The sequence below is a fragment of the Rubidibacter lacunae KORDI 51-2 genome, assembly GCF_000473895.1.
In the GTDB taxonomy this organism is placed as follows: Bacteria; Cyanobacteriota; Cyanobacteriia; order Cyanobacteriales; family Rubidibacteraceae; genus Rubidibacter; species Rubidibacter lacunae.
The window spans coordinates 1-55869 of record NZ_ASSJ01000049.1 but is presented as its reverse complement, the minus strand read 5'-3'; the positions used below and the strand labels follow the sequence as shown (position 1 = coordinate 55869).

Sequence of the window (55869 nt, the reverse complement as noted above, 5' to 3'; positions counted from 1 at the left end):
AGGGAGAGCCCTGATGGAGTTAGCGCTCGGCCGCCCGGGCTACTAAGCGCTCGCTAAGCTGCTCGTAGATTGTCTCGGGAACCGCAGTTTTGAGCGCGCGCCCGAGACGGTTTTTTCGACGTGAGATTCGCAGACAAGCTGCCTGCGGGCAAATGTACGCTGAGCGCCCAATCCCTTCGTCTAATTGTACCGTTTGCGACGGAAAGACCCGCACTACTCGCCAGAAAGACGCTTTGGGTCCGCTCCGACGGCAGCTAACGCAGCGGCGATAATTGGGCGGCATGTTGTACGGATCTGTGGTGAAAATGAACGTAGTGGGGAGGGTGCTCAGCTGGTTAGTCCCCGTGTGCTTCCCCCGGCTTAAAGATGCCAAGCTACTCTTCCTCCAGAGCTGGGGCGATCGGTTGAGGATCGGCTGAGAACGCGACCGGTACCTCTTCGTCGTCGGATGTGAGGTCGACAGGGATTTCCTCGATATCCGACTCGTCGTCCAGCTCGGCGATGGCGTCGGGCAGGGGATCAGAATCATTGTCGTTGCTGTGGGAGAACTCCGAGAATTCGCTGTCGGTTGCAATGGGGGCAACCGGTTCGGGCTCGGGCTCGTATATTGCTTCATCTTTGATGTCGATGCGCCAACCCGTTAGGTGTGCAGCCAGACGGACATTTTGCCCTTCCTTTCCGATCGCCAAACTAAGCTGATTTTCGGGAACTAGTACGATTGCCTGACGCTCCTCCGAATCGGCGAGCAGAACCTCGGACACTCGAGCGGGGCTGAGCGCATTGGCAATGTAAGTGGCGGGGTCGGGCGACCAGCGAATGACGTCGATTTTCTCGCCGCGCAGTTCGTTAACGACTGCTTGAATGCGCGAGCCGCGCGCTCCAATACAAGCGCCAACCGGATCGACATCGCGTTCGAGCGTATCGACTGCAATTTTGGTGCGCGCGCCGACGTGCCGGGAGGGAGGGTTGGCCTCGCGGGCAACCGCGACAATCCGCACGACCTCGTCTTCGATTTCGGGAACTTCTGTTTCGAATAAGTAAACGACGAGGCCGGCAGCTGCTCGGGACACCAGAAGTTGAGGTCCGCGATGCGGACCTTCTCGAACCTTTTTCAAAAACACGCGGAAGGTTGCATTGGGGCGATAGCTGTCGTTCGGCAACTGTTCGCGCCGCGGTAACTCGGCCTCGACTTCTTCTAAGCGACTTTGACCGCTATAACCGCTACTCACGGCCATGATCGCGGACTGACGCTCGAAGCGCAATACACGAGCGTTGAGAACAGTTTCTTCTAAGTCTTGGAATTCTTCTTGGATGAGTTTTCGCTGTTGATCGCGGAGTTTTTGGAGCAAAACTTGCTTGGTCTGAATAGCGGCCATACGCCCGAAGTCGCTCTTTTCAGGAGTAACATCGAGGACAACATGATCGCCGAGTTGGGCTTCGCTAGCAACTTCTCGAACTTCACGCAAACTGATTTGATGATCCGCGTTTTCGACGTCTTCTACAATTTCTTTGGTGGAGAGGACGCGGAACCCCTCCTCATCCGTATCGAGTTCGACATCAAAATTCTCGAAGTAATCTTCGGTGTACTGCGCGTCGAGATCTTGAGAACGGCGATAGCGTTCGTAACCTTTTAAAAGCGCTTCGCTGAGAGCTTCCTGGACGGACGATTGGGGCAGCTTATGGCGTTCGCTAATCTCTTCGATCATCCCGCCCAATCCGGGCAGCGGTAAGAGCGTCATCAGTTTCTTCTCCTCGAAACGAATTCGGAATGGGGCAGCTGTCTGGGGCGGGTCGATCGCGATTAGGATTCTTCGTCGAGTTCGACACTAGCGATCGCGTCGCGGGGGATAGCCGTAACGCGACCTTTTTGGTTGATGTAAACAGCAGTTTCGTCGCGTTTTTGTAGGCGGCCGCGCCACTGGGTTTTGCCCTTATAGGGCTCGTGGGTGCTGATGCGGACGGGGAAGCCTTTAAAGCTGATGAAGTCACGATCGCACGCGAGTTCCGACGACAAGCCGGGGCTAGAGACTTCCAAGACGTAGGCGTCAGGGATCAGCCCGCTGGTGTCGAGACGGTCTTCAAGAGCGCGGCTCATGCGCTCGCAGTCGTCGAGCCCGGTGTCGGTGCCGAGGTTGCGAACATCGACGCGCAGAACCGGTGGGCTGTAATTGGTCTGGAAGACGAGGTTGACGATCTCGAGTCCGAGTTCGGCTGCCAGGGGGGCTGCCAGCTCCTGAATGGGTGCGATTGAAGGATGAGTCATTGCAAGCGGGCCATAAAAAAAGCGGGTTACCCCCCACTTTCTCGGCGACAGAGCCTCTGCCACTTCCGGCAGCTAGTGTAGCAGCAATTGTGAAGAACTGCCGGCCGCTCCTTCCGTCAGGGTTGCCAGGGCAAACGCAAACCCGCTGAGCCCGGATACTCAGCAGTTCGTCGTTTCCCCAACCAACCCTTAGTCGCTTTTTTGCTCCCTTCTGGCAATCTTGTCCTTAAACAGCGGATCCCATCGCGATGTGCCCGCAACATCGCCAGATTCTCCGGCATGTTCCCCTGGGCAGCCGAGGCAGATGGCTAGTTCCTCTATCCCCTTCTACTGCTATGCGTTTGCCCAATTTGGGATCATTGCCGATCGCCATCGCCCGAGCCATTGCGAGCAGTTCTGCCACGATCGCATCGCGGCTCAGGCGTCGGGAAGAACACGCAGGCGGACGAGGCGATCGCCGCTGTCGTCCAGTGGGACTTCAATCGTGTCGTTGGTTAGGACGTCCAGGCAACCAAGAAGCGCGCGTAGGTGTGGGTTGCTCGCACCCGTGTCTACATAGAGCCGATCGCTGAGGTTGCCAAGGCGCTTCCACAGCGCGAAGAGACGAGCGGTTGCCTGCTCGAGCTGTGCGGCTTGCTTGACGAGATCGGAGGTCAGGTTCAAGCAGCCCAATTGCAAGGCCTCATCGAGCGCCAGTTCCATGTCGACCTTGCAATTGCGGATTGCCTGCACGCGGGCTGCAGCATCTAGATAGCGCGACAGCGTGCGGGCCTCGCTCGCCAGGTGTTTGGCCGTATCGGTGTTGGGATGCTCTTGGATTTCGCGCTGGATTTCCCGTACGTGAGCGGGGGGCAACTTCTCCATTTCTTTCACGAGCGGTGCCAGGTGGCGAGCCGGCAGCGTTCCTTCGCCAGCCTTCTGCTTGACCTGCGGTGGCAGCAGATCCGAGCTCATGGCCGTCCACTCGTCGGAGAGTTGCTTGACTTCGCGGCGGGTGATGCGCGCGCCCCGATCCCGAGCCGCTTTGCTGATGAGGCGCTGGACTTCTGGGGCAGCCTTAGCCGTTTCGACAAACGCGCGCTTGCTGAAATTTCCGATCGCCTCGGCCGGTAAGTCGCCCGCGCTCAACAGCGTATCGGCACTATTCGCCAGTTGAATCAGCGAATAGGCACGACTTTTGGTAATCTCGCGGCGCTTGAGCCACTCGGAAAATCCCGCGCCGCGCGCGTCGCCGCCCAACTTCTCGCGATCGCGGACGGTGCGCAGGATGCGCCCGCGCCAAATATCGGTGCGGAGATCGATACGATCGCACTGCTGCCAGGCATTATCCAAGCGACGCTGAAACTCGCTGTGGTCGAGGGTCGGGTCTGCCGGGTCGGGCAGGTCGAAGTCAAAGGAAACGGGCGTCGCCAGGACATCAGCAAGTTCGGCGGTCGTCTCGGGAAGGTGCGCCATCGGTCTTCAAATGCGGGGGTTGCCAGCCGCGATTTTCACAGCTTCCAAATTATAAGGATGCTCCCCTGGTGGGGCAACGCGATTATCCGATCTCGCAGCGATTCGAGACATATTCTGGCTGGCGCTCGGGTGGTTGCTTCCCCAGCCTTTCCCCAAGCCCATCCCCGTAAATTCCCCAAGCACGAGCGCGGTGCCCTTTTAGGATCGAGCCAGTTCTATCGCGTCGTTCCTCAGATCGGCTCCCACGATCGCAGCGTCTCCTCAACCCAACTGCAAACTGCCTATGAATTCGTCAGTTCCCGCATCACCCCCCCCGCGCTCGGGATATACGCTGCCGGTGTTTGTCTGCGCGGCAGCTGTCGCTGCCCTGCGCCACTTACAGGGCGAACCGAGCGATCGCCTGGCGACGGTCGCACTGGATTTGCTCGAACCGCCGCAAACGGCAGCGATCCCCATCGAACAAATCGCGCGGCTCGACGACGGGCGGGTGCTGGCGATCGCCCGCAGCGACCCAGGCGACAACCTCGACCTTACTCGCCACACGCCGGTTTGGGCGCTGGTTGCCTGGGGCGATCCGGGACAACCCGAGGCAATCGCCATTCGCGCCGGCGAAGGTATCGGCCGTCAGGGCGACCGACCGGCGATCTACCGCTATGCGCGGCGGTTATTGCAGGCAAACCTCGAGCGCTTTCTACGGGCCGATGAGGCGATCGTCGCGACCCTTATCCTGCCCGAGGGCCGACGCCTCGCCGCGCGCACGTCCAATGCAGCGTTTGGCGTGGTCGAAGGACTGTCATTATTGGGAACGAGTGCGATCGCCCACCCCCTGAGCGCGCCTGCCCAACTCGATGATTTTCGCGAGGATCTAACGGTCAAAGCCCGCCAATTCAACTGTTTGGTGTTCTGTATCGGCGAAAACGGACTCGATCTTGCCCGACAGCAAGGCATCGCCCGCGAACGCCTGGTCAAAACAGCGAATTGGCTGGGTCCGCTCCTGGCGGCGGCCGGCGCGGCCGGCGTGCAGTCGATCTTGCTGTTCGGCTATCACGGCAAGTTACTTAAACTCGCCGGTGGCATCTTTCACACCCATCACCACCTTGCCGACGGTCGTTTGGAAATCCTCACCGCCCACGCTGCGTGTTGCGGGTTGCCCGCAGAGACAATCCGGGGGCTCTTTGCTTGTCCGACGGCCGAAGCTGCCTTGCAGCTATTGCGATCGCGCGATGCCGCTATCCCGGTTTATCGCGCAATTGCCGAGGCAATCGATCGCCGCAGCCGCGACTACATTCGCTGCCACGCCGAATGCGAGGTCGAGATCGGATCGGTCTTGTTCGATCGCGCGCGGCAGATTGTCGTCCGCAGTGCGATTGGCGATCGCCTGCTCGATCGCTCGTGCTAGGATCCGCGAACACCTCTCTTGATGGATGTTAGGGATGCTATCGACGATCTAGGGTTATTAAAATTTTTCGTCACGAACGCGCGGCACAACTTCGCCAAGGGTCGTGTTGGCATCTTAATTCCAACGGAACGCTCGAATCGCTCCTGACAACCTCGGATCGGACCCCTCATTTTCCGCGCCGTGATGACTCCAACCTCGCCTGCTCCTGTTGCGTCCGCCGCTGCCACCTCGGTAGTCACCCCGATGCTCGATCGCCAGACGATCGTTATTCTCGATTTCGGCTCGCAATACTCCGAGCTGATTGCACGCCGCATTCGCGAAACGCAAGTCTACTCCGAGGTGCTGTCCTATCGCACCACGGCCGAGCAGTTGCGCCAGCTGGCCCCGCGCGGCATCATCCTGTCCGGCGGACCCAACTCCGTTTATGACGAAGGCGCTCCCCACACCGATCCAGAAATCTGGCAGCTCGGCATTCCGATTATCGGTATTTGCTACGGAATGCAGGTGATGGTGCAACAGCTCGGCGGGACGGTCGAGCGAGCGACGCGCGCTGAATACGGCAAGGCGTCGTTATTCCTCAATTGCGCGGGCGATCTCTTCGACGGCGTCGTGGATGGGGCGACGATGTGGATGAGCCACGGTGACTCCTGCGTGCAACTTCCCGAAGGCTTTGAGGTATTGGCGCACACGGAAAACACGCCCTGCGCCGCGATCGCCAATACCCGGCGACGATTCTACGGCGTGCAGTTCCATCCCGAGGTCGTGCATTCTATCGGCGGCGCGGCGCTGATTCGCAACTTCGTTTATAAAATCTGCCAGTGCGAGCCGACTTGGACTGCCGAAGCATTTATCAACGACGCTATCCGCGAAGTCCGCGCTCAGGTCGGCGACAAGCGCGTGCTGTTGGCGCTCTCCGGCGGCGTCGATTCCTCGACGCTGGCGTTTCTATTGCACGAGGCCATTGGCGATCGCCTGACCTGCATGTTCATCGACCAAGGCTTCATGCGCAAACTCGAGCCAGAGCGCTTGCTCGAGATCTTCCGCGATCGGTTCCATATCAACGTCGAGTACGTGGATGCGGTGGATCGCTTCTTCGCGCAAATTGATGGCGTGACCGATCCCGAAGAAAAACGCCGTCGCATTGGCCACGAATTTATCAATGTCTTTGAAACCGAGTCCCAGCGCCTCGGACCGTTCGACTACCTGGCTCAGGGCACGCTCTATCCCGACGTGATCGAATCGGCGAACACGAACGTCGACCCCAAAACCGGCGAACGCGTTGCAGTCAAAATCAAGAGCCACCACAATGTCGGCGGACTCCCTGAAAACTTGCGCTTTAAGCTCGTCGAGCCGCTCCGCAAGCTGTTCAAGGACGAGGTTCGCAACGTTGCGCGCCTGCTCGGCTTGCCCGAAGACATCGTCCGCCGGCATCCATTCCCCGGTCCGGGCTTAGCCATTCGCATTATCGGCGAAGTTACCCAAGAGCGCCTGGCAATCTTGCGCGAAGCCGACCATATCGTCCGGGAAGAAATCCGCCGCCGGGGTAGCTACGACGATTTCTGGCAGGCATTTGCTGTCTTATTGCCGGTGCGAACGGTCGGTGTGATGGGCGATCGTCGCACCTATGCCTATCCGATCGTGTTGCGCTTAATTTCTAGTGAGGACGGCATGACGGCCGATTGGTCGCGGGTGCCCTACGACCTACTCGAGGCAATTTCCAATCGCATTGTCAACGAAGTCCGCGGCGTCAATCGCGTGGTGTACGACATTACCTCGAAGCCGCCGGGCACGATCGAGTGGGAATAGAGCGTAAACGCTATCTGTAGTGCGATTGCGTCTTCATGTTTGCTCGGTAGCGCTATCTATCCGTGTTGGGCATGCGATAATGTCGGTATAGTGCGAGAAATTACCGTGACGCGATCGCCCGAGCCATTACCTCCAAGCGCTCCACACCAACTCGGTCTGTTTGCTGCTGAGCCCTCGACGCCCTACCGGTTAGAGTCCTTACCGCAAATGAGCGCGGCGTTCCTGCTCCAGTGGAAGCAGCGGATCGTCAACCACCAGCGTCGGGCCCGCTGCGAGGTGCCCGTCCGACAAATAACCTGCGCGAGCGTCGCTGCAGTCAGTGTCGATCCCGAGGCGATCGACCCATTTGCGCTGTACTTGTACCCGTCGCTGTTTTATCGGCTACCGGGCGATCGCGGCGGCCATCCTTGCCTCTACTTCGCAATCGATCGCGCTGAGCCGTCGTTGCTCTTGTATGTGGGCGAAACCCAGCATTCCAATCAGCGCTGGAAACACGTACACGACTGCAAAAATTATATTGCGTGCTACATCGAGTTGCACCGCCAGTACGAGTTAGAGGTGGCGATCGCGATCGCGTTCTACTGGAACGTGCCGAGCGATGTAAGAGCCCGACGGCGACTGGAGAGTGCTCTGATTCGCAAGTGGCGATCGCCTTTCAACAAAGAAAACTGGCAGCGTTGGGGTCAGCCATTTAAGAAGTAGTGATGAAGAATGCAGTTGATGGAGTATCTCAAGACTTCGAATGGCAGAATTTGATTCTGGAAGAATCTTCATTACAACCTAAGTGGCTAGGAATCGAGCGCGGAGACAACGCTGACGTTTTGACTCATTTGTGTTGCCAAGTCGCACCATACCTACGACAGAGAAGATAAACAAAGCCTAGCAGCAAAGGATCCAGAGCTACCATTATTCGCTGCACTTCCAAGAGTTAGTATCAAACTCTTTAGTTCCCACGGGTAGAGAGTAGCTGAAAGGACGGATCTCCGTTCGAATCGGTTAGGACTACTTGATGAGAATAGAAGGAGATCGGAGCGAGGTTTGATGCTCCTCCTCAAGTACTGAAGATGGATTGCGTGGAGATAGAACCGATCCAGTTCGAGGATAAAGTAAATCCCTCCAACCTCCACCAAGTACTGCATTGAGAGTGCATTGAGCGTGGGTAAACCTCGGATATCTGAGCTTCAAATAAGACTAGCTGGGCTGCTCTAGAAGTTGTTCCGCTATTGCCTGACTAATGGCACCCTGTTTAGCAAATGCCTCAATCGCTCCCCGTTCCGCTAAAGAAGCCACTCGTGATGCGAGTTGCAACTGATAGTTAGCGACGAGCTCGGGATGTTCCCTGGCGATTGACTCGGCTGCTTTCAGGGCTGTCTTACGAGTGTCTGCATAGGTTTCCAGGCAATTTGCCATATTCGAACCTTCAATGCCGATGGACACCACGAATTCCGAGAACCGACTGCTAACTTCCTTGGCGGCATAGCCTCGCATCACCCAGTATTCGTATTCATCCAAAATGAGCCGCGAGTTTAGTTTCGCAACCCAACTGCTATCGGCGGCTAACCTCTTGCCAATTGCGAACCATAGCTGTTGCCAACGCCGCTCGAGGGGCGTTATTAGTGGAGCGATAGGAGGGGTTGTCCCCACCAAAACCGAGTCTCGTTTGAGGTTGATTCTCAAGAGGAAGTAGTCAAATACTGCAGGGGAGATGATACCGAGATCGCGCAAATTTCGATAAACAGTTTGTTCGAGATTTAAAGCTTCTAGCCAAGTGATTTCAGGGCCGGATTCAGAGGGAAGTTGGGAACGTAATGCTAGCAAAGATTGCTCGGATTGTTCGATCTCCTGCCGGTAACTCTGCTCGAATTGGGTTGCGATGTCGGCCTTGACAAACGCGGATTCGGCGATCGCCTTGCGAGTCTCTTCAAAGGCTGTTTGCCGAGCAGATACGCTAGCGATCGCTTGCCGGATGAGATCGACTTCTGAGGGGCGATCGAGCTTGAAAGAGCGGATCAAAGGTCCCACAGTCGTTCCCGGAATCATGATTGTAAAAAATGCAACCCCAAGCGTAAGCAGAACGATTAAATCCCGATTGGGGAACTCTGCTTCAAGACTCAGAGCTAAAGCCAAACAAACAGCACCTCGCAATCCTCCCCAGAAACTAATCATTTGATAGGGCAGCGAGATTGGTGCCGGCTGGAAGAGATTGACTAAATTCGTCAGTCCAAATACAACGATCGCCCGAGCAACTAGGATTGCAACCAGTGTTAGCCCCAGAGAGGAAAAAAGGAAGTTTGCTTGGCTGAGTTGGAAGAAAAGCTCAAACTTGGAGACTGTCAAACCTACGAGCAGGAAGATCAAGCTATTGGCGAGGAACGCTCCATACTCCCAAAACTCTCCTAGGAATTCTCGAACTTCGGACTGAATTGAAGTTGTCTTATACCACCCCAATACGATGCCAGCACTCACGACAGAAATAACCCCAGACACGTGGAACACTTCTTCTGCCAAGAGAAAGGATCCGTATGCTAATACGGCAGAGAGGGTGGCTAGCACGAGCGGGTTCTCCTCAACCCACGAGAAGGAAATGCGCGCCAAGTAAGAAAACGTTGCGCCAACGACGATCCCGCCAACGAATGAAATCGCAAAATCGATCGCCCCATCCTGGAGCGTTGTCGCGCTCAGTTCCCCAACGGCGATAATTCCTAAAATGATATTGAAAGTGACGATCGCAGTTGCGTCGTTAAACAGGCTTTCACCTTCTACCAAAACGGCTAGCCGCTTGGGAGCGCCTAACTCCTTGAAAAGAGCAATCACTGCAACTGGATCTGTTGCCGAGATCAAACTGCCGAATAACATGGCTTGCAGCAACGTCAGCGGCGTCCCCCAACTGAGGATAGTACCCGTAATTGCAGTTGCGATTAGGAGTCCTGGTGCTGCCAACGTCAAAATAGGCACGAGATTCCTAATCAACAGGCGACTATCCAAATTCAATGCCGACTCAAAGATGAGTGGAGGGACGAAGACAAACAAAATTAGATCGTGGGACAAAGACAACGTGCCAAACACTTCAAACAGCGCGACGTTGCGTGCTAGCCAGCCTAGGGCAATGCCGATAACGACCAGACCCGCAGTGTAAGGAAAGCGGAAGCGATTCAAGGCGACTGCTGCCAAGCACGCGATGGCTAGTAGAACTAAAATATCGATCTGGATTGTTAGTAGAGGATTGTGTTCCATTGGTTTTCGCTTCAGGTGGAATGCCAAATGTAGCTATTTCGAATCTGGATCGCCGTCAACAGGCTTGCACTTACATTTACAGAAAGGATGGATTGCGCAGTCATGCCATCCTGGCGGTTGTATTAACCTCGTACTGTGGAGCCAGAGGATTTATTGCCTGAAATTGGTGCAGTCACCTATATAGAGTTAATGGATATAAACACCGTTCGTAAATAAAGCCGGCGGTAATAAAGGCTGGCACTAACCTCAAACGCTGGAAAAATAAGTCGTACAAAATAAACAAGTTTATTGAAAATATGAGTGAGACTTGAGTCGATCGCTGGCATCCAGCTAACAGAAAACTGTCCCAGCACTAAAGGGCAATCGTTAGTTCAATCGCATCTGGTCGATCGACACGGTTATATTAGCATGGAGTCCCAGCCACCTTAGATTATTTCGGTATTCTCCAATACTGTTGGGCTATCAGCAAGGTGGCTTGTCGATCGGTTTCTTCCAAATATCGGTCGCTTCCAAATATAGGTGCCGGGCAATAATGAACGTAGAACTTGCCTTGAGCGAGTATGAAGGCAGTAGGAAACCCTTAAATTTAGCGCCGTCACGGCGAGCTATTCCAGATCGGTTGCAGTACGCGTACTTCAACTTCAATGCCCAGCAAAATCAGGCTAACTCCGAGAGCAAGTTGGAAAACACTGAGCGTGTAGCTCAATACAGAAAATAGAACTAGCGGCACGATCGCGAGTATGTAGCGCGCGGCGAGCATAGCGCAAAAGTCGAGAGTCAGAACAATCGCTAGCAATCCTAGAATTGCCATAGGATCGTGCTGGGTGTAGTGGGAAAATAATATAACCACCAAGACGATCGCGATCCCGGATGGCGTCAGGATTAACGAAAAAGTTAGCGGGCGAACGACAAGCTCCAACGAAGGTCGCTCGGGAAATTGAGGGGGTTGAGGCGGGTTGTTGATGATTTTGAGTACCCCGGTTGTGAGGATAAGTCCGGATGCAATTGCCGTTGCTCCAAGCCGGAGTTTCCAAATACTTGCAATTTTCTGCCCGATGACTGCAACAAAGAAAATAATGCTTGCAGACAGTATTGAGCTTCGTAGCGCGAGCTGAAAGCGAAGTTGCCGACTTGCTTTAGCAGTAAGTTGTGCAAAGGGGGCGAGAATCTTGACCGGACCGAGAGTAACCAGGAAGATGACAAAGATATTGAACAGCCCAAACCCGTTCCGCTTGCTCGCGATCGCTTCAATGTCGAGCCTTGCAAATGTTTCGGGTTGGACGACGGTGTCGGGAGCGACCTGAGCGATCGCCGTCGCGCCCAAAGTGGCGATCGCTATGTCAATCGCAATCGCAGCAGCGATCGGGATCCACCGCCAGTGGCGCAGTGCAAGCGATTCCGGACGGAGATGGTCTCGCATCAAAGTAGGTTCTCTCAGTTGGGCGATCGCGGTGAAGGCTCGCCAGGGGTGACGCACGTCGAGGGTACAGCGAGACTTTACTAGGCAGGCAGGTAGCTATGATTTTCTTGGCTTCGACACAGTCGGATTAATGTGGGAAATAAAATTTTTACCAAACCTTCTCCCCCACCACAGCCTTCGTCGTTATGATGCACCTTTCCTACCCGACCAGACCGCTTCCCTCATCGTGTCAAAAAATCTCTAAACTCAGGTCTATCCTCCATGCCCCGTGCAGTTAGAAAGTACGGTACAAATTCCTGCAGGAGTCCTTTTGAGATGCGATCGCCTCCTGGCCCTGGGAAGGACTTAGCTAAGCTGCGCGCGCATCCACTGCCGAAACTCGCGGAGCCAAGCATTTTCACCCGACCGCTGTCTTGCCTGCAGGAACCGCAGGACATCTTCAGCACTGAGTATCGGCAGGGCAACGGAAGCTTCTTGAGGATTGTATGCACCCTTAAAAAGGTGATAGATCGTCAATTTTTCTCCGTCGTACCGCCACACTTCCGGGATGCCCAGAGCTGCATAAATAACAAGACGGTCGAGGGAGCTGCTTGTGTGATCGATTTCGATCGCGAGATCGGGGGGTAGGTCTCGATTCGGATCGATGTCCGATCGATCCCGTACGCTCGGTTCGTTCTGAATGTAATAGCATCGGTCTGGCTCTAGACCTTTTTCTAAATCTTGTCGTTTCCAAGTCACCTGACCCAAGCTGGCAAGCTCGATTCCTAATTCTTCCGTCGCCGCTTCAACTAAACGCCCAATGCGCTTCTTGTACTGCTCGTGGGGCGGCAGGGGGACCATTATTTCTAGAATTCCTTGGTTGTAAGTGAGGCGCTTCGCTGGCTCGGATTCTAGGTCGCGGACCAAAGCTTCATAGGTGCTCCAACACACACCATGAAGAATGACGTGCTCGTGCTGTTTGGGAGCGATCGCGCCTGTCATAAATTGCTTCGATTACCGAGGTGTGTGCGGTCTGCCCTCAGTTTAAGCGCGAGTGCTTGCAAGGGCTACTTCCGCGTTGGCACAGCGCGATCGCGTTTTGGATCGACGCGATCGCAAGCAGAAAGAGCGAGCTACCTGCTAAGCATCGGATTTTGAGTACAGTCCAACCAACCGCGAGATGAAGATTGACGGATACATGATTCCGACGATCGCCTGGAGGCTTGCCAGCACCTGCACTGTCGGATCGACTGGAGAGATGTCACCATAGCCCAGGGTCGTGAGGGTAGTGAAGCTGAAGTACATCACGTTAAGTTTACAGTCCGTACACGACATTAAGAAGGCGTCTGGATTCCAGAGCGCAAATGTCTGATAAATCAGAGCCCACGTGAGTCCGAGCAGGATATATCCGCAAAGCCCGCCTTTGATCGTGTCTGCCGAAACACGTGTCTCGGTAAAGATGTAACGGGTGAAAGAGATGACTGAGACTGCAAGAAAAGTTGCATTGACTAGCAAGCCTACTGTCAGTGCGACTGTCCCACCATCGATATCGGGAGTTGTTGGATCGCCCAGCATTATTTGACCGATAAACGCACCGATCGCCAGGAGCGCATAGAAAACTGCTCCACGCCGTTTGAGACGCCCGCTGTTGATGGACAATGCGACGATTAGTATCGTGATGGCATTGAAAAACAGCAAACTGGTGCTGTCGCTGGTCATCGGGTGCGTCACGATAAACACGATCAGTGCCAAGAGCAGGCGATTGTAAGGATTAGTCGCCAGGAGACTCACTCCCCACTTCACAACCGAGAGCGGGTTAGTCGGAACCACTTTTTTTGTCGGCGGCGCGATCGCCTTCCTATTCATCTTTCCGTTCCTCTAGCTATCGGGTAGCGTCCTAAAAAAACCTACCAAACCTGCCCAACCGGCGAGGTTTCCCTGCAGATAAGTCTCTTGCACGACGATGATACAGCAGCTAATCGGTTTGAACCGCCCTACTTCTGCTGGCATCCCAGGCTTCAGGATCCGAAGCGGAAAACCATCTAAGCGTTGGGCTTAAAATACAGAACTCACTAAGCGCGCGCTAAAAATAGCCAGTTACATCGTCCCGACGATCGGCTGGAGGTTTATGTCTGAATGACTCGCACATTTCCTGAAACCCATGCAATCTTGCCACACGCTTGCGTGGTTAGATGCACTTGTGTCAGTCAGGGTTTGTATTGTTGGATCGTCCCTGACAAGCTGGCTTGCCAGAGCATTGGATGGCAATGAGAATCCCCAAGCCTGGTTGACTGACAAAACTTACACTGTAGCGGAGGTATAGCGAGTAGTCTAAATTTCAAACTCCAGCCGATAGCGGTTTTGCTGGTGCTGCCATCGTGACGCTTGCTCAAGGCTAGGGATCGATGTTGCCACAGATTCGCCCCCCCCGAACCAGCTCCCAACCTATCTAGAGTGTCGCCTGAGGGAGGCTAGCTCGGAGAGTCGTAGTTGGGTACAACCTAGACGATGTTTGCTCCCAGGCAAGGTTTTTAAGAGACTCATGCCATGTGAGGCAAAAACTCGCGCTGCTAGGAGCATCTTTTTTCAGTCGATTCGCCCCAGTAGTAGCAGGGTAGTACCACCTAATATGGATTCAGTAGCTTGGGTTTCCCAGGAAACAGTCCGTAAATTGCAACTCGATCCCCGGATGAGCGCGCACTGACACAGGAGTTGACAATCCTGTGCCCTTGCAGTAGTTCTTTGGAAAGTAATACTGTTTCAATAGAGTTGACACCCATGCCATCCCTGGAGTTATTCTGCTTTGCTGCTGGCTTGCTACTGATTTTGAGTGTTGCTGCCAGCAAGCTATCAACTAGGTTTGGGGTTCCTGGACTGCTTATATTCCTGCTAATTGGGATGCTGGCAGGCTCTGAAGGAATTGGGGGAATTTACTTCGACAACTACCAGTTAGCCAAAACAATCGGCGATATTGCGCTGATGTTCATCTTGTTTAATGGCGGGATGGAAACACAATGGCGTACCATTCAGCCAGTTTTGGGCGTAGGGTTGGTTCTCTCAACACTTGGCGTTGCACTCACCACACTCATACTGGGGACATTTGCTTGGGCCGTTTTGGGATCGTTCTCTTCGTTTGATTTTGGGCTAGATGGAATTAGTTGGTTAGAAGGGTTACTATTGGGCGCGATCGTTTCTTCAACTGATGCTGCCGCCGTCTTTTCAATTCTCAAGTCAGACAGATCGGGTCTTAAGGGTCACCTTAAACCATTACTAGAACTTGAATCTGGCAGTAACGATCCAATGGCAGTTTTACTTACGGATACGTTAGTAAAAGTCTTGGCCGCCTCAGACCCTTCCTCTACCGGACTGATGACGATAATGGTGACATTACTCTTACGACTGGGTGTGGCAACACTTGTGGGTTATGGCATCGGACTTCTGATGAGTTGGACGACCAATCGCTTTTCCTTCGACACAAAAGAACTGTACCCCGTTCTAACTGTAGGGCGCGTTTTATTAATTTATGGAATTGCTACTTTGCTACAAGGCAATGGCTTTCTAGCAATTTACGTGGCAGGTGTAGTCCTTGGCAACCAACGATATCCCTTCAAGGAGGAGATTGCTAGTTTTATGGAAGGGAATGCCTGGATAATGCAAATCAGCATGTTTTTAGTTCTAGGGCTTTTAGTGTTCCCCTCACAACTACTAGGGGTCGCACCAGTTGCCATAGCGATCGCCTTGTTTCTGATGTTTATAGCACGTCCATTGAGTGTATTTATTGGCTTGGCGTTGGCAAGGTATAGCTGGCAAGAAAAAACCTTCGTGTCTTGGGTAGGGCTGCGGGGAGCCGTACCGATTATCTTGGCGATCGCTCCCATCTCTGCGGGCTTGGACGATTCTAGAGTCATTTTTAATTTGGTCTTCTTTATCGTTTTGATTTCAGTATCCGTTCAGGGTTTGACCTTGACTTCCTCAGCCAGGTGGCTGAAACTGACAAATGATGTCTAATTGAATGAAAAAACTTCTGAGATGACTGCACCGTAGGGAATTGTCAACTTAAGAGGTTATTTGAAAAGTAGAGTTTCGCGAAAATAGGCACATGACTCACGACGAGGGAACAGAACTTTCAAGGCCTTTCTAGGGGTAGCTCAAGGTAGTCTGATACTCAGCTGGACCCTTTTCAAACAGCCTCTAAAGTTAATGGTACATATGAACTAGTTTACTGTGCTGGGTCGAGTTAGCAAGCTCTGCCTGTTGTGCGTCAGTCTCTGGTGCCGATCGTACGTAAAGGGCACATGCGTACAAGTGAGGTTGGTGCATAGTTTGTCCATTGGACTAAATTTTGACTGGGTTTCCCTACCCCATCCGGCCTCAATGGCACCTGCAGCTCAAACGAGTTCCAAACGCCAAAACGCCGGAACCCATTTGTGTCGGGAGATTCCGGCGTAGTTTTGAGGATGGCTCAGGGGTGATTTGAACACCCGACACGAGGCTTATGAGTCCCTGCTTCATAGTCTATGATTGCGATATATCAGTAGCTTTTCCGTTCATGTGCGTTTTAGTGACTAGAATGGTGACTAGTAGAGGGTGAGGCGGTTGTCACCATGAGGGACCGAGTTGCGCAGGCCAATGGGCGCCTTAAGGCATCGAGCATCGGCGTTCGGATCGAGATGCGCAAGAATCGCTTGCTTCTGCGATCGACTCTGCCGCCTAAACCAGGCTCGGACAGGAAAGAGCCCCACCAGCAGAGGATTTTCCTTGGCGTACATGCGAACCCGGCAGGGGTAAAGGTCGCTGAGGCCAAAGCGCGGGAGATTTCTGCCCAGCTCGATCTGGGCTCGTTCTCCTGGGAGTCGTACGGGAAATCCAAACCGGTAGAGACGATTCCCGAAACAGAGAAGCTGGTGCAGTGCTTTCGAGAGCACTATTTCTCTACTCGCCAACTCACAGAAACGACCCATCAAACCTGGTGTAAGGATTATTTGAGAGTATTCCGCGAGCTTCCGCCGCATGAAGAGCTGACCGTTGCCCGTTTGGAAAGAGCTGTACTTGCGACAGAACCAGGGACGAGGCTTAGAGACCGCTTCTGTGTTGCACTCGGCGCCCTAGCGAAGTTTGCCGATCTGCCGTTTGATACGAGCAAGTATCGCGGTAAGAAGTCGACTCGCCGGATCAACCCCCGTGACCTACCCGATGATCGGACTATTGCGGAGTGGTTTCTCAAACTCAGTACGCGAAATCCACAGTGGGGTTGGGTATATGGAATCATTGCAGCCTATGGGTTGAGACCGTCCGAAGTCTGGCTCTTCGATACGGAAGCCATCAAAAACGAGCCGGGGATTATCTCCGTGCTGGCTGGAAAGACCGGATATAGAGAAGGTGTGATGCCCCTGTATCCAGAATGGTGGCAGGAGTGGGGGCTTTTCGAGGTCAAGCTCCCCACCAATAACTCGAAGGATATCGGCAGAGCAGTCGGTCAATATTTTCGAAGGGCTGGCGTCCCGTTCAAGCCCTATGACCTCCGCCATGCTTGGGCTGGACGTGCTGCAAAGTTTGGAATTGATACCGGCTCGGCGGCTTACCAAATGGGACATTCAGTACAAATTCACCACACGCACTACGGGCACTGGTACAACGACCGGCATCAACGACTGGTCTTCTCGTTAATACTGCAACGAGCAGATCGTCCCATGGCTCCAGAGTTGCCCGCCGAAACTGAAGCTATCGGTACTCCAGCGGCTTGTTGAGAACCCGAGTAATTGCTATGACGTTCCACTGATAAGACGGTCGAGCTGCCCCCGAGCGGCTCTTGATCCGATAGTGAGTGCCAATCTGGAGTGTCCCATCCGACCGCATCCTTGCGAGAGTCCAACGGGAGATATCGAGGTCCTCAGTAGCCTCTCTCGTCGATTTCCAGAGCTTTTCAGTCATCTCGAATTACCTTTTCTTAGAATTGCTTCGGTTGCGAACGTCAATTACTCAAAGCAACGGCAGGACTGCGGCGATGGGCTGACCGCGCGCGATCGCCTGACGCACCTGGGATAACTTGCCGCGCGGGACGGAGCGCTTGCGGGTCTTCCAGGGATCGCCGACCTTCTCGTCCCAGCAGTATGCCTAGAACCAGTGGTCTGGTTCCTTGGGGTTCCGGTCCCGTTCGCTGGCGATTCTGGGATCCCTCTGCACCCGTCCGGCTATATCCGTCTTGTGCTGCAGGAACTTATAGAGGCTGCCGCTGGCGGGTTTCTTCTGCGAGATCGTGCCAGTATTGGACCCGCCGGAGGGCGATCGCAGCCACGCGCGGGTCCAGTAGGTTTCCGGCTGCCATGCGCTGATGGCGCAGAGTTCGACTGCGGCTCGGGAGTCCGATGGGTCGAGGAAGCTTTCCGGGAGTCCGTAGCAGGTGCTCAGGAAAGCCGGGTTGATGACCTCGTTGCGCTGCAGCACGCCAGACGCCCTCAAGGTGGCTTCGAGCTTGGTCTGTCCAGGAGGTCGCCCGGTCCCACGGCAGCTTAAGGCAGCAGGCGAAGGCAACCAGCAATAGCCTTCGGCGAGGGAAGGGAGCGCCAAGGTGTCCGCTGCCGACGACGAGCGGGCGGTCGAGTCGGTAGCCGAGCTGGGCGATTGCCTCTGCAAGCACTGCAAAATAGCTGCCGGATGTTTGTCCGGGTCGCAAAGGGCAGCGAAGCAGTCCGGGGACGTTCTCGATGGCGAAGTAGGCGGGTTGGAGTGCGGCGATCGCTCGGAGGATTGTGGGGAAGCAGTCGCGCTCGTCGTCGCGCCCGAGCCGTTTGCCTTGGACGGAGAAGGGTTGGCAGGGAGGCGAGGCGGTGACGAGATCGACCTTGCCGCGCAGCGATCGCCAGTCGGTATCTGCGACCTCGAGGTGGATGGGTATGCCGGGGTAACGTTTGGCGAGGACGTCGCGGCAGTAGGGGTCGCGCTCGCAAAAGCCGACGAGGCGGAAGCTCCCGAACTGGAGGGCGGCGAAGGGGAAGCCCGCCCCGACGCCGGAGCAGAGGTCGAGCTGGCGGAGAAGTCGTTCATCAGTAGTGGGGGGTGCTGAGCACATGGCACGGATGAGGGATCCAGTTTTCCTTAGGTGAGGCTTGAATCGCCTTGCTCTGAGAGTTTCGGCAATCCCTTTAAAAAGGCTCTGGCGTCGAACGCATGGTTGGCGGGGCTTGCACCGAGCAGGGTAGGGCGTTCGCGCCCCGGGTCGCTCTCAGTGCAGTGCGCTCGGTCTGATGCGCGTTCATGATTCGGAGTCTCGATTTAGGCGGGCTTGATTGTGCGCAGGTGGGCTAGGGGGATGTCGTAGGCATACGCCCACTTCGGGGCTTTTACGTGGGCTTTGCCATCGGCGATCGCCAGTACCTCCAGCGCCCTGCCCCGACAGGTCACTGCTATTGACCCCGAGGGCCCGCAGTAGCGACAGCGATCGCCCACCTGCAAATTTGAGTTGACGCGTTTTTGCCGTCCAACGACCTGCGCTTCCTCTGCTGGGGGGGATTCCGCTCGCTGGACGGGGGGTTGCGCTCCGTTACAGCCGTCCAGCGACTCGACGCTAGACCCTGCCTGCGTTTCGGGCTCGCTGGACACCGCCCTGGGAGACATACGCGCGTCGGGCACGAAGTAGACTTTGTAGCGGGTCTTGCCACCCTGCCCGTTGCCGTTGTCCTTCAGTCGGTGTTCGGCTTCGACCAGACCTTTTTTGCGCAATCGCTCCAAACTCTTGCGGATGGTGTCGCGCGTAGCACCGCCCAGATCTTCCACCCCCAGCAGCTCCTGAGGTTCGTAGCGGATGCCATGATGCAGCTCCAGATAGTCGAGCAGCCGCGCTGAGAGCGGACGCTCGTCGCGGACGGATTCCGAATGTTCGCCTTGGTAGCTCCAGGAATAGTCCTCCACGTTCAGCTCCAGCGTGTAGTTGCCGCTGCAGCCCGAACGCGACTTCTCAACGTCCAGGATGCGATGGTTGCGTCCAAGTCCCTGGTTGACCTCTGCGGGTTTGGGGCGGCGCAGGTGCCAGACTTCGGAAACGTTATTGCGAATCGCTGTCGTACCGCGTACGGCACCGCCCTTGTTCTCGTGGTGCAGCACTAGGAAGGTGCAGCCGAAATCGTTCGCTAGGTCGACGAGGTCGTAAAGGCTGCTGGCGTAGGTGGTGTCTTTCTCTTCGGCTGTTGCAGCGCGGTTGGCGCTGGTGAGGGAGTCGATGACGACGAAGCCGGGGCGCTCGCGGGTAATCCAGAGGCGCAGTTGATGCATCTGGGAGAACTGCCAGTGCTGCTCGATCGCCACCCAACCCCGTTTGACTTCCTCGGCGTAGCCGGCGATGTCGAGGCGCTCGCGGGTGTCGATCTCGGGCTCGTCGGTTTGGACGAGGAGGCATTTGACCTGCTGGGTGCGGAAGCCGTTCCAGGGGCGACCGGAGGCGATCGCCTTGATGAGGTCGTAAGCGAGGAGGGTCTTGCCGGTGCCGCCGTCGGCGTAGAGGACGATGGTGGTGGCGGCGCTGATGTACCCGGCGACGAGCCATTGGCGCTCTTCGGTGCGGCTGGCAAGGAAGTCGTGGACGTCGCGGGGGGCGAAGTCGTGGGATTCGTGCTGGTAGTCGTAGAACATGGCGCGCAAGCTATCGGGCGGCTGCCGGAGGCGGCGCGCGAGCTGGTTGAGTTCCCAAGTTTGGCGCGCGCGGCTGGGGATTTGAAGGATCTTGCCGACGGCTGTCATGGTGGACTGGAAGTCGGCGGGGGAGTCCGGGGCGATCGCGGGCGGTTTGCCTGCCGACTCTTGACGCTGCCGCCAGAGCCAGCCTTTGATGCAGCCCTCGATCTGTTCGGGCGAGAGGCTGGGCCCGGGGTTGTCTTTGACCGCTGACTTCCAGAGGCGATCGCCATCGCGTTCTGACAGCGGGGGCGAGCAGCGCTGGCAGAACGTGTCGAGCATCTGGCGCGGGTCGCCCTCAAACATCTGTCCGATGCCGGCGAGGTAGCCGGCCGTGCCGAGCAGGTCGCGAGTGAGGCGGGCACCGGAGTTGTCGCGGCAGCCTTGGGGCACGCCCTCGTCGAAGAGGTGGCGGTTCTCGCGGCTGAGGCAGCAATACAGCGGGACGGCAGCATTTACGGGGAGTCGAAACTGGCGGTCGAACGCTTGCCAAGATGCCGTTAATGACGTCTGCGGCTGCATCTGTTGGAGCATCCAGCCAGGGGCGGGGGCGATCGCGCATTCCTCGAAGCTCTGTCCCGGCAGGAAGCGGTAGCCGTCCGTTTGCGGGTGGTGACCGGTGACAACCGACTGGCAGCCGTCCCAGCGCAGCTCCAACCCTTCGCCCGGAACCGCTGCCTTCAGCTTGCGGGTGGCGATCGCGTCCCAGTGCTCCCGTGTCACCCGATAAATCAACTGGCAGCGTCCCGGGCGGCCGGATGTGACCCCGACCGTCTTCGGCAGCGCTTCGGCGAGCGGGAGTCCAGAGAGTTTCTCCACCAGGCGATCGCAACTTGCTCCATCCACATCCACGAAGAGCAGCCCGCCCGATGGCGTGCCGCATAGCACGCCGATGGCATGACACCTTCCCGCCGCAATCTCCGAGACAACTTCTTGTTTTGAAAGCGGATGAATCGACCAATTCTTCAGATAGGGAGCCTTGTTCCTTCCAACTGCAACCCATGCCAATTCATCCGGCATCTGTCGCAAGATATTATCCAGCGCGCCCACTGAGCCACCTCACTTTCAGCCATTTTCGTTGCGGCTGAATTCTTGATAAGTACAAAAGAACTATAACAAGAACTTTCTTAAAAGATCTACTCAAAAAGTGCCCGTTTGGGCACATTTTCTGGACTTTTTAAAATCTTTCTCGTACGATGCCAATATAGTCATTTTAGTACGCATGTTCTATGTCAAGGTCATCGCCCCAGGAGCCACCCCTCAGCGCTGGCATCGGTCGGCGGATCGAGGAAATTCGCGGCGAACTGACTCAGCAGGAGTTCGCTCGCAGCATCCGCGTCGGTCTGCGCACGCTGATTCGCTACGAGCAGGAGGAGCGCTTGCCGGATATCGAGGTATCGGCGCGCATCTGTGAAGTCTACGATGTGGACCCCGGTTGGCTGATGACCGGGAAGGGGTCACTCCGTCCGCCCGGAAAAAGCATTTCGATCCGCCACTACGACATCTCGGCATCGGCGGGTCCGGGGGCGTTTGCCGACTGGGAGCCCCCGGCGCGGTGGGTTTCTATCGATCTGGAGTGGCTTCGGCAGGACCTGCACGTCTCTCCGTCGGACGTGACGCTGATTGACGTGCGCGGGGACTCAATGACTCCGACCCTCCTGCACGGCGACCAAATGCTGGTTTCGCATACGGTCGCAGAGCCATTGCCGCCGGGCATCTACGTCATCCGGGTCGAAGGATTGCTGCTGGTGAAGCGGTTGGAGCTGCAGCCGGGAAGGAAGCTGCAGGTGATTTCAGATAACCCGGTGTACCCGCCCTATGTGGTGGACCTGACAGCTGAGGGCATCGACTTCGCGGTGCTAGGACAGGTGGTGTGGATGGGTCGCAACATGGAGGAATAACGAGATGCAGGGTCAGACGATGGAAACGATGCAAATTCCGGTGGAGACTTACCACAACCTCGTGAGGCACCTGAGCGTCCACACGACAGCAGATGGGTGGGCGAAGACCTGTCTGGAGGAGCTGCAGCGGGAGGCACGTCGGGTGTTGGTGTGCGATCGCAGCTGGCGAGCGGTCCGTACCGACTACGATCGGAACTGAGTCGCGCGTATGTGTCCGATGGCGGTGTCCAGCGAGCCGCAAACTCTCTTGCTGTCCGGGGTCGAGTCGCTGGACGGGGCGAAAGACGGGAAAGGCCTTCCAGCGACCGCAATGCACCTCCGCGCGCGGGTTAAAGGTCGCTGGAAGCAATTGGGCGTTTCTACGGCGCTATCGCCTACCAGAACAGCCCCAGGAACTCGCTGACTGCGTCGGCGGCGCGGTGGTAGCATTCCTCGGCGGGGTAGCTACGCGGTTTGCAGTCCGTCGCGCAGTAGTACGCGATCGCGGGCGTAGCCACGCCACGTGTTGACACCCACATGAAGGTGTTTGCCGTCTATTTCAAGTTCCATGGTCTTGCCTCGATACATTCCTAGGAAGTCTGCCTAGATGCGTCTGGTCAGCTCCTCGCTGGCGAACTGAGCCCTTTCGAGTTTGAACCTTACCTTCTTCGGCAAAGAAGATCACCCTGGTAGGATCCTGCGACTGCGAGAGCCGGGTTTATGCGCCGGAGCGTAAGTACAACCCTCCCCATTCCTTAGGGTAAGAGTAGATGCTTTCGTTTGCAGGTTTAGAATTAAGGACTTGAACTGCGAGAGCTGATTTGCGAGTAGCAAGCTTGATACGCTCTCGCTGGCTCTCATCGCAAAACAACCAATAATAGTAGTGCTGTGAGTCCGGGTTATTCCACCGGTCGAGATAGGCAATGGAAATACTCATACAGTTCTGTGTAAAGCCAGGGCGAGTGTGCATTCATAGCCGCGCGCTCACCTTCTTAAAAGCATTAAGATCCGGATTGAGACACTAGTAATCAACGCTGTAACGACGTTCACCAAGACTGTGACCAACGTGCAAGTGGGCAGGTCCAGGTATGTGTTAGCCGCCCACCCATGGTACAAGTGCGTTTGTGACAAGCTTATGCTCGATATATCTCAGCTCAAACTCGCCCATCCACCACTAAGGCTAGCTTCCAATTTGTTTCCGAACTTTATAGGGATCGCGGTACGGATGCCTGACCCAGATTCAGTTGCTGGACTAATGCACTCCTAACTTGTTTCAACTGTTTCGGGTTCGGTGGCACTATGCGCGTCGGGAAAGGTACATTTGACCTGGATCTCTAAGTTGCTTTCGGCAGAGCCTTCGGTGATATAGGGGATGCCCACTTTACCACCGATTTTGAGCCCGAACTTGAGGGTGATTTCCTCAACTCGAGCAGCACTAAACTCTTTGAATGCACTGACTGCATAGGTGGTATAGCCGCGAATCATGTCCGTTGCCCGTTGCATTTTGACTTCCGGGATGTCGTCGCCGCGACCGTCGTGCTGGTCACCGAGCAAATCTTTGCTAGCCTCTGGTAGTCCTACATCTCGTGCTTCAACAAAGATCTCGTATTGATTGCCATGGTCGTCCGTATAGACAAATCGTCTAATCGCTGACTCATCAGTCATGGAATCACGCATTTAAAGAAATTGTTTCTGGCTGCTGGGTAAGATATCATATTTTACTTGCGGCGGCCCAGCACCCAGGTTTCTTCTGACACGCAACATGTACGAAGCTCCTCGTTATGCCCTCATTATTGGAATCTCGTCGTACGACCATCTGCAAGGACTTCCCAGTGCTGCTGCTGACGCGCAGGAGTTGGCACGGACTCTCCGAGACAGCAAAAACTTCACCGTCACGCTAATTCCTCATAAGTCTCAACAACCATTTGAAGTCGATACAGAAAAAAGGGTTGAGTTTGACGAACTTGGCAAAGCTATCCGAAAGTTCATGAACGCGCGAAAGGAGGGAGACAGCGTTCTAATCTACTTTGCCGGTCACGGGCTGCGAGTCGGTAATGAATGGGGGAATTTCCAGTGCTACCTCGCAACCTCTGACAGCAAGCGAAATGGCAGCAAGGCCATCACATTTGATGACCTGAAAAAAGCTGTTTTTCGCAAGAAAATGGGCAGTTTAGTATTGCTTTTTGATTGCTGCCATGCTGGAGCTTTAGCAGAGGAGCGGTGGGGCGGAGAACATCTGACAGATCATTTTCCTGAGTTTAGAACAACCCGAGGATATGCAATTTTTGCTGCTTGCCGAGAAAAGGAAATGGCGATTAACGACCTGCTTTCCAATCACGGTATTTTTACTAAGGCACTGCTCGATGTTCTGAAATCGGGTGACTTTGACAAGCTTGGCCGACTATCGCTTTTTGCTGTCGCCGACCAGGTATACGGTAAGCTTTACGGGAGCGGGCAAACGCCGGTGCTGCTGGTGCACAATGGTTTGGAGCTTTATCTTGTCCGCAGAGTTGGGGACTCCTCAGTTTCCCGCGAGAAAGAGCCTGACATTAGCGGCCGGGAGCTTCATCGATTTGTCGAGGCTCTGCGGAGGCTCAACTTCGATCGCGAAAGTGAAGATTTTGCCAAGTTCTTCCGTACCGACCAGCCGGTGGGGGCTTTCTGGATTGGCGGTCGGGCGGGTGGCGGGCAAAGGTGGTTGGTTAACCGCCTGTGGCAGGACTTGGTCTCAGATTCGACGGCGCAAAAGCCCTCCTTACACGTTAAGTCTACCTGGACGGTTTCTGAGGTTTGCCAACGCCTGGGCGACCAACTCGGAACGGAAGGAAATGCGGGGGCAATTGTTGACAGGCTATTCGCGGACTGGAAGAAGGGGAAGGCCGTTGCCGTCTCGCTGCTAGGTGTCGAACGTTTGAAACCGGATTGCCAATTGCAAATTATCGAGCAGCTTTGGAAACCACTGGCCGCTCGGGTTGGGGAGGAGACCTCGCATGTCCCGCTGGTGCTGTTTATGATTGCTGAGGGACGTGGGAAGGGTTGTCCGCTCCCACACACGAGGATGGGGGAACGCGAGCGCCCCGAGCAGGTGGCTGCCGTTCTGCTAGAAGGCTTCGACGGAAGAAGCTTGCGGAGGTGGGTGCAACAACGCGAGGAGACATTGAGGGCTTTTTTGGAGAAAGAGTTGACGGTGCAATACTTCGGGGACGAGCTAGCAAGGCGTGTGGATGCAATGGAACCTCAGAGCGTGCTGGAGACGATCTGCGAGCATTGTGGCTTTGACTGGTCACTTATTGAAGAGAAATTTGTTATTTAGGAGGGGCTATGGCAGCGTTTAACGAAATATTTGACAAGAACTATCCTCGTTATTCGGGGAAGAAAGAGTTTCAGCCGAAACGCGAGGAAAAGGAGAACAGGCGGCGGGTGTTTCCTTACTCGCCGGAGCCAGGGTTGGAAAAGGCAGTGAATTTGGCGATCGCGCTGGAACGGCCACTGCTGCTGCAGGGGGAGCCGGGATGCGGGAAGACGCTGCTGGCGCGGGCAGTAGCCTACGAGTTTGGGGTGCGGGCAACGGGCAACGGGGCTGACTGGCCGTTTTTTCAGTGGAATATCAAGTCGACCACAGTAGCGCAGGAGGGACGGTACACGTTCGACGCGCTCGGAAAACTGAGAGACGTTCAGTTGTTGGGAAATAAAGAAGTTTTGGGCCAAGATAAATACAGCGAGCTGGTTGCCGATCTGAGAGATCCGATGAGCTATATCGCGATGGGGGCATTGGGTCGAGCTTATGAGACTGAGACATACCGACCCGTGGTGCTAATCGACGAAATTGACAAGGCGTCGATTGACTTTCCAAACGATTTATTATCAGAGCTGGAAGAGCAACAGTTTGCGATCGCAGAGACACAGAAGACTGTGAAGGCAAAGCTACCACCGATCGTGTTTGTGACGAGCAACAGCGAGCAGGAGCTACCGGAGGCATTTTTACGCCGCTGTATTTTTTACTATTTAGCATTTCCTGATGAGGAGCGGCTGAAGCAAATTGCACTTTTACATTTTCCGGATCACCGGCTCGACAAGTTATTCGATAAGGCAATCGCGACGTTTCTGGAGGTTCGGCAGCAGGGAAGCCGGGGAAACTTTGGAAAGAAGGCGGGAACGAGCGAGCTACTCGATTGGCTGCGGGTGTTGACGGGGAAGTCTCCGAAGGACGCGAGCAAAGAAGTTGAAGCGTTGCTAGGCGATAAGGCGCAGCTTGGAGTGTTGCTGAAAACGAAAGCGGATGTGGAGCGCGTCTGGAAGCAGCCGGAGCGGGCGGAGGGGTCGTGATGGACTCCTTACTGCTGCCGTTGTATGAGTTGTTTTTACAGGTGCGCGAGCCTTTAGGGTTGCGGCCGGATCAGTATGTAGCGTTGCTGGAGGCGCTGGAGTTGGGGTTCGGCTGTGCAGGAGGGGAGAATTACGATGACCTGCGCGAGGTTTGCCGGTTACTGTGGGCAAAGACACCTGCAGATGGAGCCCTTTTTGACCGGGAGTTTTCAGCATATCTAGCACGGTTGCCGCAGGAGGGGGCTTCAGTTCGCTCAGGTAAAAGGGATTCTAGTGAGTTCGGGGAGAAAGGGGACTTGCCGCCAATCGGGCCGTTGCCGAAGGCTCCTAAACGCGGAACGCGAGCATCCCCTTCTCCGAAGCAAGCTCCGGCGCGAGTAGCAGCGGCGTACCGAGGGCTCCCAGACCCACCGCTGGGATTGACGGAATCGCAGCACGGGTTCGTGTTGGTGCCGAGTGAGTTTCCGTTCGAGTTGCGACCGGCTCGGTATCGGTGGCGTAAGTTGCGGCGGGTGGCAAGGGCAGGAAGGTCGGAAGAAATAGATGTTGTGAAGGCGGTGCAGGCAGTGGCGAGAGAGCGCTGCTGTTTCGAGTTGCCCTATCTGCCACAGCGGGAGAATCGTTTGGAGCTGGTGTTTTTGGAGGATCGCGAGGGGTCGATGATGCCGTTTCGAACTGTGGCGGACCGGTTGGTAGAGACTGTGGAGCGGCAGCAGTTCGAGCAAGTTCGGCTCTACTATTTCCGCAATTGCCCGCGCGAGGTGGTGTACGAGAAGCCTAAGGGGACGGACGAGGTGCCGTTGGAGGCGCTGCGGTTGGGTCGGCGGTGCTCGGTGGTGGTGGTGCTGAGCGATGCGGGGGCAGCACGGGGCGGTTACAGTCCAGGGCGTGTAGACACGACGCGGACATTTTTGCAGAGCTTGCGCCTGCGGACGTGGGGAGTGGCGTGGTTGAATCCGATGCCTCGCCGGCGCTGGACTGGAACGACGGCGGAGGCGATCGCGCAGGTGCTGGAGGAAGTGATGGGCGCGAGGATGTTCGAGCTGAGCGAAGATGGGTTGATGGCGGCGCTGGAGTGGGTGCGGGGGTAAGGCAATGGTCATGGCAGTTTCGGCAGAGGCACAGGAGTGGGAGGAGAAGTCGGCGCAGCGGAGGGTGACGGCGTTTGTGCGGCGCTACGGGCGCAGCTACTGGGACTTGGCTGCGCATACGGCATTACCGCTGGCAGTAACGCCGGAGCTAGCTTATTGCCTGAGAGAGAATTTTGTGCGGGAGGCTCCGTGGGTCGCGATCGCGGACTTATTGCTGTCGCCGCTGTGCAAGGTGGTAGGGGACGGGCTCTACGAGATGAGCGAGGCGGTGCGTCAACGGGCGATCGCGCATTTACTGTCGGACGATCGCTTTGGGGAGGAGAGGCTCTGGCGGTTGGCCGAGTTCATGGAAGATTACATCGCAGCACAACTGCCGAAAAACCGGCGTGCAGAGCGGGAGCTTGGACCGATGCCGCGCTGGACGGCGTTGGGGTATATTCGGTCGGGGGAGAGTGCTAAAAAGTTGCGGCAGCAGGTTGAGGCTGCGTTGCGATCGCCTGATGTAGAAGTACGGGAGCAAGCGGCGCTGTTTGTGGACGTGCGGGAGGATGCGTTGCTGTCAGCGGGGTTGGAGCTGTTGGTAGGACAGGTGCGCGGAGAGAAGCACTTCGGTCTCCCGCGCTTAAGGGATCCTCTGCTGCGGACTTTCTCCGGGCATGACTCTGCAGTCAATGCGGTGGTGGTGACTCCAGACGGGCAGCGGGTGGTCTCGACCTCAAACGACCGAACTCTGAAAGTATGGGACCTGGAGAGCGGACGAGAGTTGCTGACCCTTACTGGGCATGATGCTGCAGTTAATGCGGTGGTGGTGACTCCAGACGGGCAGCGGGTCGTCTCGGGCTCATTTGACTGCACCCTGAAAATATGGAACTTGGAGAGTGGACGGGAGCTGCAGACCCTCATCGAGCACAATACGGGTTCAGTTTGGGCAGTAGCGGTGACTTTAGACGGGCAGCGGGCGGTCTCGGCATCGGAGGACAGCACCCTGCGAGTGTGGGACTTGAGGAGTGGAAGTGAGCTGCAAACCCTCTCTGGGCATGATGCTGCAGTCAATGCGGTGGTGGTGACCCTAGACGGGCAGCGGGCGGTCTCGGCATCGGAGGACAGCACCCTGCGAGTGTGGGACTTGAGGAGTGGAAGTGAGCTGCAAACTCTCTCTGGGCACGAGTCTGGAGTTTGGGCAGTAGCAGTGACTCCAGACGGGCAGCGAGCAGTCTCGGGATCGGAGGACAGCACCCTGCGAGTGTGGGACTTGGGGAGTAAAAGGGAGTTGCAAACCCTCTCTGGGCATGAGTCTGCAGTCAGGGCAGTAGCGGTGACCCCAGACGGGCAGCGAGCGGTCTCGGGATCGGAGGACAGCACCCTGCGAGTGTGGGACTTGATGAGTGAAAGGGAGCTGCAAACCTTCTCTGGGCATGAGTCTGCAGTCAGGACAGTAGCAGTGACCCCAGACGGGCGGCTAGCGGTTTCAGGCTCGGACGACGGCACCCTAAAAGTATGGGACCTGGGGAGAGGAGGGGGGATGGAGGAGATCTCTGTGCGGGTGGTGACGATCGCTATCGAGGAAGTCGCACCCCCCTCTAAAGAACTCGAACGGCTACTTGCTGAGGCGAGAGCCAAGGGCAATCGTGACACAGAGGCACTGACCCTGGGCGAGTTGGGCAATACCTATTTGGACTCTGGAGAGGTCGAGCGAGCAATTCAGACCTTCTTCGATTGTATGGAGGTCTCGGAGCAGATAGCGGCCTCAGACGTTCGGGCGAAAGCCTTGGGTTCTCTAGGAAAGTGCTACGCGCGGCTCTATGATTGGGGGCAGGCGACGACCTTCCTAGTTTGGGCTGTCGAACTGCATCGAGAGCTTGGAGACCGGGTGGGAGAGGCGATCTCGCTGGGCGAATTGGGAATTTGCCATGTCGAGGTCGGGGAACTTGATAAGGCGGCGTCTTTATACGAGGAGTCTCTTCTAGCAGCACGAGAAACAGGTCGGCGGAGCGTGGAAGCAAGTGCGTTGAATGGATTGGCGAAGTGCGCATACTTACGTGGAAATTACGACGTAGCGATCGCTAACTATCGGGCTTCTTTGGCCATCAGCAATGAGATCGAAGATCGGCCCAGAGAGGCGCTGACTCTGATTGGTTTAGGTCATTGCTTTGTGGCGACTGGGGTGCAAGAGCAAGCTATTCAAGCAATTAAGACGCTGGAGCATGCGCTGGAAATTGCTCGTGAGGATAGGCTGCGGCCACTTATAGCTCATGCATTGCATGGTCTGGGACACGCTTATGTCCAGTTGACGAATATAGAGCAGGCAAGGAACCTGCTTGAAGAATCAATCGCGATTTTTCAAGCTGAGAGGATTCGGCTTGAGGAGAGCCAGGCTTTAGGTCTGCTGGGTGAGTGTTTCTTTGCATTGGGCAATCGGGACCGGGCTATTGAGTTATGCCAACAGGCAATTGGAATTGCTCAGGAGATTAACGACCGCACTGGCATAGCGTTAAATTACTCTCGCTTGGGACACATTTATTACGAGCTTGTAGACCTACAGCGGGCGATCGCTGTGCTGCAGGATGCTTTGGCGCTGTATGAAAATCTGGACGATCGCGGTGGTGAAGCCGATGCATTAGAGATGCTAGACCAATGTTACCAATTGCTGGGAAAACGCGAACGTTCAGAAGAGTTCCGACGCAGAGCGCGAGAGATACGCCGAGAGCTGGGGCAGGAGGAGCCCGAATCTTTCGAACTGAAGGTTTTCGAGTTTGTGACGCCGACGGTGGATCGACGTGGGGTAGTGGCACGATCGCGGACCCTTGAGGCAAGCTATTTCGAGGAGCCACTGGGCGAGGAGTGCTTAGAAATGGTAGCGATTCCAGGTGGAAAGTTTCTTATGGGCTCGCCTGAGGAAGAAGATGGCGGTTCCGACGAGCAACCCCAGCATCTTGTCCGGGTCGAGCCATTTTTTATAAGCAAGGTTCCAATTACACAGGCACAGTGGCGATTTGTTGCACGAATCGAACAGGTCGCTTGGGAACTTGGTACGGACCCATCACGTTATAAGGGGGACAATCGCCCTGTGGAAAATGTCAGATGGTATGATATTAACGAGTTTTGCGCGCGCCTTTCTCGACATACTGGCTGCAAGTACCGGTTGCCGAGCGAGGCAGAATGGGAATATGCCTGTCGGGCTGGGACATCGTCACCGTTTGCATATGGCGAGACGCTGACGAGGGATTTAGCATCCTACGACACTGACTTTACATACGCTGAGGAGCCCACAGAACGGAAGCCAAAAGATTCTCGTCAAACTATTAACGTCGGGCAGCTTCCTCCAAATGCTTTTGGGTTGTGTGACATGCACGGTAATGTCTGGGAGTGGTGCGCCGACCCGTGGCATAAGAATTATCGGGGTGCCCCTGAGAGCGGTCGTATCTGGGATAAAAAACTCGACAGCGGAGTTTACGAGAACTTAGAAACAAGCCTGCCGGAATTACTCGCAGATGAGCGTCCACGCGTTATTCGCGGGGGTTGCTGGAACAACCATCCGAGGAGCTGTCGCTCGGCAAATCGCAACTGGGACATCCCCGTCAACCGTTACGTCAGCCAAGGGTTCCGCGTTGCCCGTTCCGCCCGGAGCACTCTTCGCTGTCAGAGCTGGCGGATAGTGAATCCGTAGGGAGCACTTGAAGAGTCCTGACCTCTCCGGCGATGCAAGTGCATTCGAAAACCAACTGGGCCGGGCGAACTTAGTAGGCAATGCCGAATAATCTGAGCGCTCCCCCCCCTTTAGAGGTTGCGGCATGGGTACACCACAAACGAAACTCGATTTTCGCTACCGCAAGGAGCGGGTTCTACGCTTTGTAGAGGATCCGAACGGCCTCGGGCTAGAGATGATGCTGGTGTCTGGCGGAGAGTTCTGGATGGGCTCTCCGGAAGAGGAACCGGGGCGAAGTATGGGTGAAGGACCGCAGCATGAAGTCCAAGTGCGAGCCTTTCTGCTCGGGCGTTACCCAGTTACCCAGTCGCAGTGGCGTTTCGTAGTGGAAAGGGTGCCGCAGATCGCTGTAAAGCTAGACTCCAATCCGTCTGGGTTCGAAGGGAAAGATCGCCCGGTGGAAAAGGTCAAGTGGTACGAAGCAATCGAGTTTTGCGCGCGCTTATCTCAATTAATGGGGGTAGTGTATCGCTTGCCGAGCGAGGCAGAGTGGGAGTACGCCTGCCGCGCGGGAACAACAACTCCGTTTCACTTCGGAAAAACAATCTCGTCCGATGTGGCTAACTACGATGCCACAAAAGTCTATGGACAAGGTGAAGTCGGTAAGCGTCAAGGAGAAACGACATCGGTCGGTTACTTCGATGCAGCCAATAACTTCGGGCTCTCGGACATGCACGGGAATGTCTGGGAGTGGTGCGCAGATCCGTGGCACAAGAATTACCAAGGGGCCCCCGGAAGCGGTCATGTCTGGGACGGAAAACTAGACAGTGGTGTTTACGAGATCATAGAATCAAGCCTGTCAGAATTACTTGCAGATAATCGTAAACGTGTTACTCGCGGCGGTTCTTGGTTCACCCCTCCGAGGTACTGTCGCTCGGCGTTTCGCACCAGGATCGTCCCCGACTTCGGGTTCGACTACCAAGGGTTCCGCGTTGCCCGTTCTGCCCCTAGGACCTAACCCTTAAATCTTTTACACTTTTACCCTGTTCCGGGCCGCGCAAAATCGAGCGCAAAGATTTTTTGCACAAACGCGAACCCTGGGAACAGCATGAGAGGCCGTTCGCGCTTTCTCGCGGAATGCTTCCAGAATTCACTGGTGATGAGAGGATTCTTTTTTATCGATAACCACGATCGCGTCCAAGTCGGCGAGCAGAAACCACGAAAGTCATGGGGTAGTACTAAAAAGTTAATAATGCCTTGTAGTTTTGAATGAAAATCCTGAAAATGCCCATACGATCGAGCATACGTGTGGAACAGCTAAACTCAACAACACTAGCCATGAGCGCGCCGTCGACGCGAGGTGCAGTTAAAGCGCCCGATGACGTTATTTTTTTCCAGTTTGCTTGGTGACGACCTGATCGTGTTTCGAGGTTAGTACGCCCCAATCGGTCTCCCAGTAATCTATGTAGATACCGGTACTCTGTGATTAACCGGGGGGTATCACGATCAGAGCGCTTCACCTCGCTCGAAACCTCTCGAGCCGCCTGGGCACCGATGATTTCTTGGGTTTGGCGATCGATTGCCAGCCAGACCCACTGACCACTGACGGTAGCCTTTGTTGTCAACCAACGATCGCAGACGTGATATCTACCTGAGTTTCCCATTGCTAGCATTAGTTGTTCCGCGACTATCACCAGACATCCAGTCAATCTCCGGCTCCCCGGACAACGGATTGGGGGGCATGATCGCGCGATTGTTGGGTTTGCAGAGGGCCCCAGGAGTCTGTCGGTGTCAAAATTCTTACTCCGTCGACGTCGGCGCACTCCTCTTTATAGCGATCTAAGTGACATACATCCACAATCGTTCCGCACGCGCCCGGTTCCAATTTGCAATGCGGGAAGCGCGACGAGTAGTTAAATGCCATACAAAAGTTCAGGTAGTGCTGTCATTCAAACTTCCTCCCCACATCGATTGCCAAAGTTTCATGCAGGGCGGTCTACAAGTCACGCCTGAACTTACTGCTCGAAAAGCTCTGAGGCTCCGGTTGCCAGCAGCGTTGCAGACACCAGCGCTCGCTTTTGCGCCATCTTCTGCAATGTGTTCACCAGGTCAAATTTATCGCGACGATTGCGATACTTCTTCTCCCAACTGTTGCAGCTTCCCTCAGACTGTGCGATCGCCTGCCCATTCCACGTCAGCGTGCAGCGGTAGCGGTAGTAAAACAGCGGTTCCCCGTTTTCCTTGCCCGTGAAGTCCTCGACCATGTGGCACATCTCGAAATGCGTCGCCAGCCCGAACAAACGCACGAGCTTTTCAGCACCGGGCTTGAATAGTATCGGTCTCTGACCTCCCGCGATCGCACCAAAATCCCTGCCTCGCTTCATGTGCGCGCGACAGAATGCAACGAGCTGCTGGGTGCGATCGCTGCGATTCACTAACGGCTGTGCATCCAGGTGTACGAGTTCGGACATACGTTCATCTCCACATGAAGTCAATGAAAAACTGGAGCGTAAGCGCTTCCTAAATTGTACTTAAACTATGCTCGAATCAATTCACAAAATCCCAAAGATCGAACAGCAATATAGGACGAAAATAGAGCTCTTCAGGTAAGCGACAGCGGCATATTAAAATGGCACAAGCAAGCTGCCCACAGATTTGCTAGAATTCGACCATTCGATCGACATCTAACATTGGAAACGATGAAAATCAGAGCCATTATTCATTCTGCTGAAGAAGGGGGCTACTGGGCAGAAGTCCCGGCACTGCCCGGCTGCGTGACCGAGGGGGATTCTATTGACGAAACGATTGACAACCTCAAGGATGCGGTTGAGGGATGGTTAGAGGTGGCAAATCAAAGCCGACAGCCAGACGCGGAATCCGAAGTTGTCGAAATTGCTGTATGAAGTCAGTTCCGGGTAAAAAACTGTGCAAAATCCTGGAGAAGAGAGGCTGGGTTCTCAAGAAGGTAACGGGCAGCCACCACATTTACGAAAAGTCCGGCGAAAGCAAGATTGTCTCGGTCCCCGTGCATCGCAACCGAGACTTGAAGATTGGCACTCTGAAGTCGATTATGAACATCGCTCAGCTATTAGAAGAAGACTTACAGTGAAGTGACAAACGCTGCGAGTACCCCTACAAACGCATCTCTCCAGCTCGGCATGTAAGGCATACTTGACCGTCGGTGGCTCCCAATATCTAAGGGAAAATGCAGCCCGCCATGTGACAGGCTACTAGGGTCGGGCGATCGCGCTAGTACTCGCTTGGCAGCATCAACACGCCATTGCAGCAGTAAAGCTTCGTACTCGCCAGCGGGAAGTCAGTGTAGGCAATCTCCTGCCGCACCAACAGCGGGCGATCGCTGTCCTCGCGACAGGTCAGCACCGCGCGATCGCCCTCCTGTTTGACTAACTCCCAGAGCTGGAACGGAACGCGGCGCAAGTTCGGCTGGTGACTGGCGATCGCGTCCACGATCCAGTGAGCGCCAGCGCGATCGGCTAGGTACTTCACGCCCTCGGTGTAGCGCATCCGCAGCCAGTGGCGGTAAAGCACCTCTGAGCCGGTGAATCGGTTTAGATCGTAGGCAGTTAGGGTCGTCATAGTTTGGCAATGGCGGTGTTTTCTTAGGGGAAATGCAGTCTGTCAATTGGTGGGCGGCTGAAATTTGGCGGATGGACGAGATCGCGACCATAGCGGGTACACGTCTACTACCTCGTCCAGCCCACAGCGCTTGTAGGCTTGCTACCAAGCGGCGGCAGCGTTAGGCGCGTCCAGGATGTAGCACTCGATTTCGCCCAGGTCCTTGCCCGTGAGGCGATCGACCTCGATGTGCTCGATGCGGAATTGCGGCTTGATTCTCTCCTAAAATGGCGGTTCGTCGTCGGACTGCAGCCAGAAGCACGCCAGGTAGTAGCCGTTCTGCAGCCAGTGGGCGATCTGGGCTTCGATGTCGGTACGACCAACCGGGCGGTCGAAGGTGCGAACGAGGTGTTGCACGTCGGCGGGTTCGAGATGGTCGTCCTCGCGCACCAACTCGCGGGTTAGCAGCGTGCAGCCATAGGACCAGTGCGATCGCGGCTCGTGAGTAGCGGTCATGATAAAAACTCCGAAAATTTGCAGCGGACGGAGTGGGGAGGCACGGACCCTCCCCCGAATCGTTAGCGTTCGCCTACGGCATTACTGCTTGACCGCCTGCAGCACGCAGGTAGTAGCGATCGCGCGGTGGCTTTCTTCGGACAGTTCGATACCCGCCATCTCGCGCCCGACAGTATCCCAAGCGAAGCGATAGAGCTTGGCGACCTGCTCGACTGTGGCTGCCATCATGCGCTTGCGTTCCGGGTGCCACTCGTAGCGATCGCGCCAGTCATCGGGCAGCGCGGGCGCGTCCTCGTCAGCCGCAGCCGTAGCGAGCTGCTGGGGAGGGGCCACAGCTGGAGCGGGTGAGGAATAGCCAAAGGCATCGAAGTCGCGAGCGATCGCCTCTTCGTCCTCGGGAGCAATCTGAGGCGGTGCCAGCGGTGGGGCGTTGTGGGGCTGCTTGTCGATAAGCGTGAGGTTGCCGCTGCCGTGAGACGCGACGAGCACGCGCTGGCTGAGGCGGATAGCAAGTGCCACCGGGTCATCACCCGGACGCCAGATGGCTTTCCGCTCGCCATCGGGAGTGAGAACGTCGAACACGACGCGGTCGCCCTGCTTGGTAGAAACCTGGCGCGGATTGCTAACGGCTTCGACTTCGATTAGCTGTGCCATGATTGGAGTGCTCCTAGTGAGTGGGGTGATCGCAACTTCTTGGTGGATAGGGCGATCGTCTCTTGGTTTATATGTACTATTTTAACAGGATATCCAGTAATAATCAATAGGTTGATAGGTTTTTTTAACGGGATGGCACGCTAGAATGAGCGGGACGCTATTGCAGGGACACAATGCCAGGAACCCACAACAGCGGCAGACCGGGCGGGAACCCAGAGCTTGCCAAGTATCACTACACCACCGACCGCAGCGAGCCGCTGACTGAGAACCTCAACATCAAGGTCCCGCGCTCATGGAAAGCTGTGGTCCGAGCTGAGAAGGGCTGGCCCGACCGCGTGCGGCGTGCGATCGCGGCGGAGTTCGAGCTGGAAGACAACCCCCAACCAGGGGCCGGGGGCACGGGAGAAGAAACCGAGGAAGCCTAACCGAACAGCCCGAGCTGGGCAGCCACCGGCGCGGCACCGACGGCCGCCGGCGAGCCAACCCAGCCAGGGCAACCGGGCACGGGCGACAGCCCCCAACCGGCGGGCACCGGCAGCGACCCGAGAAACACCAGCGCCGGAACACCGGACCCGAGAGCAAACGCCAGCGACGCCCAGGTGCCCGAGCCAGCACCACAGAAACACCGCCGCGACGCCGCCGACGGCAGCAGACCGGCCGGGCACGCCGACGCGGGGAACGAGACCCAAAGACCGCCACCAGCCGCCACCGCCCGGACGACCGCCACCGACCGGGCCGCAAACGCACCGCGCCCACGACCCCAGCAACCGGAGGCAACCTCGAAGACCTCCGCTGCTGGGAACCGCGCCCGGAAGAACGCATCCACGCCTGCCGCGCAGCCGACCAGCACCCGCGCATCCGGCGCGACGGCGGCGGCAGCCGCCGACAGCGCGCAACGCGCGCCAGACGGCAGACGGCGGGAACCGGAGAAACCAACAACGGAGAAGCGAGAAACGACAGAGGCAACCACAACAAAACCCCTTTAAATTAATAATACTATTGTACCATTAAGTAATAGGAATTAGAAGCTGAAACCCTTGCTGTGAAAAGATCTTAACGATTTGCATGAGGTGAAAAAATGGACATCCGTGCGTGCTACCCTGCCCTCCGACCTCCCCCCATTCCCGTCTTTTTGTACCACTAGGAGCGGAGCCCCCAGGAAACAAAAAAAGCACACGAATGTGTGCTATTTTCCGCACTTTTGGGCGTAGCGACGACCGCCGAGACAGCAGCGATCGCGCCGGGCTGCGGCTGCCCACCGACCGCGAGTGAGGAGTGCGGGGGGAGAGGAGCGACCTGCGCGCGACGGTCCAACGGCGACCCCCGCCGACGAATGAGCAATCGATCGCCGAACCGCACACAGCGAACGACGAGTGTGGGGGAAAGCGGGCGGGGCTACTTGCACGGCGCGATCGCTCGGGCTCTTTGCCAACTACCAGGCGATCACAGGTGCTTAGGATTTCCCCTAAGAAAACTGGCAAGCGATCGTTCACAAACTGAGGTAGACGATCGTCATAGATGTATAGGTATTGATTGGCTGACCCCTCGGGGAGAGGACGACGGGAGGGGTCAGCCAGGAGCGCAGCTTTGCGAGCGACCCAGAGAACGCTAGCGCGCAGGCGCACGACAGCGGGGGAGGCTGTGGCGGACCGTTGCTTGCCCTTGCTACTTCTTCATCCCACGTTTCACCACTTGACGTGTCTCCGCTGGGTGCAATGCTGAGTACGTTACTGAAGCTTAGCCAGACAGTATGCGTCTAAGCGTCTGCGACACTCCTAGGGCGGAATATTTCCCGGTGCGATCGCGCCAGAACTACGCGATCGAGCAGCGCCTGCGCGGCGTAGTCATCGTGTAACTCTGGGGCTTGCCGCGAAGTTTAAGTCATCCGATCCAAATCTGCACCATGTAGAAATGACATCAAGATATGTGTATGTTTTTTGCTTTGAAGGGAGGCTATCAGCGATTCTGGAGATACTCGTTCTGCATAGATTTAAGTTGCAAAACGAGTCCTAATTAGAGTTAGGCAACTGAGATGGGAATACTCAGACTTCCTCTGCTTGGCTCCTTCCAGCGTGGCCCACGCCTCAAGACTGAGAATTCACTCGAGGCGGTGTGGAGCCAGATTGAGCGTGCGAGTCTGCCGGATTACCTCGCCACGCTCACTCCCTTCAAGACAGCCGACTGGGATTGCAATCGCGCCTATGCTGCGGTCCGAATCCGGCAGGCAGTGGAGTTTCGGCGCAGTGCCGCAAGCGGCACTCTCGTCACCGCCCCTCTCACGCTCTACTACTCCTTCCTAAACCTCCTTCGCGGCTTCATGGCTCTGGTACCAGAGATAAGGTCAACCCCTGGGCATGGGCTCGCGCTGGTCGAGGCACCTGATCTGCTCTCAACGGCAGCGCGATTGCAGCGAGCCGGCACGTTTCGCGAGTACCTGACCGCAGTTGGCGCGACCTCCACCTTACAAAAGCCAATCACGCTTTCTGACTGCCTTTCGTACATACCGGAACTGCTATCGGGAGGACCTACAACAGAGTCGCGGAACGTGTATCCGGCACGGATTGAAGCCAAGAGTAACGGCGATACCCGCGTTCACCTATCCGTTCCTGAGGATGAGGTAGAATAGTTCAGGCAAGAGTGGCGGAACCTGTTCCCAAAGCTGGCGGACCGGTGCGAGCTAGCTGATGACAGTCCTGCCCTTACGGTGAAGCTCGACGGTACAGATCGTGCCGTGGCTAACTTCTGTAAAGACACCATGTGGGACAACATGTCGTACGGCTGGGACCCTATTTGGTTCGCCCCCCGCCTCAGGGGCAGCATCGGCAGCATGCCACGAGAGTCATTCTATTACCTTGCCATGTTCATTCTTGGAAGTGTCGCCCGGTACACGCCGGAGCTGCTTCTCGCAGTGTCGAGCCCGAAGACGGAAGTCGGCTGGAACCTCGAGCGGTTCTTGACCGCAGCCGAGCGGTACTTCCCGCACCTCATGCTTCGTTGGTGGACCGATGAGAGCCTCTACTTCTAGCCCCGCACGCGTAATACTCTCCGATGGCCAATGGAGCGTTCACAGGATCAACGAGAACATGCCTCACACGCCGCTGCAGACGGATCGGCCTTCGGCCGACCGCTGACCGGCAAGAACGTTAGGCTTTCGCCCGTTCTTCTCTGTTTCAGCCTCAATTGAAGAGTTATTTCAGAGGTTGGCTTGTTGGGAAGCGATCGGTTATTCTTCCAGCAAACGAGCCACTGCGAACCTAACTCGGCGCCGGAGCCGACAGTCGGAACTCAATCCTCTCGGCCTTCTGCCCCTGCTGCGGCTCACCTTCTGGACGTTAGGTACTCACACAATAATTTCTAGGAGCATTCATGGCAGTTAACCCTCAACAAGAACTCGTGTGGCAGGGTCGAATTCATCTTGGAGATGAGCCCGGCATATACGGTGATGCTTCGTATAGCGGTCTCACGGTCGAACTACCGCTAACCGTTCAACGCCTCGATCCCTCCAATACTGATGCTAAGTCGTTTCGAATCGTGCTAGACACGCAAGGGTTACAGACATTCGAAGGATTTCCCGGGCATGAGATTACTGTCACGATCTACGAACCCGATCCAGAAAAACAATACCATTTTGTCGAACGAATTCTGGCTCGTGAACAATTCACGGGCAAGGATAATAATCATAAAGAAATCACCACCAATGTTGGTGACGCAGCAGGACCATTTCGAATATCGGTGAGTGTTCGATGTGATACCGAGGTTACACCAGGACTTTATGATGATTTCGTATGGCGACGTCTGTCATTGCTTGCAGAGAACTTTGCATTTTTTGCTTCTTTTGGATTTCCGAGCTAGCCCGATCGCACTACCGCCGCCGCCACTCCCACGGCGGCACGTTCCCCGCCGCAAACACACCGAGTCCTTGCGATCGCGCCTCTGCCTCCGCCTGGACAATCTCAGCACGGCTGGGGCAGTTTCCCGAATAGCGCTCGTAGTGCCACGCCAGCCCGGCGCGCACCATCTGAGCATTGACCGATTCATCCCCTAAGAAAACCTCAGCCACAGTTCGCTCGTAGCGGTCTAGCTCGATCTGTGCGATCGCCACCTCCGCCCCGTCCGGCAGCAGCGATCGCAGGTAGTCCCGCGACGCCACCCCGAAGGGCTGGTCCTTCTCGGGCGCGTCAATCCCGCAGAACCGAATCTTCAGCTCCTGCGGCCCGTTCGTGACACGTAACGTGTCGCCGTCGTAAACAGACCCGGGTTTGACCTGCCACACCTCCCGCGATCGCGCTGCTGGGGACACGGCGATCGCACGCGGTTCGCTGCCAGGAATCTCGAACTCGACCGGCTCGCGGTGGAGGAATAGAGCCGCGGCGATCGCACCAAAGCACGCCACCTGAAACCATCGTTTAATCATCGGATACCCCCACCAGACTGAATAGGTTTACCACTGCTTGCCGCTGCTGCTCCTCTAGCTCCGCGATCGCAGCCTGCAGCTCCTCGGCCGCTTGCCAGCGGTTCAGGATCTGCACCGTATCGCCAGCCACCTTAGCGGTGTCTAGCTCTGCCAGGTGCGTCAGTTGCTGTTGGGTTACCAGGGATCGCCCGCGAACACAGCCGCTGCCCAACCAGCTCATTCGCCAGCACCCATGCCGCGACCTCCTGGAACAGGCGATCGCGAAGGGACTCGCCGCGTCGCTCCAGTCCTGCCCCGGGTAGTTCCAGCTCCGCAATTTGGAGGCGATCGCACTGCACGTCCCCGCCCCCGAACAAATTTGCCACCAGCCGGGCCTTGAAAACAATTCGGAAACCACTATCAAATTAAAAGTTTGCAGCAACATGCTGCATGCCGGACTAAGATGCCACCAAACATTTTGGCGAATCAATGCTCGGGTCGTTTACAGCTATTCCCACTTTGTCAAACTGCAGTCCTGGGGAATCATGGGGGATAGTTGGATTGTGGTTGCTAGTGTCTAGCCAGTAATCATACTGAGCCCTAGGGACCATTATCGGCATTCGGTGATGAATGGGCTTCATTTGGGCATCAGCTTCACGGGTCAGAATCGCACAGGTTCTGATGCCTTGCCAGTCTTCCCAAAGACCTGCAAAGGCAAATAAATCCCGATTGGGTAAATGAATGCAATAGGGTTGCTTACGCTTCCCTTTGCCTTGGGATTGCCATTCGTAAAAGCCGTCAGCCGGAATTAAACAACGTCTGTATTTAAATGCGCTGCGGAAGAATGGCTTTTCGCGCACGGTTTCACTGCGTGCGTTGATCGGTTTGTTCGTAAACTTCTCATCCTTTACCCAGCTGGGAATTAACCCCCAACGAAAGAACTGAGCCTCTCGATTCCCCTCATTGCTAACGATCGCGAGTAAGGGTTGCGATGGAGCAATATTGTAGCGAGCTTGGTAAAGGGGGGTGATATTAACGAAAAAATTTTCTGTGATGATTTCTCTTGTCGCTGTTAAGGTGTATCTTCCGCACATTTTTCGTTTTGCAGAGTTTGACTCGCTATTGCCATAATACGTTAATTGCAGGGGGGTAGAACATCGTAGAATCCGGGGTTTATGATGACTTGAAAGAACGGGTGCATGTCGCCTTCTAGAAAGATAATTCCGCACGTGCGTGCAAAGACTCCTCGCGGTGCGCTAGAAGCTAGCAAGTAAGTGGGGCTGAGACTGTTCCAGGGTCTGGCGGCTTCCGAGTTTCTTCCAAGAAGTGGCCGCACCCAACTCGACCGGCTCGGGGTGCAGAAACAGAGCAGTGGCGATCGCGCCGAAACACGACCCGGGTAACCAGCGTTAAAGCTCATCAGACACTCCCACCAGACGGGATAGGTTCACCACCGCTTGCCGCTGCTGCTCGTTTAGCTCCGCGATCGCAGCCCACAGCTCCTCAGCCGCTTGCCAGCGGTTCAGCATCTGCACCGTGTCGCCCCTGCCGTAGCGGTAGTCCAGTTCAACCAGGCGCGTCTGTTGCTGCTGGGTTTCTAGGCGATCGCCCGCCAACTCCATCCGCCGCCCGATCAGCTCGTACGCCAGCACCCATGTCGTGACCTCCTGGCGCAGGCGATCGCGCAGGGACTCGCCGCGACGCTCCAGGTCCGCGCCGCGTAGTTCCAGTTCCGCAATTTGGAGGCGATCGCGCTGTACGTCCCCGCCGCCGAATAGATTCGCCACCAGCCGGACCGGGTCGCCAGTGATGTAGTGGGTCCAGCGCTGGCGTCGGGCGTACGCGACCCGGTCTTCGCTAACGTCCAATCGCTGAGCGATCGCCTCGAACTCGCGAGAGTTCGCGATCGCCTGCTCGGTGAGCTCCTCAATGCACTGGGGCGAGCTATCGAGGCAGGGCAGCTCGTCTTCCGTGGCAGCGCCCACCGGCAACGCTCCAAACGCCAGCAGCAACGTGGCGATCGCGAGCGGTATGCCCCAGCTAGTTTCAACTGTTGGTTCCTCCACATCCGGGGACGACTCTGGAGGCGAGCGTTCCTGTATGTCCAATGCAATCTGCACGGTCAGCTCGCGGTCCTTCATCGCCAGCCACTTCACACGGCGGACGTTGGCGGCAAAAGGAGATCGCACCGCTTCCACCCTCTGCAGTTCGGCCGCGACCGCCGTCATCTCCTCCTGGATGCGTTGCTCGATAAGGGCGCGCCGCTCCAGTTGTGCCGCGCGATCGCGGTCCAGCCCCGCGATTTCCAACTCTCGCCGGTATTCGTCGTAGGCGCGACGCTCCCGCGCAGCCTCCAGCTCGGCTACTGCCACAGCCAATTCCGCCTGCGCTTGCTCCAACTCGGCATCTAGGTCGCGGGCGATCGCCTCCTCGTGAGCCACCGTCAGAGCGACCTGGCGATCGCGCGGCCGATCTTCGAAGACTGGCAGCACCGGCTGCGCCTCGTTAACCAGCATCGCGACCTCGGTCGGTCGGTGGAGCGAACGCACCGCGGCGATCTTCTCCGCCTGCCACACCTGGCGCTGCGCGATCGCTGCCACCACTCGTTCTTGCTTGGCGATCGCGGCCGTTTGCGCGGCGTACCCAACAGGGGGCAACGCGGGCACGTCCGCACCGGCGACAGGGTTGGCTTGCAAGCGCTCTAGCTCGTGTTGGAGCTGTTCTAACCGATGCGCGAGCCGCGCGCGTTCCTCGGGGCGATCGCTCAACACATCGCCAACTGCGATCGCATCCCCTGCTGCCACCCGCAGATCGTCGGGCGAGCCGAGCGTCAGGGTCACGTCCAGGCTGCGGGGCAGCGAATCGTCCGACGGCGGGCGATCTGGCTCGGACTCAACTTCCGGCATCGGTGTTTCCGTCACCGGCACGGCAGGTGGTGCAGTTTGACAGCTGACCAAGGCGATCGCGCCCAATCCCAACCACCACCGTCTCATGCTTCTTCCTCCGCCACTCGTTTGTAGAACGGTTCCACTTGCACCGGGTCGAGCTGCGTGCCCGACCGCACTAACGCCCACAACGGCTTCAGCTTTGCCAGCGCTCGGTCGTTGACTCGGAATTTCTTGGAGACTTTTCCGGCTTCCACCGCTGCCACCGGCAGCACGATTTGCGTGGCGCAGTTGCCGATGACGTCCGCGCTGATGTGGCGCTCGCTCTGGCTCGCCACCACCATCGCCAGCCCGAACTTCCGCCCGTCTGCCGCGATGCGCGAACACGCCGACTTCTCCCCGCGCGGCATCACCTTGCACTCGTCCACGACCAGGTAGGTGCGCGGCAGCTTGCCGTCGATTTCCCCGTCCAGTCGGTGCCGGTTCAGGAGCTGGCGCGCGATCGTCTCCGCCGCCAGCGCCGCCACGTCCTCCGGCAGCTTGTGCAGGTCCACGCGAATCAGGCGATCGCCCAGCGGCAACTGCGGGCGCGAGAACACGCCGTACATGAACAACGCCGCCATCTTCAGCTTCAGCTCGTCTGCACCCTTGTGCTCCGAACTCGCGATCGCTTCCTGGAGGTCGGAGAAGTTGGGCGCTTCCCGCTGCCAGGTGGTGCGATCGCTCTGCAGGATGCCCTGCTCCAAATACGCCGACTTAATCGAGTCCATCAGCAAGCCCTGCTGGTTCGGTCCCATCTGCAGGATTTTGCTCAATTGGTGCGCGACATCGATCGCTTGTAGGTCGGGTCCACCGCCCTCTGGGTCGTCGTGGATAACCAGCGGATTGACCCCGAACGCGCTGGTGAGGTGGAGCTGGTAAGCGCGCTCGCCGGGGAGCTGTTGGTCGCCGTGGAAGTCCAGCACCACCAAGCGCAATTGCTCGTACTGCTGGTGAAGGGCGTAGGCGATCGCCTTCAGCGTCTGGGTCTTGCCCGAACCGCTGGCACCAATGGCAGCGACATGACCGTTAGCGAGCGCTTCCAGGTTCCAGTAGATGGGGATGCCGCCGTCGTGACGCTCCGTGACGCGCGTGCCGAGGAAGATGCCGGCACGGGGTTCGTCAGTCGGACGATCCTGTTTGGGCGGGATCGCTGCGGCGGGTAACGGCTTCTCTTTAGCGAACATAGACGCTCCTGGCGATGACGTCGCCGGTCAAGTAGTAGTCTCCAAGCGCGGCTGCGACCTGCGCGGGAGTCGCCGCACGCAAGCGGGCGAGGTAGGTCCCGCTCCCCGGCTGCAGGGTGATGGTGGGGAACTGCTCGGGGTTGTCGACCAGGAGCAACTCGCCGGTGTCAACCACGACCGTGCCCGACAGATAGGTGCGCGCTGGCAGCCGGCTCAGCTCCGCGATCGCTACTTTGCCCAGCTGCTCCCGCCAGCTCAGTCGCGCGATCGCCTCTTCAATCGGCTGGCCCCGGACCAGCGAGATGCGGTTGACGTAGATTTGGCTTTGTTGGGAGCGCCAGACTTGGTAGAAGCCCACGCGATCGCGCACCAGCAGCTCCGATTGAGTCAGCACCTGCACCACCTCGAACAGACCCTCAACTGGCTGCTGGGTGACGGTGGAGCGACCCTGCAATTTCGCGAACATAAGGTAGTGGTTGCCCTCGGCAGCGAACTCCTGGACCGCACCGCTGGGCAGTCCCATCACGCGGTTGAAGGATGCCAGGATGCCGCCGCCGCTGTTGAGCGCGATGGAAGCGATCGCCACGACTGTCAGTAGAAACAGCACGCAATACTCTGCACCGCTGCCGGTCTGCAGGCGCAGTCGAGGATTGCGCGGGAAGATCCAGCGCGCCGACGAAGGATAACCCGCCGCGACGCCGCTCTTGGTGAGCATGTCAGCTGCCCAACCGAGGAAGTAGCCGAGAATCCAGGCGTGCCAGTACGCAGCCGGAATGATTGCCAAGGTGGGGCAGGTGACGAGGGTGACGATCCCGGTACCGAGAAAGCTGTGGGTGAGCGAACGGTGGGGAAAGCGGCGCTCCAGCAGTCGGGCGATAGGAAACAGTACCCGACCGATCAGCGATCGCGTGGTGTCGATGTCCGGGACCAAGGACGCGATCGCCGCCACCCCCAGCACGCCCGGACTGGCCGTGCCGAGGGCGAGGGAGGTGAAGGTCACGGAGAACGCCATGTGGGTTGCAGTCATCATGCGCCGAGTTTCTGCGGTTGACGAGGGAGGGAGGAGATGACGACGCGCACCACGCCGACGGCGACGGTGAGGATACCGCCGAGCAGGTAGAGGCTGGTCGAGTTGAAGCCGAGACCGATGAAGCGCATTACGGTGAAGACCATCAGCCCGGCGACGAGGAACGGGGTCGCATCGACCCACTGCGTGTGGTCGGGCGCGGTGGCTTTCAGCCCCAAGAACTCGGACCGCACCTCGCGCTGCACGAGCATCGGGTTGCCGCCGCAGCGTTCCAGCAGGCTCGCCAGGTCCGCTGCCGACAGCTCTATGCCCAGCTCGGCAGCAGCGTCCCGCGCGATCGCCCTCATCGCCGCATTTGGCAGCGCGTCCAGCTCGATGCGCGGCAGGCGCAAGAACAGGTCCTTGCGCGGCGGCAAGGTTGCCAACAACAGCATCGGCTGCTGCCACGACAGCATCCCCGCCAGCCAGCCCCGCAGTTCCCGCCCCAGGCGCTCGGCATCGTCCACGACCAAGAACGCGATGCTGCTCTGGAGGAACTCCGCGATCGCCGCCTGCAGTTGGGGACCGTTCAGGGCTTTGCCGGTGGTGAGGGATTCGGTCGGCACGCCCAGCGCTTCGGCGAGCTTCACGAGCGTCTGTTTGGGAGAGCTGGGGGACACGCAGGCGATGGGATAGCCCAGCAGCTCCAGGTCCGCCGCGACGAAGCGCGCCAGAGTGGTCTTGCCGCTACCGGTTTCGCCGACGACGAGGACGCCGGAGCGCGCCTGGAGCGCGGCGACGATGCGACGTTTTTCTGTCTCTCTATAGGAGGTCTGGGAAACGGTACTCTCCACCGCGCCGAGCGATCGCCGCGAGCCGTCGCTGCCGATGAGGTAGCGGTAGACCCGCCAGGACCCGTCGGCCAGACGTCGCAAATTGCGCTCGATGCGGTGTTTAGCCATAGAGCAGACCGTTCTCTCGCTTCCACCGGGCGATCGCGCGCCGAGAGCAGCCGACCCCCGAGCGATCGCGCACGAACTCGATGATGCGCTCGTAGACCTGGATGCCCTGCGCCCAGGCTTCGGCAATCAGGGTGTCGAGCTGCAGCGTGCGGCGGCGCTTGCCTCGCGGCTTCGGGGCAGGCGGTTCCTCCACGCGCAGGGACGCGATCGCCCTTGAAACCAATTGATTCAATGCAGTCAAAATCATGGCTCGCCTCACTTCAAGTAAGCGTGGTAGATGAAACCTGCCAGTACCGACAGGTTGGCGATCGCCTGCAGTCCTTCCTTGAACGCCACCACCCAGACGCGGCGCTCCACCCCCCAGCAGGCGAACAACGTGCTCTTCAGCGAGAGCAGAATCCAGGAGATAAGGGCAATCCCGACGATGTGCCCCTGCCAAACCAGCGCGACTTGGGGAATCATTGACGCGGGAGCTACGAAACCGACGGCATAGGCGTTCCAGCGCAGATACGCTTCCCACTCCCGCCGCAGCTTGCTCTGACGCGATCGCTTGGCGCGCGGCGGCTTCTCGACAATTTGCAGGCGGGCGGTAGCGGGTTTCATGTGGGTTCCCGGTGACGGGCGAGGGGAATGTGGCGATCGCGCTTCCAGGCGACAATGAGCTTGGGAGAGCAAGCGATACCTGTGGTGCGGCGGACGTGACTTTTAAGTTGTTGTTGGGAGCGGCGACCTTCGCACCAACACTCATCGAGGAGATAGAAGACGCGATCGCGGCGGTTGAACCAGGGGCGGTTAGACATGGCAGTCAGGCCGCGAGGGGGTTCGGTGTCATTCGCTGCAGGGTCGCATCCCACATTCGGCGGCGTCGGGTCTGCACGGCGATCGCGACGGCGGCAGCCTGGCGTTCGTCCGGGCAGAGTCCGCGGACCATCTCCAGGGCGCGTTCGCGTCGCAGCTGCTCCAGGTCGGCGATCGCGCCGAGGGTGGTGAGGCGGGCGGCGGGTTGCGGCGGATGCAGATACCGCAGCCAGTCGCGCAGGATGCCCGCCCCGTTCTCGCTGCCGAGGAAGAAGGCCGCCGCCAGTGTCGGGATGTCCTTGCTCTCAGCAAGTTGCTGGCTCCCCACGACGAACTCTCGGAGGTGTTTGGGGAGGCGATCGCTCCGCCCGGCCAGGGAGGCTCGCAACGGGTCCAGGTCTGCACCCAACTCGGTAGCGACCTCCCAGTAGCTGTTGAGCAGCAAGTTGCTGCAACCACAAGCCATACGGTCGAAGAGCATCAGTGCAACGAGCTGCTGCCCGCAGGCGAGTTGCTGCTGCAGGGCCCGTGCTAAGCGAGCAAAGTCCCACACCGCCAAGCAGTGGGTTTCCACGAAGCGTGCCACCCGCTCGGGTGTCGTCAGGCTGGAGAAGACTCGATGGTGGTCGAGGAGAACCAGACTGCTGAAAGCATCTGCGATCGCCTCCCCCGTCTGGAGATAACTTTGGCTGGGTTCCATCGCAACAGCTACCTGTGCTCGAACAAACCAATGCTGGAGCAGTCCTTGAGATTCCGCAGCCAATCGGAACGCGATGCGTACGTCGGTACTAGAATGGACTCGTCCGGTACAACATCCGGCGAGGTTTCCAACAGGTTGAGAGCGATGGAACTTCCTACCCAGGCGCGTCGGAGCGAGCTGCTACAGCGGTACGGCATCGGCAAGACGACGTTCTACGAATGGCTGAAATACCTGGATATCCGGGCGCGCAAGGATCGGCAGCGGCACGCCTACTTCACGGCCGAGCACGTGCGACAGCTCGACTCGCTGCATCGGTACTACTGCGATCGCGGCACCATTGAGGGATTTCTGGAAGCGCAACGTTCCGTAACGGTGTCCGAGGAAGCTGTCGTGCATCCGGAGGAATCCGTTCGTGAAGCCTTTAGCGGAAACGGATACCGCGATCGCCAATTTGCTCACCTGGTGCGCACGGCACAGGAGTGGAAGGCCGGGGTGGAGGTGGCGAAGTACGCGATCGCAGCCAACCTCAGCGATGATGATTTACCTGACGACCTGCGTGCGGCCGTCGAGCAAGCAAAGGCAGAATCGCTCCCAAAGTCCCGAAGTGCGGAGGCGATCGCGCAGGACATTCAGAGCTGGAGCGGTTCCTCGCGGTAATGCTGGCGGCGCGGCGGTTGAAGACGCGATCGCTCTTGGTCGTGGCGGTGGTGGCAGCGGCGCTCGTGCTGTGGCAGTGGCGCTATTGGATGCTGGCGCTGGGTGGGGTAGCGATCGCGCTGACTTGGCGGGGGTAAGCGATCGCGCGCGCTACGCAAACTCGTCGATAGCCTGCTCTCTGGGAATCTCCCAGAAGTACTGCTCGCCAGAGCGCCATCCAAAATACAGGGCGCGGTTAATCATTCCTCTGCCCTCGGCAAGCTCGCGCTGAACCAGGGGAATCACCATCCGGAGGGACTCCAGCTGTTCGGAGCGGCGCAGGTCGGCATCGAGCAGGAGAATCAGCCCGCCGTGAACTTCGGAGGCTCGGGCGATCGCCTCAAAGTCTTTAACGTTGGCGGTTACCAGAATTCTGTCTTCTTTGTATGCGAGAGCCCAAACTTCGCGATCCGAGCGCCCGCAATGCCCGCGATTTCTGATTGAGACCGCGTCAACCAGATCCTCTTCGCAGAGAGTCTTAGCGATGTTGGGAGAGAGGTTCTCGTCGAGCAGCAGTTTGAGGCTTCCCGTGGCTTCAGGCACGAGGATTGGAGCGGGCGTAGACCTGAGCAAAGCGCAGATCCTGCTCGGACAAGAATGGGTAGTCCTCTAGAATCTCAGCCTCAGTTGCAGCGCCAGGACTGTGGTCCAGCATGCTACCGATGTGGTAGGCCGTCAGCCGAGAGTTAGGAAAGACTGGCTCGCCGCCCATGATGCTAGGGTCCTCCGTCAACCCAGCTCTCCAAGTCGCGTAGTCAGGGTAGGCTCTGCTCTCAAAACCTTTTGCTTTCGCAGTAACCATGCCGCGCACCTCCGTAGTGGTGTGCTTCTCACTCGTACTCCAATCGTACAACCCGCTTGCGAGCACACTCGTTCTCGGTTGGTACTCGCCAGTCTCCGCATTTCCTGCATAGTTGACCAATTCGCAATCGCAACCCCAGGAAAGCGCTTGGCGAGAGTATCACGGCAGTAGTCATCGCACTCGCAGAGCCAGACGAACCGGAACCCGCCGAGCTGGAGTGCGGCAAACGGGAAGCCCACACCCACCCCCGAGCAGAGGTCGAGCTGGTTCAAAGGTTCTTCCGTCATCACCCGTGTTCGGACGCGATCGCCCGCATTCAGAGAGCCCCGTCCGATGACCCCAAACCCAGACCCAGAAAGAACTTGAGGTAACTGGACAGCTATTGCGACATAGTTGCGAGTGTACTGCGACTCAACCCCTTGCCATGACTGCACTTCAGGGTCGCGGGACAAGGCGTCTGGTGACACCCCTCAGTTCAGGTCGCCGCGCGCGTAAAGCGATCGCTTACCACCGCGATCGCACACCACTATCGGTCGCGCCTCCCGCTGCAACTCCTCCAGACAGGCCTTGGCCCACCCGTCCGCTGCCGTGTGGATGCTCAGATGCTGTACCAGGTTGTGGTGACAGTTTGGTGGTGACTGGGGCAACGGTTCACATAATCGTAGCCACGTTTGACTCCGAAGATGTGCTCGGAGCGTTCGTGATGAGATAGGTTCTAGTCCAGAGAGATAACCGCGCGACCGCGACCGCGATAATGTCGAGACACGACCTGGCGATGGGTTTGCATCAACTGGTCGCGGCTCCAGTTGGCTTCAAAAACAGCTGCGTGTATCGTGCGACAACTAATGGCAGCTTCGGCAGGCAACAGCCATTGGTGGTGAATCCCCTGGAGGGTTTTGTTCTCGCACAGCAACAGACCGGTCAGGTGGCGACTGAAATGAGCGAAGCCCGCATCGCGATGGAAGACGTGTCGGTAAGAGGCGAGGACGGACTGGATGCTAGCGGGGACTTCAACCAAGGGCAACATCGCGGGAACCTGCCTAGACAGAATCCTAGCATCCCAGTTTTCTGACTCTTCTGCCAGCTAAACCTCCAAGTCGTGTGCTGTCCGTGGATGGCAAAGCAGCCTGGCTAAAGTATCGCTCCTCAGTTATTATCGATTTATTGAATTCAAGAAGTTTACTGTGTCGAAGTTTCGCGGCAGCAGCTATGTTAGATGATAGCTATCAGCTTCCAAGGTCTCCGAGCTAGTTTTAGCAGGGATTTATTTACTCGACTTGGACTTCACTTTCTCAGCACTGGCACTAAAGGGTTTTGGCTATCGCCAACCTGGCTTGAGCAGGAAGTTCGAGTGCCTCAAAAACTCTAGGTTTAACAGTCTCATAACAAAATTATGGATTATTGTAATTTCCCTTTAAATATGGACTACCCCGCTCTAGGTGGGGTACAGATGAAGCCCCGAACTCCTGTGGACGGCATGTCCTGCATACTCAATATGAGTGAGAATCGCCACAAGCCACTTAGCAAGTATTGACAACTACTTTAGAAAATCAAGTTTTCATCAATTAAAATGTTTTTAAATGTTGCCGAACTTGTCGCATTTTTGTCACCTTGCCTGCCTTTTCTTTTGGAGAAAGTCGGTGCGCCTGCGTTAAACAAAGCGGCGTCAAGGTTGGGTGAGGATACTTGGGAAAAAGCAAAGGGAATCTGGATAAGGTTGCGATCGGATGTGCAATTAAAGCCTGCTGCTAAGGTTGCTGCAGAGAAGTTGGCTGTCAAGCCCGATAGTCTTACTTTGAGAGAGGACCTCAGTAAAGAGTTGAAGTCTATCTTTGAGAAGAAACCAGGATTAGCTGTCGAAATCGCCGAGATTTTAGAAGATGCTGGTCAAAAAGCAGCGAGCAGTTACGTGCAACAAACGATTAAAACAAACCAAGGACAGGTTATCGGCCAGATGTCTGGCGGCGAGGCCAAAATTATTGGTAGTATTGATGCCACCAATAGGAATTCCGAGCTCTGATTGCAAGACGCAGTTTCTTCTAGCAAAAATACTTGGTGATGACCCAGCCTCAGGATTTGCGCTCTAGGGAACTCAGGGAAGCCAATGTGGTTTCTCAGGGCATCGAGCGCAACGAGGGACAAGCAATCGGTCAGGTTCGTGATGGTGAGGTCGTGAGCATTGGCAGGGATAGCTTTCGATGTTCTAGCGGAGGTGTCATCTACCTGATCGGCAGCGGCAGCACCGCGCCCCCTGGCCGAGATGCACGTTCCGAGCGTTTGATTCCTCCCCTTCTGCCCTACCTTGCCGACCGGAACGACCAAGAATATGTTCTAAAACAGGCGGTTCAAGAAAAACTTACCCAAAATCCTACCCGCCCGCTTCTGTGCTTCATCCACGGAGACGAGAATCAAGCACATGACGCGTTCCTGGACCGATTGTGCCAGGTGTCTTTGCCGAGACTCCTAAAGTCACTCTCCGTCGGATTAGATGTGGCAGTCAAGACTCGCCATATAGTATGGCCGTCTGGCGGGAAACACCCACAGCAGTTGCACGAACGCCTTCGTACTGAACTGGCAAACGCGATCGCTGACGATAGCTTGGCGTCCATTGAATATGTCAACCAGACCTTGGCAGATTTTCCCGGTCCAGTTGTCATGCACACGCATCTTAATACAGAAGACTGGGAGCGACCGAATTCCAAAACTCTGTTGCCGGCGCTGATAGATTTTTGGCAGAATTGGCCGGATTTGCTCGGCGGTCGCCTTGTCCTTGTCTGTGCGTGTATTGGATATCAACGCGAACAACACTGGAACGGTTTCGGGGAGTGGATCCTGCGACCCTTTTCAACGCTGCGGCGTTTTTTGAAATGCCGCCGCTACCGGAAGCTCAATGGGAAGATTCGCACTCAGCTCAAAACGCTGGTCCCAACGCAATGCACCCGACTCACTGCTGTTGTTCTTCCCGAACTGGAAGATTTGACACAGTCTCACGTTCAAGACTGGGCACGCAGTGATGATACGGCCACCTTTATCAAGAGAGCTGAGCTAGAAAAGGAGAGGCTCCTCGGCGAAATTCAGAGGATGTTTGAAGAGTGGGAAAAGCAAACGGCGTCCGATAAGATGTCGATGCGGGAAGTAGGCGACCGTTTGGCTGGCTTTTTGAAGCAGTTGTAGATTTCAAGGTTGAGAGTGGCAGTGGAGCTTTCTATTTATCGTGGAGATGGCAGCGGTCGACGACACGAAACACCTGCCGAATTGCCCGTTCCCCAGCGATCTCAACTGGTCAAACCTGAAAGCTACATAGCCGATTCCGCACTCCGGGATGCCTGTAATGTCGCCCTGCTGCTAGGTCAGCCACTGCTGCTCACAGGAGAACCTGGCACTGGCAAAAGTCAATTTGCCTACAGTCTGTCTTGGGAACTGGGCTTTGCGTCCCCGTTCAAGTTCGAAACGAAGTCGGATAGCATCGCCCGTGACCTGTTTTACACTTACGATGCATTGAGGCAGTTCCAAGACGTGCAGAGCGGGTTAAAGTCCGGGAACGCTCTGGACTATATCACTTACCGTGCGCTCGGAATCGCGATTTTGCGAACGAAGGAACCCGAGGAAGTGCGGCACTTGATGCCGCCTGATTCTCTGCATAGTGAGAAGCAACGCTCCGTCGTACTCATTGACGAAGTCGATAAAGCTCCGCGCGACTTCCCGAACGACTTACTGAATGAGCTGGACCAGCTTTATTTTCGAGTTCCAGAGTTGGGGAATGTCAAGGTCGAGGCCGATCCAGCTTTGCAGCCTGTCATTATCGTAACGAGCAATTCGGAAAAAGATTTACCCGATGCCTTCCTGCGGCGCTGTATCTACTACAACATACCCTTCCCCGGGCCCGATCGCCTTGCAGAAATCGTTGCCTGCCACCTCGGTCTGCACACCGACGGTTCCGACGGGTTCTTGCAAGCAGCACTGAATTTGTTTCACCGCTTACGGTCGCCTTCAGTCGGGCTGCGGAAGAAACCCTCTACAGCCGAACTCCTGGGATGGCTCATCAGCCTGCGGGGTTTCGCAGGGGAAGTAGGCAATCCCATGACCAACTTAGATGTCGTTACGCGAACCCTTGGCAGTCTCGTCAAAACGGCTGAAGATCAACCTAAAGCCCAGGCTATGGTGAAACGATGGTTCGAGGAACGTTCGACGAACCCTGCGGAGTAACTCCCGATCGGCTCACGCAGTTTGTTGACGAGCTGCGTGAAGCGGGGTACAACATCGGCATTGCCCAGTACGTTGCTGTCCACGACCTGCTGTTGACACTCACTGCCAGGGGTGAATTGCGCGAGCTGTCTCGACTGCGGTCTCTGCTCGGACCAATCTTATGCTGTTCGCCCGAGGATCAGCAGGATTTTCCAACCCGATTCGACCAGTGGGTCGGCTTGTTGCCGCAGCAGCATCCCGCACCTGCTTCCCCAGAGCGTGTAGTTGGGGAACTTTCAGCCGAACTAGATGAGCTGGCGACGCGATCGCGGCGCATCAAGCAAGCTTTGATAGCTTTCAGATTGGCAGTGGGTTTGGCGATCCTGGTTCCGGCGGCTGTTCTTTTGGTCCAGTTTCCAAAACAGGAACCTGAGCCATCCCCTTTAGAACCGTCTTCGGAGGGTCCCTCAGGAGTAGCACCTCCGGAGGCGGAGGCACCCAATCCTCCCGAACAACCCACCCTGCCATCAACAGTCCCTGAGACCGAGACGACATTCGACCCTCTTCCACCGCCGCCACCAGTGTATGTTCTGCTCGAATGGGACATCTTGCTCGTTGCCTCTTTGACGATCGCACTCGGAGTTATCCCGGTGTGGAAGCTGTGGTGGCGATGGCGGGCTCGTTTGTTTCTCCAGCGCCGAGGAACCACCAGCAACCCGGAGCTGCATGCGATTTCGATTCAGGAACTCGAAGCTCCTTTGTTCAAGCCGCCGCAGTTGCTTCATACCTCTCAGCAACTCAGATGTCGGATTCGCCAACAAGGAAATGTGCTCGATGTTGCCAGAACAGTTCGCATTTCGTTGCAACAGGGTGGGTGGTTGACTCCGATTTACAAGTACCGGCAGGTCATGCCTGAATACTTGTTTCTAGTCGATCGCATCAATTTTCGCGACCACCAAGCTCAACTCGTCGAAGCGACGCTCTCGCAACTGCAGAAGAACGGCGTTTACATTACACTCTACTTTTTCGACGGCGACCCTCGGGTTTGTTACGCTTCCAAAGCTGCAACGAAACCGCTACGGCTGCAAGGTATGCCCCCTCAATATGGCGATTATCAGCTCGTCGTTATCTCTGATGCCGAGAATTTCTTCAATTCCCAGACAGGCGAGCTGGAGACATGGGTCGAGCAGTTGCATTCACGCTGGCAAAAGCCGGTCGTTTTAACCCAGAAACCTATTAAAGCTTGGAAACAGGCAGAGTGGTTGCTTTCCTCACAGCTTGTTGTGTTGCCGATGACGATGCAGAGTTTTCGATTGTTGGGGCAGCTCTTGCGAGAAGACAGTGCGACTTACATTGTTGATGAAGGGGAGGACGGGTCTGCTTTGCCAGAGGCATTGCTTTCCAGTCCTCGACGGTGGATCGCTCGCAATTCACCCTCTTCTGAGTCAGTTTCTGAACTGCTCCTCGCGCTCAAAGAGTATCTGGGGGAGCACGGTTTCTACTGGCTTTGTGCTTGCGCAGTTTTCCCGGAGGTTCGCTGGCCAATTACGCTGTTCTTGGGCAACCAGCTGACCATCGGGAGCGGGCAGTCTCTTCTTAAGGAAGCTTCCGTGCAAGATCTAGCCCGGTTACCGTGGTTTCGTTATGGATACATTCCGGACTGGCTGAGAAATTATTTAGTTGCCATGCTGACTCCCAAACAGGAGCAGTCGATTCGCTCTGCTTTCCAAGCTCTTCTGGTTACAGCAACTAATGGTGACTCGAGCACGTTCGAGATCGAGATCGCTCGCCAGCATCAACGTCAGCTAAGTCAACTAGCGAATCCTCTGCTGCGGCTGCTTTCGCGCCGTTCACCTGCAGCCTCTCCTTACCGGGACCATATGTTTCTGGACTTCATGCGCGGGAGGTCTTCCCTGGCGGTCGAAGCGCCGGAGCAGCTATTCCGCCTATTCCCTGACAGTCAACTGGCGCGTAACCGAACGCAGCGGCGAGCGGCCGCCGTACTTGGGGCAGTAGGTATTGCGATTACAATCATCCTGGGTCCTTCAGCCGTTCGGTTTCTGAGCGTTGGGTCATCGGTTTTGAAAGCGCGCGCGCTGCACAATGCAAACAATCACCTGGAGGCACTGGCGATCGCGACGCGGGCCGGTCAACTAATCCGTACGTCAGATCGTCCTTTTGCTCCAACCTTGCGGCTTTCCAGACGACTATTTCTGGATCTACTCGCTGGGCAATATCGAGAGAAGAACCGTCTTGAGGGGCATTCCGGTACCGTTTTTGCCTTGGCGTACAGCCCAGATGGCC

General features: G+C 56.7%; 58 protein-coding genes and 1 pseudogene. 25 read left to right on the top strand and 34 right to left on the bottom strand.

Features of this window, described 5'->3' with window-relative positions; all coding sequences use genetic code 11:
• Nucleotides 1–19: 19 nt before the first annotated feature.
• The 4 genes from KR51_RS08750 to KR51_RS08735 all read right to left on the bottom strand — a co-directional run bounded on the left by KR51_RS08750 (nt 20) and on the right by KR51_RS08735 (nt 3718).
• A complete protein-coding gene (locus tag KR51_RS08750) occupies nt 20–283 on the bottom strand; it encodes a YlxR family protein (protein ID WP_022606905.1) in 264 nt (87 codons plus the stop codon).
• 91 nt (nt 284–374) lie between these two features.
• Complete coding sequence (nusA, locus tag KR51_RS08745) at nt 375–1739, bottom strand: transcription termination factor NusA (RefSeq protein WP_022606904.1); 1365 nt, start codon at nt 1737–1739, stop codon at nt 375–377.
• A 62-nt stretch (nt 1740–1801) separates the two neighbouring features.
• A complete protein-coding gene (rimP, locus tag KR51_RS08740; RefSeq protein ID WP_022606902.1) occupies nt 1802–2263 on the bottom strand; it encodes a ribosome maturation factor RimP in 462 nt (153 codons plus the stop codon).
• A gap of 417 nt (nt 2264–2680) precedes the next feature.
• Entirely contained in the window at nt 2681–3718 is a 1038-nt protein-coding gene (locus KR51_RS08735) for a hypothetical protein (protein ID WP_022606900.1), read from the bottom strand.
• A gap of 283 nt (nt 3719–4001) precedes the next feature.
• Here KR51_RS08735 and cbiD point away from each other — a divergent pair, with 283 nt between their 5' ends.
• The 3 genes from cbiD to KR51_RS08720 all read left to right on the top strand — a co-directional run bounded on the left by cbiD (nt 4002) and on the right by KR51_RS08720 (nt 7625).
• A complete protein-coding gene (gene cbiD / locus KR51_RS08730) occupies nt 4002–5117 on the top strand; it encodes a cobalt-precorrin-5B (C(1))-methyltransferase CbiD (RefSeq protein ID WP_022606898.1) in 1116 nt (371 codons plus the stop codon).
• Between the two features lie 243 nt (nt 5118–5360).
• Nucleotides 5361–6923, top strand: coding sequence for a glutamine-hydrolyzing GMP synthase (gene guaA / locus KR51_RS08725; RefSeq protein WP_022606897.1), 1563 nt, complete (start codon nt 5361–5363; stop codon nt 6921–6923).
• Between the two features lie 90 nt (nt 6924–7013).
• Complete coding sequence (locus KR51_RS08720) at nt 7014–7625, top strand: hypothetical protein (protein WP_198016737.1); 612 nt, start codon at nt 7014–7016, stop codon at nt 7623–7625.
• A 489-nt stretch (nt 7626–8114) separates the two neighbouring features.
• Here KR51_RS08720 and KR51_RS17495 read toward each other — a convergent pair whose 3' ends face one another.
• The 4 genes from KR51_RS17495 to KR51_RS17490 all read right to left on the bottom strand — a co-directional run bounded on the left by KR51_RS17495 (nt 8115) and on the right by KR51_RS17490 (nt 13422).
• Entirely contained in the window at nt 8115–10157 is a 2043-nt protein-coding gene (locus KR51_RS17495) for a cation:proton antiporter (protein ID WP_022606892.1), read from the bottom strand.
• 595 nt (nt 10158–10752) lie between these two features.
• Nucleotides 10753–11577, bottom strand: a complete 825-nt coding sequence (locus tag KR51_RS08710; protein ID WP_022606890.1) for a MarC family protein — start codon at nt 11575–11577, stop codon at nt 10753–10755.
• A 345-nt stretch (nt 11578–11922) separates the two neighbouring features.
• Nucleotides 11923–12558, bottom strand: a complete 636-nt coding sequence (locus tag KR51_RS08705) for a Uma2 family endonuclease (RefSeq protein ID WP_022606888.1) — start codon at nt 12556–12558, stop codon at nt 11923–11925.
• A gap of 138 nt (nt 12559–12696) precedes the next feature.
• Nucleotides 12697–13422 carry a potassium channel family protein gene (locus KR51_RS17490; protein WP_022606886.1) on the bottom strand — a complete coding sequence of 242 codons (726 nt, stop codon included), beginning with the start codon at nt 13420–13422 and terminating at the stop codon, nt 12697–12699.
• A 912-nt stretch (nt 13423–14334) separates the two neighbouring features.
• Here KR51_RS17490 and KR51_RS08695 point away from each other — a divergent pair.
• Entirely contained in the window at nt 14335–15564 is a 1230-nt protein-coding gene (locus KR51_RS08695; protein WP_022606884.1) for a potassium/proton antiporter, read from the top strand.
• 662 nt (nt 15565–16226) lie between these two features.
• On the top strand, nt 16227–17303 hold the full coding sequence (locus KR51_RS08690; protein WP_156915048.1) for a site-specific integrase: 1077 nt from the start codon (nt 16227–16229) through the stop codon (nt 17301–17303).
• A gap of 367 nt (nt 17304–17670) precedes the next feature.
• Here KR51_RS08690 and KR51_RS20645 read toward each other — a convergent pair whose 3' ends face one another.
• From KR51_RS20645 to KR51_RS08675, 3 genes and pseudogenes are all read right to left on the bottom strand, one after another.
• Complete coding sequence (locus tag KR51_RS20645) at nt 17671–18123, bottom strand: hypothetical protein (RefSeq protein ID WP_232214574.1); 453 nt, start codon at nt 18121–18123, stop codon at nt 17671–17673.
• Between the two features lie 13 nt (nt 18124–18136).
• Nucleotides 18137–18625, bottom strand: a pseudogene (locus KR51_RS21260) (DNA cytosine methyltransferase); the annotation flags it as partial.
• Between the two features lie 203 nt (nt 18626–18828).
• Nucleotides 18829–21273, bottom strand: coding sequence for an AAA family ATPase (locus KR51_RS08675; RefSeq protein WP_022606877.1), 2445 nt, complete (start codon nt 21271–21273; stop codon nt 18829–18831).
• Between the two features lie 179 nt (nt 21274–21452).
• Between KR51_RS08675 and KR51_RS08670 the strand changes: the two genes are divergently transcribed.
• Together KR51_RS08670 and KR51_RS08665 are read left to right on the top strand one after the other, a co-directional pair.
• Nucleotides 21453–22124, top strand: coding sequence for an XRE family transcriptional regulator (locus KR51_RS08670; protein ID WP_022606875.1), 672 nt, complete (start codon nt 21453–21455; stop codon nt 22122–22124).
• Nucleotides 22125–22128: 4 nt separating this feature from the next.
• Entirely contained in the window at nt 22129–22323 is a 195-nt protein-coding gene (locus KR51_RS08665; RefSeq protein WP_022606873.1) for a hypothetical protein, read from the top strand.
• Between the two features lie 1043 nt (nt 22324–23366).
• Here the strand turns inward: KR51_RS08665 and KR51_RS08660 are convergent.
• Entirely contained in the window at nt 23367–23768 is a 402-nt protein-coding gene (locus KR51_RS08660) for a CU044_2847 family protein (RefSeq protein ID WP_022606867.1), read from the bottom strand.
• Between the two features lie 97 nt (nt 23769–23865).
• On the opposite strand from KR51_RS08660, the gene KR51_RS08655 reads away from it, so the two are divergent.
• The 5 genes from KR51_RS08655 to KR51_RS08635 all read left to right on the top strand — a co-directional run bounded on the left by KR51_RS08655 (nt 23866) and on the right by KR51_RS08635 (nt 32184).
• Nucleotides 23866–25416 (top strand): caspase family protein, encoded by a 1551-nt coding sequence (locus KR51_RS08655; RefSeq protein ID WP_022606866.1) that lies wholly within the window; start codon nt 23866–23868, stop codon nt 25414–25416.
• An 8-nt stretch (nt 25417–25424) separates the two neighbouring features.
• Entirely contained in the window at nt 25425–26429 is a 1005-nt protein-coding gene (locus KR51_RS08650) for an AAA family ATPase (protein WP_022606863.1), read from the top strand.
• The gene (locus tag KR51_RS08645) at nt 26426–27520 is read left to right on the top strand and encodes a hypothetical protein (protein WP_156915046.1); all 1095 of its coding nucleotides are present in this window, start codon (nt 26426–26428) and stop codon (nt 27518–27520) included. Before KR51_RS08650 ends, KR51_RS08645 begins: the two co-directional genes overlap by 4 nt.
• Before the next feature lie 10 nt (nt 27521–27530).
• On the top strand, nt 27531–31187 hold the full coding sequence (locus tag KR51_RS20205; RefSeq protein WP_022606859.1) for an SUMF1/EgtB/PvdO family nonheme iron enzyme: 3657 nt from the start codon (nt 27531–27533) through the stop codon (nt 31185–31187).
• 124 nt (nt 31188–31311) lie between these two features.
• Complete coding sequence (locus KR51_RS08635; protein WP_022606857.1) at nt 31312–32184, top strand: formylglycine-generating enzyme family protein; 873 nt, start codon at nt 31312–31314, stop codon at nt 32182–32184.
• Nucleotides 32185–32404: 220 nt separating this feature from the next.
• On the opposite strand, the gene KR51_RS20635 is transcribed toward KR51_RS08635, so the two are convergent.
• Together KR51_RS20635 and KR51_RS08625 are read right to left on the bottom strand one after the other, a co-directional pair.
• Nucleotides 32405–32791 carry a hypothetical protein gene (locus KR51_RS20635; RefSeq protein ID WP_040655692.1) on the bottom strand — a complete coding sequence of 129 codons (387 nt, stop codon included), beginning with the start codon at nt 32789–32791 and terminating at the stop codon, nt 32405–32407.
• A gap of 390 nt (nt 32792–33181) precedes the next feature.
• The gene (locus KR51_RS08625; RefSeq protein WP_022606852.1) at nt 33182–33637 is read right to left on the bottom strand and encodes a hypothetical protein; all 456 of its coding nucleotides are present in this window, start codon (nt 33635–33637) and stop codon (nt 33182–33184) included.
• Between the two features lie 228 nt (nt 33638–33865).
• On the opposite strand from KR51_RS08625, the gene KR51_RS08620 reads away from it, so the two are divergent.
• Together KR51_RS08620 and KR51_RS08615 are read left to right on the top strand one after the other, a co-directional pair.
• Nucleotides 33866–34069: a type II toxin-antitoxin system HicB family antitoxin gene (locus KR51_RS08620; protein ID WP_022606851.1), complete on the top strand. Its 204-nt coding sequence runs from the start codon at nt 33866–33868 to the stop codon at nt 34067–34069.
• Entirely contained in the window at nt 34066–34275 is a 210-nt protein-coding gene (locus KR51_RS08615) for a type II toxin-antitoxin system HicA family toxin (protein WP_022606850.1), read from the top strand. The genes KR51_RS08620 and KR51_RS08615 overlap by 4 nt, the downstream gene beginning before the upstream one ends.
• Nucleotides 34276–34415: 140 nt before the next feature.
• Here the strand turns inward: KR51_RS08615 and KR51_RS08610 are convergent, their stop codons facing one another.
• From KR51_RS08610 to KR51_RS08600, 3 genes are all read right to left on the bottom strand, one after another.
• Nucleotides 34416–34763, bottom strand: a complete 348-nt coding sequence (locus KR51_RS08610; RefSeq protein ID WP_022606849.1) for a DUF6876 family protein — start codon at nt 34761–34763, stop codon at nt 34416–34418.
• Between the two features lie 261 nt (nt 34764–35024).
• Complete coding sequence (locus KR51_RS08605; RefSeq protein WP_022606848.1) at nt 35025–35258, bottom strand: hypothetical protein; 234 nt, start codon at nt 35256–35258, stop codon at nt 35025–35027.
• An 81-nt stretch (nt 35259–35339) separates the two neighbouring features.
• On the bottom strand, nt 35340–35912 hold the full coding sequence (locus tag KR51_RS08600; RefSeq protein ID WP_022606847.1) for a hypothetical protein: 573 nt from the start codon (nt 35910–35912) through the stop codon (nt 35340–35342).
• A 173-nt stretch (nt 35913–36085) separates the two neighbouring features.
• Here KR51_RS08600 and KR51_RS08595 point away from each other — a divergent pair, with 173 nt between their 5' ends.
• Nucleotides 36086–36337, top strand: coding sequence for a hypothetical protein (locus KR51_RS08595; protein WP_022606846.1), 252 nt, complete (start codon nt 36086–36088; stop codon nt 36335–36337).
• 174 nt (nt 36338–36511) lie between these two features.
• Nucleotides 36512–36898: a hypothetical protein gene (locus tag KR51_RS19565; RefSeq protein WP_156915045.1), complete on the top strand. Its 387-nt coding sequence runs from the start codon at nt 36512–36514 to the stop codon at nt 36896–36898.
• A 200-nt stretch (nt 36899–37098) separates the two neighbouring features.
• On the opposite strand, the gene KR51_RS19560 is transcribed toward KR51_RS19565, so the two are convergent.
• Nucleotides 37099–37317 carry a hypothetical protein gene (locus KR51_RS19560; RefSeq protein ID WP_156915044.1) on the bottom strand — a complete coding sequence of 73 codons (219 nt, stop codon included), beginning with the start codon at nt 37315–37317 and terminating at the stop codon, nt 37099–37101.
• A 705-nt stretch (nt 37318–38022) separates the two neighbouring features.
• Between KR51_RS19560 and KR51_RS08585 the strand changes: the two genes are divergently transcribed.
• The 3 genes from KR51_RS08585 (at nt 38023) to KR51_RS08575 (ending at nt 39764) form a co-directional block, all read left to right on the top strand.
• Nucleotides 38023–38538, top strand: a complete 516-nt coding sequence (locus KR51_RS08585; protein ID WP_156915043.1) for a YaaC family protein — start codon at nt 38023–38025, stop codon at nt 38536–38538.
• 129 nt (nt 38539–38667) lie between these two features.
• On the top strand, nt 38668–38937 hold the full coding sequence (locus KR51_RS08580; RefSeq protein ID WP_156915042.1) for a YaaC family protein: 270 nt from the start codon (nt 38668–38670) through the stop codon (nt 38935–38937).
• A gap of 341 nt (nt 38938–39278) precedes the next feature.
• Entirely contained in the window at nt 39279–39764 is a 486-nt protein-coding gene (locus tag KR51_RS08575) for a hypothetical protein (protein WP_022606840.1), read from the top strand.
• A 10-nt stretch (nt 39765–39774) separates the two neighbouring features.
• Here KR51_RS08575 and KR51_RS08570 read toward each other — a convergent pair whose 3' ends face one another.
• The 12 genes from KR51_RS08570 to KR51_RS08520 all read right to left on the bottom strand — a co-directional run bounded on the left by KR51_RS08570 (nt 39775) and on the right by KR51_RS08520 (nt 47882).
• On the bottom strand, nt 39775–40326 hold the full coding sequence (locus tag KR51_RS08570) for a thermonuclease family protein (protein WP_022606838.1): 552 nt from the start codon (nt 40324–40326) through the stop codon (nt 39775–39777).
• Nucleotides 40319–40456 (bottom strand): hypothetical protein, encoded by a 138-nt coding sequence (locus KR51_RS19555; protein WP_156915041.1) that lies wholly within the window; start codon nt 40454–40456, stop codon nt 40319–40321. The genes KR51_RS08570 and KR51_RS19555 overlap by 8 nt, the downstream gene beginning before the upstream one ends.
• 1 nt (nt 40457) lies before the next feature.
• Nucleotides 40458–40691 carry a hypothetical protein gene (locus tag KR51_RS19550; protein WP_156915040.1) on the bottom strand — a complete coding sequence of 78 codons (234 nt, stop codon included), beginning with the start codon at nt 40689–40691 and terminating at the stop codon, nt 40458–40460.
• A gap of 72 nt (nt 40692–40763) precedes the next feature.
• A complete protein-coding gene (locus tag KR51_RS08560; protein ID WP_022606835.1) occupies nt 40764–41399 on the bottom strand; it encodes an SOS response-associated peptidase in 636 nt (211 codons plus the stop codon).
• Between the two features lie 315 nt (nt 41400–41714).
• On the bottom strand, nt 41715–43298 hold the full coding sequence (locus KR51_RS08555) for a TolC family protein (RefSeq protein ID WP_022606833.1): 1584 nt from the start codon (nt 43296–43298) through the stop codon (nt 41715–41717).
• Nucleotides 43295–44416, bottom strand: coding sequence for an ATP-binding protein (locus tag KR51_RS08550; RefSeq protein ID WP_022606832.1), 1122 nt, complete (start codon nt 44414–44416; stop codon nt 43295–43297). Before KR51_RS08550 ends, KR51_RS08555 begins: the two co-directional genes overlap by 4 nt.
• On the bottom strand, nt 44406–45446 hold the full coding sequence (locus KR51_RS08545; RefSeq protein ID WP_022606831.1) for a metal-dependent hydrolase: 1041 nt from the start codon (nt 45444–45446) through the stop codon (nt 44406–44408). Before KR51_RS08545 ends, KR51_RS08550 begins: the two co-directional genes overlap by 11 nt.
• Nucleotides 45443–46384 (bottom strand): ATP-binding protein, encoded by a 942-nt coding sequence (locus KR51_RS08540; RefSeq protein WP_022606830.1) that lies wholly within the window; start codon nt 46382–46384, stop codon nt 45443–45445. The genes KR51_RS08545 and KR51_RS08540 overlap by 4 nt, the downstream gene beginning before the upstream one ends.
• Nucleotides 46377–46631, bottom strand: coding sequence for a hypothetical protein (locus tag KR51_RS08535; RefSeq protein WP_022606828.1), 255 nt, complete (start codon nt 46629–46631; stop codon nt 46377–46379). Before KR51_RS08535 ends, KR51_RS08540 begins: the two co-directional genes overlap by 8 nt.
• 8 nt (nt 46632–46639) lie before the next feature.
• The gene (locus KR51_RS08530; RefSeq protein WP_022606826.1) at nt 46640–46987 is read right to left on the bottom strand and encodes a hypothetical protein; all 348 of its coding nucleotides are present in this window, start codon (nt 46985–46987) and stop codon (nt 46640–46642) included.
• Complete coding sequence (locus tag KR51_RS08525) at nt 46984–47184, bottom strand: hypothetical protein (protein ID WP_022606824.1); 201 nt, start codon at nt 47182–47184, stop codon at nt 46984–46986. Before KR51_RS08525 ends, KR51_RS08530 begins: the two co-directional genes overlap by 4 nt.
• A gap of 5 nt (nt 47185–47189) precedes the next feature.
• Nucleotides 47190–47882: a DUF3050 domain-containing protein gene (locus KR51_RS08520; protein ID WP_022606822.1), complete on the bottom strand. Its 693-nt coding sequence runs from the start codon at nt 47880–47882 to the stop codon at nt 47190–47192.
• A gap of 144 nt (nt 47883–48026) precedes the next feature.
• On the opposite strand from KR51_RS08520, the gene KR51_RS08515 reads away from it, so the two are divergent.
• A complete protein-coding gene (locus KR51_RS08515; protein ID WP_040655687.1) occupies nt 48027–48539 on the top strand; it encodes a hypothetical protein in 513 nt (170 codons plus the stop codon).
• Complete coding sequence (locus tag KR51_RS19545) at nt 48539–48676, top strand: hypothetical protein (protein ID WP_022606818.1); 138 nt, start codon at nt 48539–48541, stop codon at nt 48674–48676. The genes KR51_RS08515 and KR51_RS19545 overlap by 1 nt, the downstream gene beginning before the upstream one ends.
• 13 nt (nt 48677–48689) lie before the next feature.
• Here the strand turns inward: KR51_RS19545 and KR51_RS08510 are convergent, their stop codons facing one another.
• The 4 genes from KR51_RS08510 to KR51_RS08500 form a co-directional block, all read right to left on the bottom strand.
• Complete coding sequence (locus tag KR51_RS08510; protein WP_051358132.1) at nt 48690–49121, bottom strand: DUF5615 family PIN-like protein; 432 nt, start codon at nt 49119–49121, stop codon at nt 48690–48692.
• Nucleotides 49114–49311, bottom strand: coding sequence for a DUF433 domain-containing protein (locus KR51_RS17480; RefSeq protein WP_198016735.1), 198 nt, complete (start codon nt 49309–49311; stop codon nt 49114–49116). The genes KR51_RS08510 and KR51_RS17480 overlap by 8 nt, the downstream gene beginning before the upstream one ends.
• Before the next feature lie 539 nt (nt 49312–49850).
• Nucleotides 49851–50027, bottom strand: a complete 177-nt coding sequence (locus tag KR51_RS19540; protein WP_156915039.1) for a hypothetical protein — start codon at nt 50025–50027, stop codon at nt 49851–49853.
• Nucleotides 50028–50095: 68 nt separating this feature from the next.
• Entirely contained in the window at nt 50096–50407 is a 312-nt protein-coding gene (locus KR51_RS08500; RefSeq protein WP_040655686.1) for a hypothetical protein, read from the bottom strand.
• Between the two features lie 543 nt (nt 50408–50950).
• Here KR51_RS08500 and KR51_RS08495 point away from each other — a divergent pair.
• The 4 genes from KR51_RS08495 to KR51_RS08480 form a co-directional block, all read left to right on the top strand.
• Complete coding sequence (locus KR51_RS08495; protein WP_022606811.1) at nt 50951–51400, top strand: hypothetical protein; 450 nt, start codon at nt 50951–50953, stop codon at nt 51398–51400.
• Nucleotides 51401–51438: 38 nt separating this feature from the next.
• On the top strand, nt 51439–52554 hold the full coding sequence (locus tag KR51_RS08490) for a hypothetical protein (protein ID WP_022606809.1): 1116 nt from the start codon (nt 51439–51441) through the stop codon (nt 52552–52554).
• Nucleotides 52555–52575: 21 nt separating this feature from the next.
• Complete coding sequence (locus KR51_RS08485) at nt 52576–53586, top strand: AAA family ATPase (protein WP_022606807.1); 1011 nt, start codon at nt 52576–52578, stop codon at nt 53584–53586.
• Nucleotides 53550–55869: hypothetical protein (locus KR51_RS08480; RefSeq protein ID WP_022606805.1), on the top strand; the 2320-nt coding region annotated here is incomplete at its 3' end. The genes KR51_RS08485 and KR51_RS08480, both read left to right, overlap by 37 nt.

Excerpts from the sequence above, each read along its gene's own strand:
- KR51_RS08750 (WP_022606905.1), bottom strand. The coding sequence starts at position 283 with ATGCCGCCCAATTATCGCCGCTGCGTTAGCTGCCGTCGGAGCGGACCC.
- nusA (WP_022606904.1), bottom strand. The coding sequence starts at position 1,739 with ATGACGCTCTTACCGCTGCCCGGATTGGGCGGGATGATCGAAGAGATT.
- rimP (WP_022606902.1), bottom strand. The coding sequence starts at position 2,263 with ATGACTCATCCTTCAATCGCACCCATTCAGGAGCTGGCAGCCCCCCTG.
- KR51_RS08735 (WP_022606900.1), bottom strand. The coding sequence starts at position 3,718 with ATGGCGCACCTTCCCGAGACGACCGCCGAACTTGCTGATGTCCTGGCG.
- cbiD (WP_022606898.1), top strand. The coding sequence starts at position 4,002 with ATGAATTCGTCAGTTCCCGCATCACCCCCCCCGCGCTCGGGATATACG.
- guaA (WP_022606897.1), top strand. The coding sequence starts at position 5,361 with ATGCTCGATCGCCAGACGATCGTTATTCTCGATTTCGGCTCGCAATAC.
- KR51_RS17495 (WP_022606892.1), bottom strand. The coding sequence starts at position 10,157 with ATGGAACACAATCCTCTACTAACAATCCAGATCGATATTTTAGTTCTA.
- KR51_RS08710 (WP_022606890.1), bottom strand. The coding sequence starts at position 11,577 with ATGCGAGACCATCTCCGTCCGGAATCGCTTGCACTGCGCCACTGGCGG.
- KR51_RS08705 (WP_022606888.1), bottom strand. The coding sequence starts at position 12,558 with ATGACAGGCGCGATCGCTCCCAAACAGCACGAGCACGTCATTCTTCAT.
- KR51_RS17490 (WP_022606886.1), bottom strand. The coding sequence starts at position 13,422 with ATGAATAGGAAGGCGATCGCGCCGCCGACAAAAAAAGTGGTTCCGACT.
- KR51_RS08695 (WP_022606884.1), top strand. The coding sequence starts at position 14,335 with ATGCCATCCCTGGAGTTATTCTGCTTTGCTGCTGGCTTGCTACTGATT.
- KR51_RS08690 (WP_156915048.1), top strand. The coding sequence starts at position 16,227 with ATGCGCAAGAATCGCTTGCTTCTGCGATCGACTCTGCCGCCTAAACCA.
- KR51_RS08670 (WP_022606875.1), top strand. The coding sequence starts at position 21,453 with ATGTCAAGGTCATCGCCCCAGGAGCCACCCCTCAGCGCTGGCATCGGT.
- KR51_RS08665 (WP_022606873.1), top strand. The coding sequence starts at position 22,129 with ATGCAGGGTCAGACGATGGAAACGATGCAAATTCCGGTGGAGACTTAC.
- KR51_RS08660 (WP_022606867.1), bottom strand. The coding sequence starts at position 23,768 with ATGACTGATGAGTCAGCGATTAGACGATTTGTCTATACGGACGACCAT.
- KR51_RS08655 (WP_022606866.1), top strand. The coding sequence starts at position 23,866 with ATGTACGAAGCTCCTCGTTATGCCCTCATTATTGGAATCTCGTCGTAC.
- KR51_RS08650 (WP_022606863.1), top strand. The coding sequence starts at position 25,425 with ATGGCAGCGTTTAACGAAATATTTGACAAGAACTATCCTCGTTATTCG.
- KR51_RS20205 (WP_022606859.1), top strand. The coding sequence starts at position 27,531 with ATGGCAGTTTCGGCAGAGGCACAGGAGTGGGAGGAGAAGTCGGCGCAG.
- KR51_RS08635 (WP_022606857.1), top strand. The coding sequence starts at position 31,312 with ATGGGTACACCACAAACGAAACTCGATTTTCGCTACCGCAAGGAGCGG.
- KR51_RS08625 (WP_022606852.1), bottom strand. The coding sequence starts at position 33,637 with ATGTCCGAACTCGTACACCTGGATGCACAGCCGTTAGTGAATCGCAGC.
- KR51_RS08620 (WP_022606851.1), top strand. The coding sequence starts at position 33,866 with ATGAAAATCAGAGCCATTATTCATTCTGCTGAAGAAGGGGGCTACTGG.
- KR51_RS08615 (WP_022606850.1), top strand. The coding sequence starts at position 34,066 with ATGAAGTCAGTTCCGGGTAAAAAACTGTGCAAAATCCTGGAGAAGAGA.
- KR51_RS08610 (WP_022606849.1), bottom strand. The coding sequence starts at position 34,763 with ATGACGACCCTAACTGCCTACGATCTAAACCGATTCACCGGCTCAGAG.
- KR51_RS08605 (WP_022606848.1), bottom strand. The coding sequence starts at position 35,258 with ATGACCGCTACTCACGAGCCGCGATCGCACTGGTCCTATGGCTGCACG.
- KR51_RS08600 (WP_022606847.1), bottom strand. The coding sequence starts at position 35,912 with ATGGCACAGCTAATCGAAGTCGAAGCCGTTAGCAATCCGCGCCAGGTT.
- KR51_RS08595 (WP_022606846.1), top strand. The coding sequence starts at position 36,086 with ATGCCAGGAACCCACAACAGCGGCAGACCGGGCGGGAACCCAGAGCTT.
- KR51_RS08580 (WP_156915042.1), top strand. The coding sequence starts at position 38,668 with ATGTGGGACAACATGTCGTACGGCTGGGACCCTATTTGGTTCGCCCCC.
- KR51_RS08575 (WP_022606840.1), top strand. The coding sequence starts at position 39,279 with ATGGCAGTTAACCCTCAACAAGAACTCGTGTGGCAGGGTCGAATTCAT.
- KR51_RS08570 (WP_022606838.1), bottom strand. The coding sequence starts at position 40,326 with ATGATTAAACGATGGTTTCAGGTGGCGTGCTTTGGTGCGATCGCCGCG.
- KR51_RS08560 (WP_022606835.1), bottom strand. The coding sequence starts at position 41,399 with ATGTGCGGAAGATACACCTTAACAGCGACAAGAGAAATCATCACAGAA.
- KR51_RS08555 (WP_022606833.1), bottom strand. The coding sequence starts at position 43,298 with ATGAGACGGTGGTGGTTGGGATTGGGCGCGATCGCCTTGGTCAGCTGT.
- KR51_RS08550 (WP_022606832.1), bottom strand. The coding sequence starts at position 44,416 with ATGTTCGCTAAAGAGAAGCCGTTACCCGCCGCAGCGATCCCGCCCAAA.
- KR51_RS08545 (WP_022606831.1), bottom strand. The coding sequence starts at position 45,446 with ATGATGACTGCAACCCACATGGCGTTCTCCGTGACCTTCACCTCCCTC.
- KR51_RS08540 (WP_022606830.1), bottom strand. The coding sequence starts at position 46,384 with ATGGCTAAACACCGCATCGAGCGCAATTTGCGACGTCTGGCCGACGGG.
- KR51_RS08535 (WP_022606828.1), bottom strand. The coding sequence starts at position 46,631 with ATGATTTTGACTGCATTGAATCAATTGGTTTCAAGGGCGATCGCGTCC.
- KR51_RS08530 (WP_022606826.1), bottom strand. The coding sequence starts at position 46,987 with ATGAAACCCGCTACCGCCCGCCTGCAAATTGTCGAGAAGCCGCCGCGC.
- KR51_RS08525 (WP_022606824.1), bottom strand. The coding sequence starts at position 47,184 with ATGTCTAACCGCCCCTGGTTCAACCGCCGCGATCGCGTCTTCTATCTC.
- KR51_RS08520 (WP_022606822.1), bottom strand. The coding sequence starts at position 47,882 with ATGGAACCCAGCCAAAGTTATCTCCAGACGGGGGAGGCGATCGCAGAT.
- KR51_RS08515 (WP_040655687.1), top strand. The coding sequence starts at position 48,027 with ATGGAACTTCCTACCCAGGCGCGTCGGAGCGAGCTGCTACAGCGGTAC.
- KR51_RS19545 (WP_022606818.1), top strand. The coding sequence starts at position 48,539 with ATGCTGGCGGCGCGGCGGTTGAAGACGCGATCGCTCTTGGTCGTGGCG.
- KR51_RS08500 (WP_040655686.1), bottom strand. The coding sequence starts at position 50,407 with ATGTTGCCCTTGGTTGAAGTCCCCGCTAGCATCCAGTCCGTCCTCGCC.
- KR51_RS08495 (WP_022606811.1), top strand. The coding sequence starts at position 50,951 with ATGTTTTTAAATGTTGCCGAACTTGTCGCATTTTTGTCACCTTGCCTG.
- KR51_RS08490 (WP_022606809.1), top strand. The coding sequence starts at position 51,439 with ATGACCCAGCCTCAGGATTTGCGCTCTAGGGAACTCAGGGAAGCCAAT.